The sequence below is a fragment of the Glycomyces luteolus genome (assembly GCF_027622875.1).
GTDB classification, from domain to species: domain Bacteria; phylum Actinomycetota; class Actinomycetes; order Mycobacteriales; family Micromonosporaceae; genus Glycomyces; species Glycomyces luteolus.
This window is the reverse complement of sequence record NZ_JAPZVP010000004.1, coordinates 56358-114028: the sequence shown is the minus strand read 5'-3', so window position 1 is coordinate 114028 and position 57671 is coordinate 56358. Positions and strand designations below refer to the sequence as shown.

Here is a 57671-nt window from a genome sequence, read left to right as displayed (position 1 = left end):
AGCGCCAGAGGCGTTCTTGACGTTGATTTCGAGGCTCATGGTTATGCCACCTGCTTGACTGCCGTGCGGACGAGCACCAGGCCGTTCTTCGGCCCGGGGATGGCGCCCACGATGAGCAGCAGACCGCGCTCGGCGTCGACCGCCTGGATGCGCAGGTTCTGCGTCGTGTGTCGGGAGTGACCCATCCGGCCGGCCATGCGCATGCCCTTGAAGACGCGGCCCGGGGTGGCGCAGCCACCGATCGAACCGGGGGCGCGGTGGACCTTGTGCGCACCGTGGCTGGCGGGGAGACCGCCGAAGCCGTGGCGCTTCATGACGCCGGCGAAGCCCTTGCCCTTGGTCGTGCCGGTGACGTCCACGAGCTGACCGGATTCGAAGATGGTGGCTTCGACGGTCTGGCCGAGGTCGTAGTCGGCGGCGTCCGAGGTGCGCAGTTCGACGAGGTGGCGTCGCGGAGCGACACCGGCCTTCTCGAAGTGGCCCTGGAGCGGCTTGGTCACGTTCTTGAGTTTGATGTCGCCGAAGCCCAGCTGGACGGCTGCGTAGCCGTCGACATCGGGCTTGCGAACCTGGGTGACCACGTTCGGGCCGGCCTGCACCACAGTGACCGGAACGGCGCGGCCGTTCTCGTCCCAAACCTGGGTCATGCCGAGCTTGGTGCCCAGGATTCCCTTGATCTGCCTGTCCATTGGTCCCCTACAGCTTGATCTCGATGTCGACACCGGCCGGGAGGTCAAGGCGCATCAACGAGTCGACCGTCTTCGGGGTCGGGTCGAGAATGTCGATGAGGCGCTTGTGCGTGCGCATCTCGAAGTGCTCGCGCGAGTCCTTGTACTTGTGCGGCGACCGGATCACGCAGAAGCGGTTGATCTCAGTCGGCAGCGGCACCGGCCCGGAGATGGCAGCACCGGTACGGGTGACCGTCTCCACGATCTTGCGGGCCGAGGAGTCCACGACCTCGTGGTCGTAGGCTTTCAGCCTGATGCGGATCTTCTGTCCCGCCATGATTCCTAACCTAACGTAAATTGGCTGTTCAGACCGCTCCACGCGGTCGGGCGTGTCGCGAGTTTAAGACTTACTTGGGGCACAGTTGTCCCCCTTGCTTGTCCCTTTGGCTCGCCCGCCTGCCCGTCATGAAACGGTCCCTCTCAGCACGGTTAAGTGCCTACTCGGGCCCGCGGGCCGGGCGTGAGCACCGGAGTCCTTCGCAGTGCACAGCACTGGGGACGCCGGAGCGTACGCAACCTGAATATTATGCCTGCTCCCCCATTCGCCCAGCAAGCTGGGGTCGGGCAACAGTGGGACAGGTTACGCGTGTGCGGTTGGTCAGCGCCTCGAACGCCGGACCGGAGGAGGCCTCCGGTCACGATGCGCATCGTATGAGACGCAAGTAAACCGGGGTGACCGCAGAGCTTCGGACAGGCTCGCAAGCCTCGCCTTGGCGATGGGCCACCCCGGAAGCGGTCTTACTTGAGGACCTTGGTGACGCGGCCGGAGCCGACCGTGCGGCCACCCTCGCGGATCGCGAAGAGCAGACCCTCGTCCATGGCGATGGGCTGGATGAGCTCCACCTTCATGTCGGTGTTGTCACCCGGCATGACCATCTCGGTGCCCTCGGGGAGGGTCACGACGCCGGTCACGTCCGTGGTACGGAAGTAGAACTGCGGGCGGTAGTTGTTGAAGAACGGCGTGTGACGGCCGCCTTCGTCCTTGGAAAGGATGTAGACCGCGGCCTCGAAGTCGGTGTGCGGCGTGGTGGTCTTCGGCTTGACGACGACCATGCCGCGCTCGACCTCTTCGCGCTTGGTGCCGCGGAGCAGGAGGCCCACGTTCTCACCGGCGCGCGCGTCGTCGAGGGTCTTGCGGAACATCTCGATGGCGGTGACCTTGGTCTGGATCGCGCCCTCGCGGATGCCGACGATCTCGACTTCCTCGTTGGGGAGGAGCACACCGCGCTCCACACGACCGGTCACGACGGTGCCGCGGCCGGTGATGGTGAAGACGTCCTCGATCGGCATGAGGAACGGCAGGTCGGTCGCGCGCTCCGGCTCCGGGACCGAGTCGTCGACGGCCTGCATGAGCTCGGCCACGGCGTCGACCCACTTCTGCTCGCCCTCGAGGGCGCCCAGCGCGGAGACCTGAACGACGGGAGCGTCGTCACCCGGGAAGCCCTGGTCGGACAGCAGCTCGCGGACCTCCATCTCGACGAGCTCGAGGATTTCCTCGTCGTCGACCATGTCGGACTTGTTCAGCGCCACGACGACGTAAGGAACGCCGACCTGGCGGGCGAGCAGGACGTGCTCGCGGGTCTGCGGCATGGGGCCGTCAGCGGCGGACACGACCAGGATCGCGCCGTCCATCTGGGCGGCACCGGTGATCATGTTCTTGATGTAGTCGGCGTGGCCGGGGCAGTCGACGTGCGCGTAGTGCCGGGCCTCGGTCTGGTACTCGACGTGCGAGATCGAGATCGTGATACCGCGCTGGCGCTCCTCGGGAGCGTTGTCGATCTCGTCGAACGGCGTGTACGGGTTCAGGTCCGGGAACTTGTCGTGCAGGACCTTGGTGATCGCCGCGGTGAGCGTGGTCTTGCCGTGGTCGACGTGACCCAGCGTGCCGATGTTGACGTGCGGCTTGGTCCGCTCGAACTTTGCCTTTGCCACTTCGTCCTCCTGTGGACTGGTTAAATCTGGTTTGACTTATCTGACCTATTGCGTCGCTTTGGAACTCAGCGCCTCTGCTGGCAACAGGTGGTCAGCGCCGGGCGCCCAGGCTTGGGCGCCCGAAACGCTTACTCGCCTGTCGCCTTGGCGATGATCTCCTTGGCGACGTTCGCCGGGACTTCGGCGTAGGTGTCGAACTGCATCGAGTAGTTCGCACGCCCGGCCGTCTTCGACCGCAGGTCGCCGACGTAACCGAACATCTCCGACAGCGGAACGACGGCTTTGACCGTACGGTCGTTGCCGCGCTCGCCCATCTCCTGGACCATGCCGCGACGGGAGTTGATGTCGCCGATGACATCGCCCATGTTGTCCTCGGGGCAGATGACCTCCACGGACATCATCGGCTCGAGGATCACGGGACGGGCCCGCTTGGCGGCTTCCTTGAGCGCCATGCGACCGGCGATCTTGAAGGCCATTTCCGAGGAGTCGACCTCGTGGTACTGACCGTCGATCAGTTCCATCTTGACGCCGACCAGCGGGTAGCCCGCCAGGACGCCGTCCTCGAGCGCGGACTCCGCGCCGGCCTTGACCGACGGGATGTACTCGCGCGGAATGCGGCCACCGGTGATCTTGTCGTCGAAGGCGAAGATCTCGTCCTCGTTCGACTTCATCTCCAGCGGTTCGAGGTTGACGAGCACGCGCGCGAACTGACCGGAACCACCGGTCTGCTTCTTGTGCAGGTACTCGACCTTCTCGATCCGCTGGGTGACCGTCTCGCGGTAGGCCACCTGCGGCTTGCCGATGTTGGCCTCGACGTTGAACTCCCGCTTCATGCGGTCGACCAAGATGTCGAGGTGCAGCTCGCCCATGCCCGAGATGATCGTCTGGCCGGAGTCCTCGTCGGTCTTGACCCGGAAGGTCGGGTCCTCTTCGGCGAGGCGCTGGATCGCGGTGGCCAGCTTGTCCTGGTCGGCCTTCGACTTTGGCTCGATGGCCACGTCGATGACCGGCTCGGGGAAGATCATCGACTCGAGGATCACCTGGTCGCCGGAGTCGCTGAGCGTGTCACCGGTGGTGGTGGCCTTGAGGCCCTGCACCGCGATGATGTCGCCGGCCTGCGCCTCCGAGCGCTCTTCGCGCTTGTTGGCGTGCATCTGGTAGATCTTGCCGACGCGCTCCTTGCGGCCCTTGGTCGAGTTCACGACCTGGGTGCCGGTGGAGACCGTGCCCGAGTAGATCCGGACGTAGGTCAGGCGGCCGAGGTGCTTGTCGGTCTGGATCTTGAAGGCCAGACCGGCGAAGGGCTCCTCGACGTCCGCGTGACGCTCGGCGGGGGTCTCGTTGTCGGTGAGGGTCCCCTGGATCGCCGGGATGTCGAGCGGGCTCGGCAGGTAGTCCACGACCGCGTCGAGCAGGGGCTGCACGCCCTTGTTCTTGAACGCGGTGCCGCAGAGCACCGGGTTGATCTGGTTGGCGATCGTGGCCTTGCGGATCGCGGCCTTGATCTCGGCGGTCGTGATCTCCTCGCCGGAGAGGAACTTCTCCGCGAACTCGTCCTCGACGTCCGAGAGGGTCTCCAGCAGCTTCTCGCGGTACTCCTCGGCCTGGTCGGCCAGGTCCGCGGGAATCTCCTCGACCGTGTACTCCTCGCCCAGACCGGTCTCGCCGCGCCACACCTTGGCGTGCATCTCGACCAGGTCGACGACGCCGATGAAGTCGGCCTCGTTCCCGATCGGAAGCTGGATCACCGCGGTGTTGGAGTTGAGGCGGTCCTGCATCATCTCGACGCAGCGGAAGAAGTTCGCGCCGGTGCGGTCGAGCTTGTTGACGAAGCACATACGCGGAACGTCGTACTTGTTCGCCTGACGCCAGACGTTCTCGGTCTGCGGCTCGACGCCCGCGACACCGTCGTAGACGGCGATGGCGGAGTCGAGGACGCGGAGCGAACGCTCCACCTCGACGGTGAAGTCGACGTGGCCCGGCGTGTCGATGATCTGGATGATGTGGTCGTCCCACTCGCACTTGGTAGCGGCGGAGGTGATGGTGATACCACGCTCCTGCTCCTGCTCCATCCAGTCCATCGTCGCGGCGCCGTCGTGGACCTCACCGATCTTGTGCGACACGCCCGTGTAGTACAGGATGCGCTCGGTGGTGGTCGTCTTGCCGGCGTCGATGTGGGCCATGATGCCGATGTTGCGGAGCTTGGCGAGCGCCGCGTTAGCTTTGTTAGCCACGATCTCTCAGTCTCTCTGCGACTACCAGCGGTAGTGCGCGAATGCCTTGTTGGAATCGGCCATCTTGTGCGTGTCCTCGCGCTTCTTGACCGCTGCACCGAGGCCGTTCGAAGCGTCCAGGATCTCGTTCGTCAGACGCTCGACCATGCTCTTCTCGCGGCGGTCGCGGGAGTAGCCCACGAGCCAGCGGAGACCGAGGGTGGTGGCGCGCTGCGGGCGCACGTCGACCGGGACCTGGTAGGTCGCGCCGCCGACGCGGCGGGAGCGGACCTCGAGGGTCGGCTTGACGTTGTCGAGCGCGCGCTTGAGGATGACCACGGGGTCCGAGTCGGCCTTCTTGCGGCAGTTCTCGAGGGCTTCGTAGACGATGCGCTCGGCGAGGCGGCGCTTGCCGTCCTTGAGGACCTTGTTGATGAGCTGGGTGACGAGCACCGAGTTGTAGACCGGGTCGGCGGTAAGCGGCCGGCGCGGCGCGGGACCTTTACGCGGCATGGCTTACTTCTCCTTCTTCGCGCCGTAGCGGCTGCGGGCCTGCTTGCGGTCGCGGACACCCTGGGTGTCGAGCGCGCCGCGGATGATCTTGTAACGGACACCGGGGAGATCGCGGACACGACCGCCGCGGACCAGCACGATGGAGTGCTCCTGGAGGTTGTGGCCCACACCCGGGATGTAGGCGGTGACCTCGGTGCCGTTCATGAGGCGCACACGGGCGACCTTGCGCATGGCCGAGTTCGGCTTCTTGGGCGTGGTCGTGTACACGCGCGTGCACACGCCGCGCGCCTGCGGACTGCCCTTCAGCGCGGGCGTCTTGGTTTTGCTGGTCTTGACCTTGCGGCCGTTGCGGACCAGCTGCTGGATGGTTGGCACTGAGGCGAACCCCTCTCAACAGTCGACGGTTGCGTATTCCTGACAATGCGACGTCACCTGTTCACCCGCGCGCTCGAGCCTGGCCGTATGACGGCCCAGCTCAATGGCGTGGGTTCCCGTCCCCCGCGTTCGGGCGTGTCGCGTCTCTCCGGACCCTAACCCGCGCCAGCGGCAGACCGAGGTCGACCATCGTGCAGGTTCAGACGCGTTCGCGAACGAATCCATATGGACCGGCTAAACAGCCGTGTTCACGAAGCCCCCAGTGCGAAGGATGCGTGCCGGTGACGCCAGCCGACGGAATCAGATCCCGCCATCTTGCAGGCACGCAACCTGGCCTGGCTCTCACGGGGACCGAGCTGCCGGAGTCGACAGGGCCACCATGCCGCTCAAAGCGGTGTCCAGGCGCAAGGGAGAAGCCTACCTAGCCTAACGAACAAGGTCAAAGCCGTTTTCGGCCCGCAAGGCATCCGTGTTCAGTGTCACGGAGCTTGGGGCGAATACCAGTGCTCGGCTCGGAGACCTCGCCGCGCTCTGGGGTTGACCTGTTCGTTCGGTGCGGTAGACACACCGTGGCCTATATTAGCTCGCGATGCGGGACGTGCCCGCGCGGGATGCCCCTTGCGAGGCGCTGTTCACCAGCAGTTCCCCGAGTCGTCAAAGCGAAACCGCGACGCCCCCGCCGTAGCTCGCATCACCCGCCGCGCGGGCGAGCGCGAGGACCCAGAGGAGCAGTGCCGCCACGACGACCGCGGCGGCGATCCCGATGCCGATCCAGGAGAGCCGCCGGATCAGCGGCAGACGAGAGGCGCCGAGCAGGAACCCTTCGGAGGCACGGATATCGGCCTCGGCCTGGCGCGCCAGCATCAAGGCGATCAGTGCCGGGATCGCACCGCCCACAAAGGGCGACAAGGCGACCCCGACGCCCGCGAGCAACCGCGCCGCCACGACCTTCGTCGACTCCACCGGCTCCGGATCATCCGGATGCCGAACCCCGGAAACCCCCCGCACCTCAACCACCCGCCCATCCTATTGCGGTTGGCCCGTCCCGACCGACGGGGGAACATCACCGCATGACGAACCGCCCAACCGAAGAGGAACTCGGCGAGCAATACCGAGCGGCGATGGCGGAGTGGCACGAAACGCCGGTGGGGGGGGGGGGGGGGGGGGGGGGGGGGCCCCCCCCCGGGGGGGGGGCGGGGGGGGCGCCCCCCCCCCCCCCCCACCGGTTTCTTCATGCCGTCGGGAATCGGCGGGTTATCGCTCTAGAAGGAGCCCAGGTCGTAGGAGTCCTCGAGGCTGACCGCCGGGCCGCCGCCGTAGGCGAAGGCCGAAGCGGTCGTGTCCTCGTAGCCGCCGAGGGAGTAGACCGCGGCCTTGGCTTCCTCGGTGGGCTCGACCGACACGTTGCGGTACTTGGCGATGCCGGTACCGGCCGGGATCAGCTTGCCCAGGATCACGTTCTCCTTCAGGCCGACCAGCGAGTCGGACTTGCCGGAGATCGCGGCCTCGGTGAGCACGCGCGTGGTCTCCTGGAACGAGGCCGCGGACAGCCACGACTCCGTCGCCAGCGAGGCCTTGGTGATGCCCATCAGCTGCGGGCGGCCGGAGGCCGGCTCGCCGCCGTCGGCCAGCACCTTGCGGTTCTGCTCCTCGAACTCCAGGCGGTCGACCAGGGAGCCCGGCAGGAACTCCAGGGTGCCCGAGTCGATGATCGTGACGCGCTTGAGCATCTGGCGCACGATGATCTCGATGTGCTTGTCGTGGATCATCACGCCCTGCGAGCGGTACACGTCCTGGACCTGCTCCACCAGGTGGCGCTGGACCTTCCGCGGACCGAGCACGCGCAGCAGCTCGTGCGGGTCGATGGTGCCCTCGACGAGCTTCTCGCCGACCTCGACGTGCTCGCCGTCGCCGAAGCGCAGGCGCAGACGACGCGGCACCTTCTCGACCACGATCTCCTCGGAACCGTCGTCCGGGGTGATGATGATCTTCCGGCTCTTCTCGGCGTCCTCGATGCGCACGGTGCCGCTCGCTTCCGCGATCGGCGCCTTGCCCTTCGGGACACGCGCCTCGAAGACCTCCTGCACACGGGGCAGACCCTGCGTGATGTCGTTCGCGGTCGCCGCACCACCGGTGTGGAAGGTACGCATCGTCAGCTGCGTGCCAGGCTCACCGATCGACTGGGCCGCGATGATGCCCACGGCCTCGCCCAGGTCCACCTTCTCGCCCGTCGGCATCGACCGGCCGTAGCAGGCCGCGCAGACGCCCTGGCGGGACTCGCAGGTGAGCACCGAGCGGACCTTCACGTCGGAGACGCCCGCGGCGACCAGCGTCGCGATGTGGTCCGAGTTCAGCGGCGTGTTCCGCTCGAGGACGACCTTGCCGTCGACCTCGACGTCGTCCGCGAGGTTGCGGGCGTCGATCGAGGAGTCGACCAGGTCGGACTCGACGAAACGGCCGTCGATCTCGACCGAGACCTGGAACTCCAGGCCGCGGTCGGTACCGCAGTCGTCCTCGCGGATGATGACGTCCTGCGAGACGTCCACCAGACGACGGGTCAGGTAACCCGAGTCGGCGGTGCGCAGCGCGGTGTCGGCGAGGCCCTTGCGGGAACCGTGGGTGGAGATGAAGTACTCCAGCACCGTCAGGCCCTCGCGCAGCGAGGACTTGATCGGGCGCGGGATGATCTCGCCCTTCGGGTTCGCCACCAGGCCGCGCATGCCGGCGATCTGGCGCAGCTGCAGCATGTTGCCTCGCGCGCCCGAGTTGATCATCTGCCACAGCGGGTTCTCCGGCTGCAGCGTCTGGTTCAGGTCGTCCAGCACCTCGGCCGTGGCCTTGGTCCAGATCTCCGTCAGCTCGCCGCGACGCTCCTCGGCGGTCATGAGACCGCGCACGTACTGCTTGTCGATCTTGGCGGAGTCCGCTTCGTACTTCTCCAGGATCTCGGCCTTGTGCGCCGGCTCCACCACGTCCTCGATGCCGATGGTCACACCGGACCAGCCGGCCCACTTGAAGCCCGCGGACTTCAGAGCGTCCAGGCACGCGCCCAGCTGCACCTTCGAGTAGTGCTCGGACAGGTCGTGGATGATCTCCGAGAGCTGGCCCTTGCGGACCTCGTAGTTCACGTACTCGAAGTCCGGCGGCAGGCACTCGTTGAAGAACACGCGGCCCAGCGTCGTCTCGACCAGCAGCGGCTCGCCCGGGGTCCAGCCTTCAGGGGCCGTCCACGGCTCGCCGGGACCGTTGTTGATGGTCTCGATGCCTTCCAGACGGATCCGGATGGGCGCCTGGAGGTCCAGCTCGCCGCGGTCCTTCGCCATCTGCGCTTCGCCCTCGTCCGCGAACGCGCGGCCCTCGCCGACGCGGCCTTCGGAAAGGTGCGTCAGGTAGTACAGGCCGATGATCTGGTCCTGCGTGGGCAGGGCCACCGGCTTGCCGTCGGAGGGCTTGAGGATGTTGTTCGACGCCAGCATCAGGATGCGGGCCTCGGCCTGGGCCTCAGCGCTCAGCGGGACGTGCACGGCCATCTGGTCGCCGTCGAAGTCGGCGTTGAAGGCGGTGCACACCAGCGGGTGCAGCTGGATGGCCTTGCCCTCGACCAGCTGCGGTTCGAAGGCCTGGATGCCGAGGCGGTGCAGCGTGGGCGCGCGGTTGAGCAGGACCGGGTGCTCGGAGATGACCTCTTCGAGCACGTCCCACACGACCGGACGCGCGCGCTCGACCATGCGCTTGGCCGACTTGATGTTCTGCGCGTGGTTCAGGTCGACCAGGCGCTTCATCACGAACGGCTTGAACAGCTCCAGCGCCATCTGCTTCGGCAGACCGCACTGGTGCAGCTTCAGGCGCGGGCCGACCACGATGACCGAACGGCCCGAGTAGTCGACGCGCTTGCCGAGCAGGTTCTGGCGGAACCGGCCCTGCTTGCCCTTGAGCATGTCGGACAGCGACTTGAGCGGACGGTTGCCGGGGCCCGTCACCGGGCGGCCGCGGCGGCCGTTGTCGAACAGCGCGTCGACCGACTCCTGCAGCATCCGCTTCTCGTTCGCCACGATGATCTCGGGCGCACCGAGGTCCATCAGGCGCTTCAGGCGGTTGTTGCGGTTGATGACGCGGCGGTACAGGTCGTTCAGGTCCGAGGTCGCGAACCGGCCGCCGTCGAGCTGCACCATCGGGCGCAGCTCCGGCGGGATCACCGGCACGCAGTCGAGGACCATGCCCAGCGGCGAGTTGCCGGTGGCCTGGAACGCGGCCACGACCTTCAGGCGCTTGAGCGCACGGAGCTTCTTCTGGCCCTTGCCGGTCGCGATCGTCTCGCGCAGGCTGATCGCCTCGGCGTCCAGGTCCAGGTTCTCCAGCAGGTTCTTGATGGACTCCGCGCCCATGCCGCCGGTGAAGTACTCACCGAAGCGCTGCTGCAGCTCGCGGTAGAGCATCTCGTCACCGATGAGCTGGCGCACCTCGAGCTTGCGGAACGTGTCCATGACCTCGTCGAGACGGTCGATCTCACGCTGCGCCTTGTCGCGGATCTGGCGCATCTCGCGCTCGCCGCCGTCCTTGACCTTGCGGCGGACGTCGGCGCGGGCGCCTTCGGCCTCCAGCTCGGCCAGGTCGCCCTCGAGCTTCGAGGCGCGCTCCTCGATCGCGGCGTCGCGCTGCTGCTCCAGGTGGCGCTTCTCGGCGACGATCTCGTTCTCCAGGGTCGGGACGTCCCGCTGGCGGGCCTCCTCGTCGACCGCGGTGATCACGTACGCCGCGAAGTAGATGACCTTCTCCAGGTCCTTCGGCGCCAGGTCGAGCAGGTAGCCCAAGCGCGAGGGAACGCCCTTGAAGTACCAGATGTGGGTCACCGGAGCGGCGAGCTCGATGTGGCCCATGCGTTCACGGCGGACCTTCGAACGGGTCACCTCGACGCCGCAGCGCTCGCAGATGATGCCCTTGAAGCGGATCCGCTTGTACTTGCCGCAGTAGCACTCCCAGTCCCGGGTCGGACCGAAGATCTTCTCGCAGAAGAGACCGTCCTTCTCGGGCTTCAGAGTGCGGTAGTTGATGGTCTCGGGCTTCTTCACCTCGCCGTGCGACCACTGCCGAATGTCCTCGGCGGTGGCGAGGCCGATCTTCAACTTGTCGAAGAAGTTGACGTCGAGCACTGAACTCTTCCCCTTGATGGTTCTTAAGGATTGGATGAGACGTTGGCGAGAGCGGGCCGCTCTTGCAGTTCCATGCCGCCCGCTCTCACTCGACGTCAGGCGCTCTCGAAGTCCACGCTCGAGGGCTCTTCGTGGGACAGGTCGATCCCCAGCTCCTCGGCCGCGCGGAAGACCTCGTCATCGCTCTCCGTCATCTGGATGGCCTGCCCGTCGGCGGACAGCACCTCCACGTTGAGGCAGAGCGACTGGAGTTCCTTGAGCAGCACCTTGAACGATTCCGGAATGCCCGGCTCGGGCACATTCTCGCCCTTGACGATGGCCTCGTAGACCTTCACGCGGCCGACCACGTCGTCGGACTTGATCGTCAGCAGCTCCTGCAGCGCGTAAGCGGCGCCGTAGGCCTGCATGGCCCAGCACTCCATCTCACCGAAGCGCTGGCCGCCGAACTGGGCCTTACCGCCGAGCGGCTGCTGGGTGATCATCGAGTACGGACCGGTCGAACGCGCGTGGATCTTGTCGTCGACCATGTGGTTCAGCTTCAGGATGTACATGTAGCCGACCGAGATCGGGTCCGGGAACGGCTCGCCCGAGCGGCCGTCGAACAGCTGCGCCTTGCCCGTCGGGGCGACCATGCGCTGGCCGTCGCGGTTGGGGAGCGTGTTCGCCAGGACGCCCTGGACCTCGTCCGGGTGCGCACCGTCGAACACCGGCGTGCCCACCTTGGAGTCGGCCGGGGCCTCGTCGGCGCCGATGGCCTTGAGGGCCTGCTGCCAGGCCTCGTCGAAGCCCTCGAGCTTCCAGCCCGTCTTCGCCGCCCAGCCCAAGTGGACCTCGAGCACCTGGCCGATGTTCATACGGCCCGGCACACCCAGCGGGTTGAGCAGGATGTCGATCGGCGTGCCGTCCGGCAGGAACGGCATGTCCTCCTGCGGCACCACCTTGGAGATGACGCCCTTGTTGCCGTGGCGGCCGGCGAGCTTGTCGCCGACGCCGATCTTGCGCTTCTGGGCGATGTAGACGCGGACCATCTCGTTGACGCCCGGGGACAGCTCGTCGCCGTCCTCGCGCGAGAAGGTGCGGACGCCGATGACCGTGCCGGCCTCGCCGTGCGGGACCTTCAGGGACGTGTCGCGGACCTCGCGGGCCTTCTCGCCGAAGATCGCGCGCAGCAGCCGCTCCTCCGGGGTCAGCTCGGTCTCGCCCTTGGGCGTGACCTTGCCGACGAGGATGTCGCCGTCCTCGACCTCGGCACCGATGCGGATGATGCCGCGGTCGTCGAGGTCGGAGAGCATCTCCTCGCCGACGTTCGGGATGTCGCGGGTGATCTCCTCCGGACCCAGCTTGGTGTCGCGGGCGTCGACCTCGTGCTCGTCGATGTGGATCGAGGTGAGCACGTCCTCTTCGACCAGGCGCGAGGAGAGCACGATGGCGTCCTCGAAGTTCTGGCCCTCCCAGGTGGTGAAGGCGACGAGCAGGTTCTTGCCCAGCGCCATCTCGCCCTTGTCCGTGGACGGACCGTCGGCGATCGGCTGGCCGGCCTCGACGCGCTCGCCCTCGGTCACGAGCGGCACCTGGTTGATGCACGAGCCCGCGTTGGAACGGCGGAACTTGTGCAGCAGGTAGGTGCGGCGCATGCCGTTGTCCTGCGCGATGGTGATGTAGTCGGCGGAGGCGTCCTCGACGAGGCCGTCGGCCTCGGCGACGACGACGTCGCCGGCGTCGACCGCGGCGCGGTACTCCATGCCGGTGCCCACCAGCGGCGAGTCCGTCTTGATGAGCGGCACGGCCTGGCGCTGCATGTTGGCGCCCATGAGGGCGCGGTTCGCGTCGTCGTGCTCGAGGAACGGCACCAGCGCGGTGGCGACCGAGGTCATCTGGCGCGGCGAGACGTCCATGAAGTCGATCTCGTCGGCGGTCAGGAGCTCGGCCTCGCCGCCGCGGCCGCGGGCGAGGACCTGCGCGTCGATGAACGAGCCGTCCTCGTTCAGCAGCTGGTTCGCCTGGGCGATGGTGAAGCGGTCCTCTTCGTCGGCCGTCAGGTACTGGATGTCGTCGGTGACCTTGCCGTCGACGACCTTCCGGTAAGGCGTCTCGATGAAGCCGAACGGGTTGACGCGGGCGAAGGTCGACATCGCGCCGATGAGGCCGATGTTCGGGCCTTCAGGCGTCTCGATCGGGCACATGCGGCCGTAGTGCGACGGGTGCACGTCGCGCACGTCCATGGCGGCGCGGTCTCGCGAGAGACCGCCCGGGCCGAGCGCCGAGAGGCGGCGGCGGTGGGTCAGACCCGTGATCGGGTTGACCTGGTCCATGAACTGCGACAGCTGCGAGGTGCCGAAGAACTCCTTGATCGCGGCCACCACGGGGCGGATGTTGATCAGGGTCTGCGGCGTGATCGCCTCGACGTCCTGGGTCGTCATGCGCTCGCGCACGACGCGCTCCATGCGGGAGAGGCCCACCCGGATCTGGTTCTGGATGAGCTCGCCGACAGTGCGCAGGCGGCGGTTGCCGAAGTGGTCGATGTCGTCGGGGCCGTAACCCGGCTCGGCCGAGTGCAGGCGCAGCATGAACTCGATCGTCGCGGCCAGGTCGTCCTCGGTGAGCACGCCCGTGGAGATCGGCGAGTCGAGGCCGAACTTCTTGTTGACCTTGTAGCGGCCGACCTTCGCGAGGTCGTAGCGCTTCTTGTTGAAGAACAGGTTCTCCAGCAGCGACTGCGCGTTGTCCTTCGTCGGCGGCTCGCCCGGACGGAGCTTGCGGTAGATGTCGAGCAGGGCCTCGTCCTGCGAGTTGATGGTGTCCTTTTCCAAGGTCGTCATCATGAGCTCGGACCAGCCGAAGCGCTCGCGGATGCGGTCGTTGTCCCAGCCGATCGCCTTCAGCAGGACGGTGACGGCCTGGCGGCGCTTGCGGTCCACGCGCACGCCGACGGTCTCGCGCTTGTCGATGTCGAACTCGAGCCACGCGCCGCGGCCGGGAATGACCTTGGCGCTGGTGAGGTCGCGGTCGGAGGTCTTGTCGGGCTGCTTGTCGAAGTACACGCCGGGCGAACGGACGAGCTGCGAGACGACCACGCGCTCGGTGCCGTTGATGATGAAGGTGCCCTTCGGGGTCATCATGGGGAAGTCGCCCATGAAGACCGTCTGGCTCTTGATCTCGCCGGTGGTGTGGTTGATGAACTCCGCCGTGACGAACAGCGGGGCGCAGTAGGTGAGGTCCTTCTCGCGGCACTCCTCGATGGGGGCCTTGACCTCGTCGAAGCGAGGGTTGGAGAAGGACAGGCTCATGGTGCCCGAGAAGTCCTCGATCGGGCTGATCTCCTCGAGGATCTCGTCGAGGCCGCTCACCGCGTCCTCGCCCACGCGGGCGCGGTAGGCCTCGTTGCCGACGAGCCAGTCGAACGAGTCGGTCTGGAGCGCCAGAAGGTTCGGGACTTCGAGTTTCTCTTCGATCCTGCCGAACGAGATACGGCGAGGTGCGTGCTTGCTCTTGCTGGAGCTGGTCTTGCCAGTGCGGGAAGCTGCCAAGATTCGTCCTTCCGAGGACCTGATTGTTACGACGGCCGGCGCATGCCGCAGTCACCGCACCGATGCGGGATAGACGGGGACAGCCGGAGACGGGCATCAGACCGAGCCGGAGCAGCCGTAAGTCGGCGTCCATCGTCGGTCGATTGCCTGGAATCCCCACCGTCCACGACCCTCACCGCGTCAAGAAGGCGTGAAGGAGGCAGCGCAAATTAATAGCTTAATGTACGCTCCGGCAACTGTCAACTTCCCCACCGGGTGGTGGGGTAAGGGGTGACGACAATCTCTCCCGCTGCCGAAGTTCCTTCCGTACATCGCTCCGAGTCCCGGTTCGCACGCTCGCTGGGACCGTCCTGCCTTCGAGCCGCCCCGCGGCGGCCCGCTGCGCTCCGTCCGCGGCGCCGGGGCGGCCCGGCGGGGGCGAACGTTGCGCGCGCCACGCAGTGGCGCTTGAGGAACTAGTTTGCAGGATCAAGTCACAGTTCGTCAAGTCAGGCGTCTAATTCGCCCGGATGCGCCCGTTCGGCCCCGGCGCCTGAACCGTCGCTCGCGGAGGGTGCGGACGGCGCTCGGAGGAGGGGCGAAGCCCAGCCCAGCGGGGGCGCGGGCGGATGCCGGAGGCCGGAGGCGACGGCAGCGGGCGGCCGTTGCAAAGGGACGCACAAGCTTCGGAGCCCGGGCGTGTCGCGCCGCGCGGCGGACCGCCGGCGCGGGCCCGGCCGATGCGGCGCGGGCGGGCGGCCGCTCCGCAGGGCCCCGAGCCGACGCGGCGAGCCGCTTTGGGGCGGTCGCCCGGTTCGGTGCGGGCGGGACGCCTTTGCGTCGCCTGCCGCCGGTGCCGGAGCGCTCGCGCGTTCCGGTGCCCGGCGGCAATGCGGCGTCCCGGCCGCACACCTTCGGCGAAGGGCCCGCGAACGGGCCGACCGCCTCGCCTTGTTCAACGAGCCGGCGCCGCGAAGGTGACGCGGGCTCGGCTGCCGACGTCAGCCCTCGATGGCCGCTTGGGCGTCGGCGATGGCCGCGCGCAGGTCGTCCTGGTAGGCGTACAGCTCCTCGTCCATGGAGAGGAACCGGTCGAGGTGGACCCGGAGGTAGGCGGCCTCGGCGGCCTCGCGGTAGCCGGTGGACTCGGCGCAGTCGATGAAGCCGAGGGCCATGCCGATCTCGTAGGCCTTCCGGCTCTCGAGGTCGGCGGGCAGGTCAGCGGGCGGCTCGGGCACCGATTCCGGTTCGACCACGAGGCCGTCCTCGACCACGACGATCTCCCCGCTGTAGTAGATCTGGTTGAAGTAGGCCGCGACCGGGAGGCTCCCGGTGCGGTCGAATCCCCAGTCGCCCCAGCCGCCGTCGGCGACGCAGTCGAGGAAGGCCGTCTCCGGTTCGACGACGGCGGCGCGGTAGGACTCGCGCATCGCCTTCCAGTCGGCCGCTTCCTGCGGGGACCGCGGCCCCCAGGTCCAGACGGTGCCGGTCGCCCCGCCGGTCGCGGGGACGGCCTCGGCCTCGCCGTAGAGGGCCTCGAGCATCTCCAGGAGGCAGCCGCCGGGGGCCGCGGCCTCCTGCAGGTCGGGGTCGATCACGATCGAGCCGTCGTCGCCGTCGCCGGTCGCGTCGTCATCCGCTTCGAAGGGGGTGAAGTCCGCGTACTCCTCGCCGGCGTAGGCCGCGCGCCATTCGTGCTGGTCGGCGAGGGACAGGTCCTCGAAAGCCGAGTCGACCAGGGCGAGAAGGAGGGCCGGGATACGCACGGGCGATGTCCGCAAAGGGTGCTCCATTCAATTCTGGTCGGGGGGTGCTTCCCATTATGGCGCAATGGAAACGGGGCGGCCCGGGTCACGCCCCATCTGCGCAACCCGGGCCTTTTCTTCCCCGATGAGAAGTGGCTTGTTATTCGATGAGCTCCTGCGCCTTGGCGATGGCGTCGTTCATCTCTTCCTGCCAGGCGTACACGTCTTCTTCGATGGCGGTGTAGGCCTTGACATGCGCTTCGTCGTAGGCCTTCTCAGAGGCGTCGGCGTAGCCGACTTCTTCGCCGCACTCCGAGAAGTCGACGGCCATCTGGATCTCGTAGGCCTTCCACTCCTCGTACGTGTCGCCGGCGGCCTCGGGGATCGGCGGGACCTCGACGTCGGAGTCGCCGCCCATCATCATGTCCTGCTCTTCCTCACTGGCGTTCTGGTAGTAGAGGACTCCGAAGAACTCCCAGATCGGCATGGAGTTGTACTCGGTGAACTCCCAGCCCTCGTAACCTCGGCCGGTGATGCAGTCGACGAACTCCGTCTGCAGGTCCCCCATCGCGGCGGCGTAGTCGGCCTCGATGTCCTCCCACATGGTCTCCTCGGTGTCGCCGTAGGCCGGGTTGGTCGGGCGGTACTCCCAGTACGTGTAGGTCTCGGAGCCGCCTTCCTCGTCCTCGTAGGTCTCTTCGACCATCTCGGGCTCGCCGTAGAGCGCCTCGATCATCTCCAGCTGGCAGCCGCCCGGCTTGGGCTCCTGGAAGTCCTCTTCCTCCTCGACGACGATCTCGCCTTCGTCTTCGGCGGCTTCCTCGTCCTCGAGTGCGGCGAGCTCTTCCTCGGTGAGCTCCTCCTCGACGTACTCTTCCTCGGCCTCCATGGAGCCGACGTAGTCCTCGCGGGAGCCCCAGCTGTATTCGGCGTACTCCTCGCCCTGGTAGGCGACGTACCAGTCGTACTGCTCTTCAGGGGTGAGGGCGTCCCAATCGGTGGTGTCGGGCTCTTCCCACTCGCCCTCCTCCTCTTCCCACTTCTCCTCTTGAGCGGTGTAGTACTCCTCGCTCGCGGGGTCCTCGGAGCCTTCCATGGAGTTCGCCCACTGCCCGAAGCCCCATTCCTTCGCCTCGTCGGCAGGGAGGAGGAATTCCTCGTGGGCGTAGCCGTAGGTGAGGGAGTCCTGTTCCGGCTCTTCGTAAGTCTGCATGGACCACGGTTCGTGGACCGTGAAGCCCTGCTCCTCCAGGCAGTTCTGGACGATGCGGAACTCGGCCGCCATGAGCTCGCTCTCGATGCGGCGGCTCTCGTTGAGCATCTCGACGAGACGTTCCTCATCGGACTTCTCGTCTTCGCCGCCGCCCATGCCGAGCATCCCGCAGCCGGCGGTCAGCGCGAGCACTGTCGCCCCGCCGAGCCCGGCCGCCCATCTCCTTGCGGACATCGTCCATCTCCTTGAGTGCGTGGGTGTGTCTACACGCAAGACGTGGCGATGATCCGGATTCGTTGCGCCCGGGTGCAACTCTTTCTCAGATTTCTCAGGAAACAGAGAAGACCGGGTCCGCGCCGCTGTAAGGCGGTGCGGACCCGGTCCACGCACAAGGGCTGGGAGGCCCCTTTTCAAATCACGGAAGTCGCGATTACTTCAGGGTGACGGTGGCGCCGGCGCCCTCGAGGGCCTCCTTGGCCTTCTCCGCGTCTTCCTTCTTCGCGCCTTCAACGACAGCCTTGGGGGCGCTCTCGACGAGCTCCTTGGCTTCCTTGAGGCCGAGGCCGGTCAGGCCGCGAACTTCCTTGATGACCTTGATCTTCGACTCGCCGGCAGACTCGAGAACGACATCGAACGTGTCCTTCTCGACAGCGGCTTCGGCGGCCGGGCCGGCAGCGGCGGCAACGGCGACCGGAGCGGCGGCGGTGACGTCGAACTCTTCCTCGAACGCCTTGACGAACTCGGAGACCTCGAGGAGGGTCATCTCCTTGAACGCGTCGAGCAGTTCCGCGGTGGAAAGCTTAGCCATGGTGTGTCCTTTCTTTAAAGTCTCGGGCTAGTGGGGTTACTCCCCACTGGCCGCCTTCTTGTCCTGCAGCGCCGCACCGAGCCGGGCCACCTGCGAGGCAGGGGCGGCGAGCACGGAGGCGGTCTTCTGCGCGGTGGCTTTCAGCGCGCCGGCGAGCTTGGCCAGGAGCACTTCGCGCGACTCGAGGTCGGCGAGCTTGGTGATCTCTTCGACGGAGAGGGGCTTGCCCTCCATGTAACCGCCCTTGATCACCAGGGCTTCGTGCGACTTGGCGAAAGCTCGCAGGCTCTTCGCGGCCTCCACCGGGTCGCCTTCGATGAAGGTGATCGCGGTGGGTCCGACGAACAGCTCGTCCAGTCCGGTGACACCGGCCTGGTTGGCAGCGCGCTTGGCAAGGGTGTTCTTGGCGACGCGGTAGTGCGTCCCCTCGCCGAGGGAACGCCGCAGCTCGCGGAGTTCTGCAACAGTGAGGCCGCGGTACTCGGTGAGCACCGTGGCGTTCGCGTTGGAGAAGTCCTGGGCGAGTTCGGCGATGGCGGTCTGCTTACCCGCCGGGTATTCCCGTTCAGCCATAATTCCCTCCTTTCTCGGCTGATCAATCCTCAACCGTCGCGGAGGCGACAAACAAAAAAGGCGCCCCTGCGGGACGCCTCATCACTGGGACCTGAGGCCAACTGGGTTGGCCCACACCATGGTCGCTTCGAGTAGTCGCCCTACGTCGGTTCCGGGTGGTTTACAACCGCACAAGGCGGTAACCGAACGGTCTTTGGGTTGTGGACTCTAAATTAGCACGGGGTATGCACGAGGCCCCAGCGCAGGAGCCTGCACTGGGGCCACGTCACACCTCGCGGCGCTTACTTGATCTTGACCGCCTGCGGGTCGACCGGGATGCCCGGGCCCATGGTGGTGGAGATCGTCGTCTTCTTGAGGTACACGCCCTTGGAGCTGGCGGGCTTCAAGCGCTGCACCTCTTCGAGAGCGGCGCTGTAGTTCTCGGCCAGCTGCTCGGCGGAGAAGCTGACCTTGCCGATCGGCAGGTGCAGGTTGGCGTGCTTGTCGACACGGAAGGAGATCTTGCCGGCCTTGATCTCCGTGACGGCCTTCGCGACGTCCGGCGTGACGGTGCCGGTCTTCGGGTTCGGCATGAGACCGCGCGGGCCCAGGATGCGCGCGATCCGGCCGATCTTGGCCATCTGGTCGGGCGTGGCGACGGCGGCGTCGAAGTCGAGCCAGCCTTCGGAGATCCGCTTGACGAGCTCGTCGGAGCCGACCTCGTCGGCACCGGCGGCGACGGCGGCCTCGGCCTTGTCGCCCTCGGCGAAGACGATGACGCGGACGGTCTTGCCCGTGCCGTGGGGCAGGGAGACGGTGCCGCGGACGAGCTGGTCGGCCTGACGCGGGTCGACGCCGAGTCGGATCGAGACCTCAACGGTCGCGTCGAACGAGGTCGGGGAGGTCTCCTTCGCGAGCCCGGTCGCCTCGGAGGGCGAGTAGAGCTGCGTGCGGTCGACCTTCTTGGCGAGGTCGGTGTACTTCTTGCTGCGCTTCATGTTCCATCCTTCGGATGTCGTGGTGAGGGCGGGCGCGCGCCCTTCCACTGGGTTGGTCTGGTGACGGCCGATCGCTCGGCGGCCTGACGTTCTATTCGACCGTGATGCCCATGGAGCGGGCGGTGCCCGCGACGATGAGCGACGCGGCGTCGAGGTCGTTGGCGTTGAGGTCGGGGAGCTTCTTCTCCGCGATCTCGCGCACCTGGGCCTGGGTCACCTTGCCGACCTTGACGCGGTGGGGCTCGCCAGAGCCCTTCGCGACACCGGCGGCCTTGAGCAGGAGCTTCGCGGCCGGCGGGGTCTTGAGGACGAACGTGAACGAACGGTCCTCGTACACCGTGATCTCAGCGGGGAGGACTTCGCCGCGCTGGGATTCGGTGGCCGCGTTGTAGGCCTTGCAGAACTCCATGATGTTGACGCCGTGCTGGCCGAGGGCGGGACCCACCGGCGGGGCCGGGGTGGCCTGGCCACCCGCGAGCTCCAGCTTGAACGTCACAACGGCCTTCTTGTTGGGAGCCATCGTGTCCTTCTCTTGATCCTGGGCTTTGCGGGGACTCTCGTCCCCGCCTTACATGTGCGCGCACGCCAGTGGCCTGCGCGCAACTCATCCAGGGTACTCGCCCAGGTGGCGGGCACTCTGAAGGAGGTATGTGAGCTGTAGCTCGTGCTACAGCTTCGAGACCTGGTTGAAGTTGAGCTCGACCGGGGTCTCGCGGCCGAAGATCGAGACGAGCACCTTGAGCTTCTGCTGCTCGGCGTTGATCTCGGCGATGGTGGCCGGCATGGAGGCGAAGGCGCCGTCCACGACGGTGACGGACTCGCCCTCGGTGAAGTCGACCTTGATGTCGACGTCGCCGCCGCCGGCTTCGGCCTGGGCCTCGTCTTTGGGCTTCTGCTCCGGAGGGAGCAGCCACTGGATGACCTCGTCGAGCGGGAGCGGGCTGGGCCGGTCGGTGCGGTCGACGACGCCGACGAAGCCGGTCACGCCGGGCGTGTTGCGCACGACCGAGTAGGACTCGGGGGTCATCTCCATGCGGACCAGCACGTAGCTGGGGAAGACCTTGGCCTCCACCTTCGAGCGCTTGCCGTTCTTGATCTCCACCTCGGTGTGGGTGGGGACCTCGATCTGGTAGATGAAGTCCTCCATGTCGAAGGACTGGATCCGGTTCTCCAGGTTGGAGCGCACACGGTTCTCGAAGCCGGCGTACGAGTGCAGCACGTACCACTCGCCGGGCGCGAAGCGCAGCTTGGCGCGGAGCGCCTCCGCCGGGTCGACCTCGGGCTCGCCGGTCGCGGCGTCCTCGTCGATCTCCGGCTCCGCTTCGACGTCCGCGACCTGCGCCGCGGCAGCCTGCGCCGCGACCTCGTTCTTCAGGGCCTCGTCGAACTCAGACACGCTCAACTCTCATTCCGGCTCGACCTCGCAACGGCGAGGTACTGCGACTGAACATTCTCTACGACGGTGCTCTCTTGACCGGCCCGGTTCTCGACCGGATGCTCGGGTATGGCGATCCCCGCCTGTGAAGTCGCGCGCCGGCGGAACCGGCGCGCGTCATACCCACTAGGGTAGCCGCTCCGGAGGGCGGCGCGTCCCAGGCACCGGCGAACCGGCGCAGGTCACGCATTCCACCCGCCGCCGCGAGGGGCGTGGCGGGCGGGAAGGGGTCCTAGGATTCGGCGCCGAAGGCCCGGCGGACGAGGTCGCCGAAGAGCAGGTCGAGGCCGCCGATGTAGGCCATCATGATGCCGACGAAGACCAGGACCACGACGGAGTACGTGATGAGCTGGCGGCGGGTCGGGTAGACCACCTTGCGCAGCTGCTCGACGACCTCTTTGAGGAAGCGGCCGAGGCGCTTCACGGGGTTGCGCGACGCGGTCTTCTCGCCTTGCTTGCGCGTGGGACGACCCTTGTCAGCGGTCGCATCGGAGCGGCTCGTGTCGTCGGCCACGTCGGCTTCCTCCAGGGTTCGTCTGATCGGGGCGGTCAGGGTTGCAGCATACCGGAGCGGTACGGCACGTCACTATCGCGGCGGCGCGGTTCGGCTGCGCTCCACGTAGGCGGCGCACAGCTCGTCGCGGCGGGTGTTCCAGTGCTGGCGCATCGCGGCCATTTCGGTCTTGATGAACTCCATGAACGCGGCGGTCTGGACGAGGCGGTCGCGGCCCGGGCCCTCGGGCAGCGTCTCGATGCCGACGATGGCGGTGTCCAGGTAGCGGTCGATGATCGGGGTGCGGTCGAGCATGATCGATCCCCAGATGTCCTCGTCGAAGAGCCGGTAGACGTCGGCTCGGGTCGAGGCGCGGCGGCCCTTGATGAGGAGCCCGGCGGTGGTCAGCTCCCGGACGGCGCCGGAGACGGCGGCCAGGCTGATGCCGAGGCCCTCGGCCACTTCGGCGGCGGTGTAGGTGTCGGCGTCGTCGACCAGGATGTAGGAGAACACCCGCGCGGACATGCGCTGGAGCCCGCTGTCGTTCAAGATCGCGGCGAACTGCTCCACATACTCCAGCAGGGCCTTGCGCTCGCTGTCCTGTTCCATCGATCCCCCGTCGTCTGCGCTGCACGTGCCAACATGATAGCCGAAGTCGCTATAAATTTTACACATTCATGAAAACTGTGATAGCTTGAGTGCATGAACGCAGTGATCCGAACCGAGGGCCTGGTCAAGCGCTTCGGCCACGTGACCGCCCTCGATCGTCTCGATCTTGAAGTGTCCCAAGGTGAAACGCACGGCTTCCTCGGCCCGAACGGCGCCGGGAAGTCCACCACCATCCGCGTCCTGCTCGGGATGCTCCGCTCCGACGAGGGCCGCGCCGAACTCTTCGGCGCCGACCCCTGGAAGGACGCCGCGACGCTCCACAAGCGCCTCGCGTACGTCCCCGGCGACGTCGCCCTCTGGCCCGGCCTCACCGGCGGCGAGACCATCGACCTCCTCGGCCGCCTGCGCGGCGGCATCGACAAGGCCAAGCGCGACGAGCTCCTCGAGCGCTTCGACCTCGACCCGCGCAAGAAGGGCCGCTCCTACTCCAAGGGCAACCGGCAGAAGGTCGCGCTCGTCGCCGCGTTCGCCGCCGACGTCGACCTGCTCCTCCTCGACGAGCCCACCTCCGGGCTCGACCCGCTCATGGGCGCGGTCTTCAACGAATGCGTCAAGGAGGCCTCGGCCGCCGGGCGCACCGTGCTCCTCTCCAGCCACATCATGAGCGAGGTCGAGGCGCTGTGCGAGCGGGTGAGCATCATCCGCAAGGGCGTCATCGTCGAGACCGGCACGCTCGCCGAGATGCGGCACTTCTCGCGCTCGCGCCTGCGAGCCACCCTCAAGAGCCCCGTGCGGGGCCTCGGGGACAACGAGGGCGTCCACGACCTCAAGACCGACGGCCTCGACATCGAGTGCAGCGTCGACACCGCCGCACTCGACGACGTGCTCGCGCAGCTCGCCGTCGCCGGCGTCGCCGGCCTCACCTGCGAACCGCCGTCGCTCGAAGCGATCTTCCTGCGCTTCTACGGCGACGAGCTCGCCGCCTCGGGCGTCCCGAACGGAGAGCAGTCATGACCACCGCCATGGCGGAGCTCGAAGACGGCCTCGGCACCCTGGCCGGGACGGGCAACCTGCTGCGGTTCCAGCTGCGCCGATCGCGCCTGTACCTCTTCGGCTGGCTCGCCGGGCTCGCCGGCGGCACCTGGGTGACCGCCCTGTCGTTCCCCGACCTCTACCCCGACGCGGCCGGCCGCGAGGCCTACGCCGTCACCGTGAACACGCCCGCGATGCGCTCCATGACCGGCCCCGTCGAGTACATCGAGGCCTACGGCGCGAGCACCGGCGCGATGTTCGCGCACCAGATGATCCTGTGGACGGGCGCGCTCACGGCCGTCATGTTCATCCTGCTCATGGTCCGGCTGACGCGGGCCGACGAGGAGACCTCGCGCTCCGAGGTGTTCCGCTCCAACCCGATCGGCCGCCGCGCCGACCTCGCGGCCGCGCTCCTGCTCGCCGGGATCGCCGCAGTGGCACTCGGCGCGCTCATGGCCCTGTCCGTGGCCGCGCTCCCCGGCGGCCAGGGCGGCAGCGCGATCCTCTTCGGACTCGCGCACACCGCGATCGCGGCCGTCTTCGCCGGGGTCGCGGCCGTGACCGCGCAGCTGGCGAGCTTCGCGTCCTCGGCGAACGGGCTCGCCTTCGCCGTCCTCGGATGGTCGGCATTCACCGCCGGGATCGGCAGCGCCCAGGAGAACTGGGCGGTGTGGCTGTCGCCGATCGGCTGGTCGCAGCTGACGTTCGTCTACACACCCGAGCAGCGGTGGTGGCCGGTCGTGCTCTCCGGCGCCGTCGCGGTCGTCGCCGTGTGGCTGGCGTTCGCACTGGTCACGCACCGCGACTTCGGGCAGGGCATGATGGCCGCCCGGCAGGGCAGGCCCGAGGCGAAAGCGGGCCTGGACAGCGCGACCGCGCTGACGTTCCGGCTCGTCAAGGGCATGTTCTGGGCCGGGGTGATCACGATGCTGCTGCTGGGCGCCGCGTACGGCTCGGTGCTCGGCGGGGCCGACGACATGCTCGAAGGGCTGTCGGAGACCGAGCGGGCCGTGCTCAACCGCGGCGGCGCCAGCATCGAGGAGAACATCACCGCGACGTTCGCCGCGCTCAACGGCCTGTTCGCGAGCCTGTTCGGGCTGCTCGTGGTCGGGCGGGCCCGCAAGGAGGAGATCCAGGGCCGCGGCGAGCTGATCGCGGCGGCGGCGGTGTCGCGCTCGGGATGGCCGGGCTCGTACCTGCCGGCGGCGCTGTGGACCTCGACCGCGGCGGCCGCGGCCGCGGGGCTCTTCCTGGGGCTGGCCGGGTCGTCGTCGCTGAACGACTGGTCGTACTTCGGCACCGGCCTGTGGGCGTCGCTGCTGCAGCTGCCCGCCGTGTGGGCGCTGACGGCGTTCGGGTTCGCCGCGTTCGCGTGGCTGCCCCGCCTGGGCTGGCTGCGCTGGCTCGCGTGGGTGTGGCTGTTCGTGGTCCTGTACTTCGCGGACCTGCTGAACCTTCCCGAATGGGCGCAGGCGGTCTCGCCGTTCCACCATCTCGCGGCCTACCCGGCCGCGGACGTGGACTGGCGCGCGGCGCTCCTCGTGACGCTCGCGGCCGCGGCCCTCGCCGCGGCCGGATACGCCGGGGCAAAGCGCCGGGACCTCAACTTCAGCTGAGCCCCGCAATGGCTCGTCTCTAAGGAAACCAGGCGCCGCCGGTCCGACACCCCGGACCGGCGGCGCCGCTCCGCGCCGTGGCGCGCGGCGCGTTCCGGCACCGGCGACCCGGTGTTGTCGTACCCCTGTGGTTCGCTGTGTTTCCATGGGCAACGTGTCCGAACTCAGGTATGAGCTCACCGACCCGCCCGCCGACGAGGCCGCGTTCGATCTCGACCCAATGCAGCGGGCGGTGGTCGAGCACGCCTCCGGGCCGCTGCTCGTGCGCGGCGGGCCCGGCACCGGCAAGACCGAGGCGCTGCTGCGCGCGGTCGCCGCGAAAGTCGAGGCCGGGGTCGACCCGGCCTCGATCCTCGTGTTCGGCCTGCGCCGCCAGGACACCGCGCATCTCCGCTCGCGCCTGAACGAGGCGACGGCCGGGCTCTCGGCCGCCGAAGTGGGCGTCTTCACGTTCCCGGCGTTCGCGTTCGCGCTGCTGCGGGCCTCGGCGGTCGCCGCGGGCCGCGACGAGCCGCGCCTGCTCACCGGCCCCGAGGCCGACGCGCTCATCCGGTCCATGCTGGAGGGCGAGGACTTCGCCTGGCCGCCCGGCTTCGACGAGGCCGTGCGCACCTACGCGTTCGCGCAGCAGCTCCGCGACCTGGTGCTCCGCTGCGGCGAGCGGGGCCTCTCGGCGCCCGAGCTGACCCGGCTCGGCGGCGAGCACGACCGCCCGGAGTGGATCGCCGCCGCGCGCTTCTACGACCGGTATGTGACCACCCTCGCGCTGCAGTCGATGTCGAGCGCCCTGTACGACTCGGCCGAGATCGTGCGCGCCGCCGCGGCCGCGCTCCGCCGCGATCCCGCGCTGTACCCGAGGCCCGCCTGGGTGTTCGTGGACGACCTGCAGGACGCCACGCCCGCGCATCTGCGGCTGCTCGAACTCCTCGCCGGGGGCGGCGCGAACCTGGTCGCCGCCGGCACGCCCGACGCGGCCGTGTTCGGGTTCCAGGGCGGCGACCCGGCATCGGTGCGGGACTTCCCGTTCCGCTTCAGCCGCAACGACGGCGCCGAGGCGCCGACCGTGCAGCTCGACGACGCCCACGACGTCGCGCTCGCGCCGCTCACCGCCACCACCGCCCTCTCGCGGCGGCTGCGCGGCCACGACCGGGACCGGGGGCGCGGCACCGCCTCCGAGGAGCAGGGCCGCGTCGACGTCGTCTACCTGCCCTCGCCGACCCGCGAGGCCGTGTACATCGCCGACGTCGCCCGCCGCGCCCACCTCCTCGACCGGGTTCCCTACGGGGACATGGCCGTCATCGTCAAATCGGCCGGTGCGATCCCGCACCTGCGCCGGGCCATGCAGCACGCGGGCGTGCCCACCCGCCAGGCCGCGGACGACGTGCCGCTCCCCGCGCACCCCACCGTGCGCAACCTGCTGCACCTCGTCCTCGTCGGCCGCGGGCGCGAACGCCTCGACGAGTCGAACGCGGCCGGGCTGCTGCACTCCTCGTTCGGCGGCGCCGACCCGTTCGAGGAGCGCCGCCTGCGCCAGGAGCTGCGGCGGCTCGCCGTCGCCGCCGACAATTTCTCCCCCGGCGCCGACCTCCTCGTCGAGACCCTGCGCGACCCCGAACGGACCGCGGCGCTGCCCGACGAGGAGTGGGCCGAACCCGCCCGGCGGCTCGCCGCCCTGTTCGCGGCCGCCCGCGAAGGCACCGGACTCAGCGGCACCCTCTGGGCGGTGTGGGAGGCCTCGTCGATGAGCGAGCGGCTGCGGCGGCGCGCGCTCTCGGGGGACCGGCGGGCCCAGCGCGCCGACGCCGAACTCGACGCCGTGATCGCCCTGTTCGACCTCGCCGCCGACTACGAGCGCAAGCAGCCCGGTGCGGGCGTCGAAGTCTTCTGCGAGCACGTGCTCCACCAGCAGCTCCCCGGCGACTTCCTCTCCGCGCGTGCGGAACTGGGCGACGCGGTGACCCTCACGACCGCGCACGCCGCGCACGGGCGCCGCTGGGAGTTCGCCATCGTCGCGGGCGCCCAGGAAGGCGCATGGCCCAACCTGCGGCCGCGCGGGTCCCTCCTCGGCGCCGAAGCGCTCGTCGACGTCATCGACGGACGCGCCGACGTCGACCAGGTCGCGCAACTGCTCGACGAGGAGCGGCGGCTGTTCTACAACGCGTGCACCCGCGCCCGCACGCGCCTGCTCGTCACGGCAGTGGACTCCGAAGAGGCGCAACCGAGCCGGTTCAGCGCCGAGCTCGGCGTCGAACCGGTCAACGCGCCCCGGCGCGGACGGCCCCTGAGCCTCGCCTCGCTCACCGCCCGCCTGCGCGAAGCCGTCGTCGACTCCGGCCACGCCGAACGGGACGCGGCCGCGGCGGCCCTGCGGCGCCTCGCCGAATCCGGCGTCCCCGGCGCCGACCCCGCGAAATGGTGGGGCCTGGCCGCGGTCTCGGACGAACGCGCCCTCGCCCTGGCCGGGGAGACCATCCGCATCTCGCCGTCCCAGGTGGAGAAAACCCAGCAGTGCGGGCTGCGATGGGTCCTCGAATCCCACGGCGGCGACTCCGGCGACCTCCTCCCCCGCCACCTCGGCACCCTCCTCCACGCCGCCGCCGAAGCCGTCACCGTCGACCCGACCGCCGACCCGAAGACCGTGATGGAACAGGTCGTCGGCGAGCACTTCGACCGTCTCCCCTTCGAAGCGCCCTGGCACGCCGAACAGCAGCGCCAGCGCGTCTCCGGCGCCGTCGAACGCTTCGCGAAATGGCTCAGCGCCAACCGGAGGGAACTCGTCGGCGCCGAACGGTCCTTCCGGATCAAGCTCGAGATCGGGCCGCCCGGCGTCGAAGTGGTCATGTCCGGCCAGATCGACCGGCTCGAACGCGACGCCGACGGCCGCCTCTACGTCGTCGACCTCAAGACCGGCAAGAGCGCCGTCACCAAACACGAAGCGCAGACCAACCCGCAGCTCGGGATCTACCAGCTCGCCATCGCCGAGGGCGCGTTCGAGGAGGGCGCCGAGCCCGGCGGGGCCGAGCTCGTGTACCCGAACGCGAAGGGCGCCACCGCCGTCGCCCGCCAGCAGGGGCCGCTCGGCGAGCACGAGAACCCCGACTGGGCGCGGGAACTCGCCGGGGACACGGCCGTGCGCATGGCCGGCTCGGTGTTCGAGGCCCGCAACACCAGCAAATGCGAGACCTGCTCCGTGAAACGGTGCTGCCCGATCGCCGACGAAGGACGACAGGTGACCGATGAGTGAGCGCGGCGCGACCCGATACACGGCAGTGGGCCTGGCCAACCGGCTCGGCACGCCCACGCCGACCCCCGAGCAGGCCAAGGTCATCGAGGCCGGACCCGACCCGATGCTCGTCGTCGCGGGCGCCGGCTCCGGCAAGACCACGACCATGGCCGACCGGGTCGTCTGGCTCATCGCCAACCGGGCCGCCCGCCCCGAGCACGTCCTCGGCCTCACCTTCACGCGCAAAGCCGCGGCGGAGCTCGCCGCCCGCGTCCGCGAGAAACTGCGGCGCCTCACCGAATCCATCCCCGAACTCGCCGACCTCCACGGCGAACCCACCGTCTCCACCTACAACGCCTACGCGGGCGGCCTCGTCGCCGAACACGGCCTGCGCATCGGCATCGAACCGGGCACGCGCGTCATCACCGACACCGGCCGCTGGCAGATCGCCCGCGACCTGGTGTGCGCGTGGGACGGCCCCATGAGCGAATTCGACGTGGGCGTCGACAAGGTCACCGAGCAGGTCCTCCAACTCGCCGGGCAGCTCGCCGAACACCTCAGGGACGGCGACGACCTGCGCGCGTTCGACCGCGACCTCGCCGACCACCTCGAAGCGCGCCAAGGCAACCGCCAGACCAACGACCAGTTCCGCGCGCTCATGTCCCTGCGGCGCAAACGCGAGCAGCTCCTCCCCCTCGTCGAATCCTGGGACCGGCGCAAACGCGAACTCGGCGTCATGGACTTCGCCGACCAGCTCTCCCTCGCCGCGCAGCTCGTCGCGGGCGCACCCGAGATCATCAAGACCGAACGCGAACGCTGGCGCGTCGTCCTCCTCGACGAATACCAGGACACCTCCTACTCCCAGGTCGCGCTCCTGCGCGACCTTTTCGGCGGCGGCCACCCCGTCACCGCAGTCGGCGACCCCAACCAGTCCATCTACTCCTGGCGCGGCGCCTCCGCCGGGACGCTCCTGCGCTTCCCCACCGACTTCCCCACGCCCGCAGGACGACCCGCCGAACGCGTCGAACTCACCAAGTCCTGGCGCAACCGCGCCGAGATCCTCGCCGTCGCCAACCGGGTCTCCGAACCGCTCCGCGCCGGCGACCTCCACCCCCTCGAAGCCGGCGTCGACGGCCCCGGCCTCGTCCGCGCCGCCATGCACCTCACCGTCACCGACGAAGCCGACTGGCTCGCCGCGAACCTCGCCGTCATCCGCGACGCCATCGACCAGCAGCGCCGCGCCGAACACGGCGACGCCGCCAAACCCGTCGAAGCCGCCGTCCTCGTCCGCAAACGCCGCCAGATCCCCGCCCTCCACCGCGCCCTCACCGCCGCCGGACTCCCCGTCGAAGTCATCGGCTCCCTCGGGCTCCTCTTCCATCCCGAAGTGGCCGAAGCGGTCGCGATGCTCAGAGCCGCCGCCGACCCCACCGACGGGCCCTCGCTCATGCGGCTCCTCGCCGGGAACCGCTGGCGCATCGGTCCGCGCGACATCGCCGCCCTGTGGGCGCGCGCCCGCGAGCTCGCCCCGGACACGCGCGGCTTCGAACCGGACGCCGGGCGGGAGGCCGAGGCGTCACTGGCCGACGCGCTGGCCGATCCGGGCCCGGCCGAGCGCTTCTCGGCGTTGGGGTATCTGCGCTTCGCGCAGCTGCACGAGGAGCTGGGCTGGATCCGCGGGCGGCTGGGGCAGAGCCTGCCGGACGTGGTGGGCGACGTGATCGCGCATTCGGGTCTCGACGTCGAGGTGATGCTGCACCACGGGGACCTGTCGAACCTGGACGAGTTCGTCGATGTCGCGGCCGCTTACGAGAACGACACGAGCGGGGCGAGCATCCCCGGGTTCCTGTCCTATCTGGAGACCGCCGCGGAGCGGGAGCGGGGGCTGACGGTGGAGGGCGCCTCCCCTGCGGGCGGGGTGGTGCAGCTTCTCACGGTGCATGCCGCGAAGGGCCTGGAGTGGGACGTGGTGGCGGTGCCGGGCCTGTGCGAGGGCATCCTGCCGGGCAAGGTGAAGGGCGACCAGACCTGGGTGAGCGACGCGGCGCGGCTGCCGTACCCGCTGCGCGGGGACGCCGGGAACCTGCCGGTGCTGTACCTCGACGACGCGAACGTTCCCTCCGAAGTCAAGGGGGCCGTTGAGGAGTTCAAGCGCGATGACGAGGAGGCGCGGCTCGAGGAGGAGCGGCGGCTCGCGTACGTGGCGCTGACCCGCGCGCGGCAGGCGCTGCTCGCGAGCGGGTACTGGTGGGAGGCGGAGCGGCGGCAGCTGCGCAAACCCGCCCCCTATCTGGAGGAGGCAGTGGCGGCGGGCGCGGAGGCGACCGTGTGGGCCGATCCGGGCCCGTCGAACCCGCTCGAAGAGGACGCCCGGACGGTCGAGTGGCCGAGCAAGGCGCCCTTGGGTTCCCGGCAGGAGGCGTTCGCTGAGGCCGCCGAGCTGGTGCTGGCCGCACCGGACGACGCCGGCGGGGGCGGCCCGCAGTCGCGGGTGTGGCGCACGGAGGCCGAACTGCTGCTCGCCGAACGCGCGGCGCTCGAATCGGGCGTCGTGAAGCTCCCCCGCCCGAAGCGGCTCTCCACGTCGCAGCTCATGGCGATGCGCGCCGACGAGGAGCGGTTCGCGGCTGAGCGCCGCCGCCCGATGCCGGCCCCGCCGCGCCCGGCGACCCAGCGCGGCACGGAGTTCCACTCGTGGGTTGAGGAGTTCTTCGGGGGCGGCACGCTCTTCGACCCGGCGGACCTGCCTGGCGCGGCCGACCCGGTGGGCCCGGACGCGGACCTGGACCGGTTGAAGGAGGCCTTCCGGAACTCCGCGTGGGCCGGTCGTCGCATCGCGGCCCAGGAGGTCCCTTTCGTCGTCGAATACGAGGGCACGGTGGTCCGCGGCCGCATCGACGCGATCTTCCATCGCGACGGCGGCGGCTACGACATCGTCGACTGGAAGACCGGCCGTCCGCCGCAGGGCGGGGACGCGGCCCGCGCCGCCCTCCAGCTCAAGGTCTACCGGAAAGCCTGGGCGCGGCTCAAAGGCATCGACGAGTCCGAGGTCCGGACGGCCTTCCACTACATCGGTTCCGACCACACCTGGTGGCCCGACCTCGATTAGCGCACCCGCCCTGCGGCGTTCGCGGCGACGTCGCCGCCAGTTTGCGGAGCGTCCCTAATATGGACGCTGTTCCCGGGGCCGGGCCCATACCGGCCTTCGGACCCGCCACCCACGGGGCCGCAAGGGAATTCCTCATCTGATTGGAACCGATGAACACTGTGATGACGCCCCGCCGTGCCCGCCGCGCGACCGCCCTCGCTGGGGGCGCGTTCGCCGCGGTCCTCGCCCTGTCCGCGTGCGGCGGCAACTCCGACACGCCTGAGGGTGCGGTCGAGAACTTCCTCGACAACGGCATCGAGGACCTCGCCAACTCCATGATGTCCGGCGACTTCGAAGGCGCCGCGAACGACGCCGATGAGTACCTCTGCGCCGATGACGTCGACGGCCTCAAAGAGGCCGGCGCCATGTTCGACGGCATGAGCGAGGACGAGATCAAGGAGGCCATGGGCGAGGACGCCGCGCTCCCCGAGGACTGGTCCTACGAGATCGGCGAGGTCACCGAGGACGGCGACACCGCGACCGTCGCGGTCACCATGACCGAGAACGGCGAGGACACCGAGGAGACCTTCGACCTGGTGAAGGAAGACGACGTCTGGAAGATCTGCGGCGAGTTCGCCTAAGCGGCACCGAGGCGTACGGGGCCCGGCGAGCATCGCTCGCCGGGCCCCGATTTTCGTGAGACTTCGACTCGCCCGCGAACAGGGAAAACCTCTGAATACCGCGTGGTATCACGAGGTAGCATGACGGTATGGCCATGACGTTGCGACTCTCAGAGGAAGACGACCGGCTGCTCACGGAGCGGGCCGCGAAGGAACGCCGCTCCAAGCACGACCTGGTCACGGAAGCGGTCCACGTGTTCCTGACCGAGCGCCAGCGACGCTTCGACGAGCTGCTGGCCCGCACGCTCGAAGAAGACCGCGAGCTGCTGGACCGGCTCGCCAAATGATCGACTACCTCGACCTTGACGATCTGGAGAAGATCGCCATCGCGGTGACGGGGTACAAGCCTCCGCCGGTGCGGGACTGGGGCCTGCTGGAATCGTCGCTGGCCCGCCCCCAGGCGTGCGTGTTCGGGGTCGAGGCGTACCCGTCTCTGCATGAGAAGGTCGCCGCGCTGCTCCACTCCCTGGTCCGCAACCACGCGCTGGTCGACGGCAACAAGCGGTTGGGGTATGTCGCGGCCAAGCAGATGTACGGCCTGAACGGGTACCACCTGAAACCGCCGTCGCCGGAAGCAGGCGACGAGTTCATCCGGGCGGTGGCCCAAGGCGATCTCGAGGTCGGCTATAGCGCTCCCCCCCTCGATACGGGCACGACACCGCTCAGCTGACACGGCAACGACATCGGGGCCCGGCGACCATTGGTCGCCGGGCCCCCTCGTTCGTGCGGCTCAGCGCTTCGCGACCGCTGCCTTCACCGTGGTCTCTCCGGCTTCGCCGCTGGTGGCGGTGTCGGGGAGGTCGCCGAAGGCCAGTTCCAGGGCGAGGGTCTCGGCCTGGACGAAGGCGCGGTGCGTCTCCACCGCCGCCTTGACCTCGTCGGCGGCGTCGAGGACGACCGCGACGCGGTCGGTGACCTCGAGGCCGGCGTCCTTGCGGGCCTGCTGGACCACCCGGACGACGTCGCGGGCGAGGCCCTCGGCGGCGAGCTCGGGGGTGACCTCGGTGTCGAGCACGATGACGCCCGCGTCGTTCGGCAGGGCCTCGGTGTGCTCGGCGTCCACGGCGACCATGGTCAGCTCGTACTCGCCGTCCTCCAGGACCACGCCGCCCGCGGTGACCGCGCCGTCGGCGACGGTCCAGTCCCCGGCCTTGACGGCCTTGATGACCCGCTGCACGTCCTTGCCGAGGCGGGGCCCGAGCACGCGCGGGACCAGCTTCAGGTCGGCCTTCGAGTAGGCGCTCACGTCGGAGTCGAACTCGACGGCCTTGACGTTCAGCTCGTCCCTGAGCAGGTCCGCGAACGGCGCGAGCCGCTCGGCGTGCCCGGTCGCCACGGTGGCCTTCGCCAAGGGCAGGCGCACGCGGAGCTTGCGGGCCTTGCGCATGAACAGGCCGACCGAGGCGATCTCGCGCACCGCGTCCATGGCCTCGACCAGGGCGTGGTCGGCGGGCAGGTCGCCGGCGTCCGGCCAGTCGGCCAGGTGCACCGAGCGGCCGCCGGTGAGGCCGCGCCAGATGTCCTCGGTGACCAGCGGCAACAGCGGCGCGGCCACCTCGCACGCGGTCTTCAACGCCGTTGCGAGCGTAGCGAACCCGTCCTCGTCGCCCTCCCAGAACCGGTCGCGCGAGCGGCGCACGTACCAGTTGGTGAGGCTCTCCAGGTAGGAGCGGAACGCGGCGGTCGCGCGCACGAGGTCGTACCCGTCCATCGCCTCCGTGATGGTCTCGACGAGCTCGCGGGTCTTCGCCAGCAGGTACTTGTCGAGGCGGTGCTCACTCGCCAGCGCGGTCTGCCGGGCCTGCTCAGGGGAGGCCTCGTAGCCGGCGGCCCCGGCGTAGAGCGTGTAGAAGTACCACACGTTCCACAGGGGCAGCACGATCTGGCGCACCGCGTCGCGGAAGCCGTTCTCGGTGACCGGCATGTCGCCGCCGCGCAGGACCGGGGAGGACACGAGGAACCAGCGGACCGCGTCGGACCCGTAGGCCTCGAAGGACTCCCGGACGTCCGGGTAGTTCTTGAGCGACTTGGACATCTTCTGCCCGTCGGCGCCCAGCAGGGTGCCGTGGACGACGGCGGTGCGGAACGCGGGGCGGTCGAAGAGGGCCGTGGCGAGGACGTGCAGCAGGTAGAACCAGCCGCGGGTCTGCGCCGTGTACTCGACGATGAAGTCGCCCGGGTAGTGGTGCTCGAACCAGTCGGCGTTCTCGAACGGGTAGTGGACCTGCGCGAACGGCATGGAGCCCGATTCGAACCAGCAGTCGAGCACCTCGGGGACGCGGCGCATCACGGACTTGCCCGTGGGGTCGTCCGGGTTGGGCCGCACCAGGTTGTCGATGCCGGGCCGGTGCAGGTCCGTCACGGGCACGCCGAAGTCGCGTTCGAGGTCGGCGAGGGAGCCGTAGACGTCGACGCGCGGATACTCCGGGTCGTCGCTGACCCACACGGGGATGGGCGAGCCCCAGAAGCGGTTGCGGCTGATGTTCCAGTCGCGGGCGTTGGCGAGCCACCGGCCGAACTGCCCGTCCTTGATGTGGCCGGGGGTCCAGTCGATCTCCTGGTTGAGTTCGACCATGCGGTCGCGGAACCGGGTGACCGCGACGAACCACGCCGACAGGGCCCGCTGGATCAGCGGGGAGCCGCAGCGCCAGCAGTGCGGGTAGTTGTGGTTGTAGGTGTCGTGCCGCAGGAGGCGCTGGGTGTCCTTGAGGTCCTTGATGATGAGCTTGTTGGCTTCGAAGACGTGGACGCCCTCGTACGGGGGGACCTCGCCGGTGAACTTGCCGGCGCTGTCGACGGGGACTACCGGCTCGATACCGGCGGCGTCGGTGACGAGCTTGTCCTCTTCACCGAAGGCGGGGGCGATGTGGACGATGCCGGTGCCGTCCTCGGTGGTGACGTAGTCGGCGGTGAGGACCTGGTGGGCGTTCTCGCGGCCGGTGAAGAAGTCGAACGGCGGGTTGTAGCGCAGGCCGACGAGGTCGGCGCCCTTGTAGCGGGCGAGGACTTCGGTCTGGTCGCCGAGTTCGCGGGCGTACGCGGCGAGGCGGGCCTCGGCGAGCAGGTAGCGGGAGCCTTCGGCCTCGACGACCACGTAGTCGACGCTCGGGTGGACGGCGGCGGCGAGGTTCGACGGGAGCGTCCAGGGCGTGGTGGTCCACACCAGGAGCTTCGCGCCCTGGAGCGGGCCTTCGGTGGTGATGTCGAGTCCGACGGTGACGGCCGGGTCCTGGCGGTCCTTGTAGGTGTCGTCCATCTTCGTCTCGGTGGCGGCGAGCGGCGTCTCGCAGCGCCAGCAGTACCAGAGCACGCGGTAGCCCTCGTAGACGAGTCCCTTGTCGTAGAGGGTCTTGAAGGCCCACATGACGCTCTCCATGTAGGTGAGGTCGAGGGTCTTGTAGTCGTTCTCGAAGTCGACCCAGCGGGCCTGGCGGGTGACGTAGTCGTGCCATTCGCCGGTGAACTGGAGGACGGAGGCCTTCGCGGCGGCGTTGAACCGGTCGATGCCGTACGCCTCGATGTCGGCCTTCGATTTGAGGCCGAGCTCCTTCTCGGTGGTGACCTCGGCGGGCATGCCGTGGGTGTCCCAGCCGAAGCGGCGTTCGACGCGCCGGCCGCGCATGGTCTGGTAGCGCGGGACGATGTCCTTGACGTAGCCGGTGAGGAGGTGCCCGTAGTGGGGCAGGCCGTTGGCGAAGGGGGGGCCGTCGTAGAAGACGAACTCGTTCGCGCCGTTCTCGCCCGCTTCGCGGGATTCGATGGAGGCGGCGAAGGTGTCGTCCTTGGTCCAGAAGTCGAGCACACGGCGCTCGACCTCCGGGAGGTTCGGGCTCGCGGGTACGCCCCGTGCGGGGTCGTCGAGTGGATAGGCCATAGGACCGGTGTCTCCTCACACACACCTTGCGGACGTTCGGTGTGCGAGGACGAGTCCCGGCTCTGCTAGGGCCTGACCCGCGGTACCACCTCGCTTGGCGCACAGGGTGCGCCCGCTTGATTCGGCGGCGCTGACGGGCCGCGCCCGTCCGGTTCTACTGCGGTTCCGCGGATTCGCGGGGCCGGTTCTTCCGGAAGCTCGCCGGTGATGGCCGGGTCGACGCTGTTGTCCGCAAGTGTAGCGCTGCGCCGGGGGAGGTTCGCGAGGGATTTACGGCGCGTCCCCGCAGCGCACCGGCGTCGGTCCCACGCACTGGGCATGTAGTATTCGGCCTGTGAGAATCCACGCACGCAACTGGTGGTGGCGTCGCTGAGGCGGCGTCCCTGCTTTTGCGTGCAAGAAGCAAGCGACCGTCTCGAAGGCGGTCGCTTCGTCGTATCCGGGGTCGGCCGCCTCGAGTCGGGACCTGAGACCCAATGAGAGGGCCGATGACCAAGTTCCTTACACCCGCCGGGGTGACGGTTGAGCGCCACGTCAGTGAACTCGACGACCCCGACCTGACGCCGATCGTCGCGCAGGTGGAGACGCGCCGCGGCGGGGTGCTCTCGAGCGGCATGGAGTATCCGGGCCGCTATTCGCGGTACCACCTCGCCTATGTCGACCCGTCGCTCGAGGTCGTGGCGCGCGGCCGCACGGTGACGGTGCGGCAGTTGAACGCCCGCGGGTTCCTGCTCGTCGACGTGCTCGCCGACGCGCTGGAGGCGTCCGGGGTCGGGGAGGTGACCCGGTGCGACCGCGAGGTGCACGTCGAGGTCCCCACGCCGACCGAGCGCGTCCCCGAGGAGCTGCGCTCGAAGCTGCCGACGGCGTTCTCGGCGCTGCGGGTGATCCTCGAGGCGCTCAAGTGCGACGACCCGTACCTGGGCCTGTGGGGGGCGTTCGGGTACGACCTGGCCTACCAGTTCGAGCCGATCCCGTTCGCGAAGGACCGGCCCGCCGACGCCCGCGACCTGGTGCTGCACCTGGCGGACGAGATCTACGTGGTCGACCGCAAGCGCGAGACCGCGCAGGTGCGCCGCTACGACTTCTCGTTCGGCGGGCGCTCCACGAAGGGCCTGGCGCGCGAGACCGAATCCCTGGACTACGTGACGGCCGAGTCGGTGCCGGACGGGCCGGTGCCGGGCGTGTACGCCGACACGGTGCGCCGCGCGCGGCAGGAGTTCAAGGCCGGCAACCTGTTCGAGGTCGTGCCGGGCCACGAGATGTACGCCGCGTGCGATTCGCCGACGTTGTTCTATGAGCGGCTGCGCACCGCCAACCCGGCGCCGTACGAGTTCCTGTTCAACCTCGGCGAGCGCGAATACCTGGTGGGCGCCTCGCCGGAGATGTTCGTGCGGGTCACGGGCGACCGGGTGGAGACCTGCCCGATCTCGGGGACGATCGCGCGCGGGGACGACCCGATGCACGACGCCTCCCAGATCGCCGAGCTCATCGGCTCCTCGAAGGAGGAGTCGGAGCTGACGATGTGCACCGACGTGGACCGCAACGACAAGGCCCGCGTGTGCGTGCCGGGTTCGGTGAAGGTGCTCGGGCGCAGGCAGATCGAGATGTACTCGCGGCTGATCCACACCGTCGACCACATCGAGGGGCGGCTGCGGCCGGAGATGGACGCGCTCGACGCGTTCCTGACGCACATGTGGGCGGTGACGGTGACCGGTGCGCCGAAGACCTGGGCGATGCGGTTCATCGAGGAGCAGGAGACGACGCCGCGGCGCTGGTACGGCGGTGCGGTCGGCTTCGTCGGGTTCGACGGCTCGATGAACACCGGCCTGACGCTGCGGACGGCGCAGATCCGCGACGGCGTGGCGTGCGTGCGCGCGGGCGCGACGCTCCTCTACGACTCCGACCCCGACGCCGAAGAGGCCGAGACCCACTTGAAGGCCCGGGCGCTGCTGGAGACCGCGGCGGGCGGGATCGGCGCGGCCGCGGTGGTCCCCGAACCGATCGAGGTCGCGGGTGGTCCCGCGGGTGTCGGCCGCAAGGTGCTCCTCGTGGACCACGAGGACTCGTTCGTGAACACCCTCGGCGACTACTTCCGCCAGCACGGCTGCGAGGTGACGACGCTGCGGTTCGGCTTCGACGCGGCGAAGACGCTGGCCGAGCTCGCCCCAGACCTGGTCGTGCTCTCGCCCGGGCCGGGACGGCCGCGGGACTTCGACACGGCCGGGCTGCTCGATGAGATCGAACGGCAGGGCCTGCCCGCGTTCGGGGTGTGCCTGGGGCTCCAGGCGATGGTCGAGCACGCGGGCGGTTCGCTGTCGCTGCTCGACGAGCCGAGCCACGGCAAGCCCGGGAACGTGAAGGTGGCCGGCGGCGGCCTGTTCGACGGGCTGCCCACCGAGGTGACCGCGGCGCGATACCACTCGCTGTATGCCACGCCCGACCAGGTGCAGGGCGATTTCGCGCCGACCGCGGCGATCGACGAGGTCGTCATGGCGATCGAGGCGCCCGGCAAGCGCTGGTTCGGGGTGCAGTTCCACCCCGAGTCGATCCTGACCTCGGCGGGCGCGCACGGGCACCGGATCATCGGGAACGTGCTGCGGCTGACCGCTTGAGGGTCCCGCTCTGACACGGAAAGGGCCGGGGGCGCGAGGGCGCTTCCGGCTCTTTCCGTTGCGGGCGTTCTGGTTTCGGCGCTACGAGGTGTATTCCCAGGCTTGGACGCAGGACCAGGCGCTGTAGCCCCAGGCGCCGTTCCAGTAGACCTCCATCCAGTAGTCGCTGGTGAGGCCGCAGGCGCGGTACTCGCCTCCGGATCCGCGCTCGCAGGAGACGGGGACCCAGGTCCCGGCCGGAATGACCTCGAGGATCGACGAGTCGACCTCGGCGAGGCGGCGGTGGTTGACGCCTTCGGTGAATCGGGCCCTGCAGGTCCGCTGCTCCGAGGCGGCGGCCGGGACGGTCGTGCTCTCGATCCGCGATTTCATGGGCGTCGGCACGTCGAAGGGCGCGGTTGGAGCCGCGGCGGCCGAGGACGCGGCGGAGAACGACAGCGCGACCGCGGCCGCAATGACGCCGATGGCAGTGAAGAACTTCTTCATTACCAGGATCACCCCTTTGGTGAACTTGATCATGATTACGCCTTTTAGCGTGATATCAATCTAATTACGAAGAAGCGGGTGTTAGTGCACAAAACGGGCAATGTCGGGAAGTCGACAGACTGATCGGGCCCGACACCTCCGCAGCAGAACCCGTTCCATCTCGACGACCGTTCTCGTTCCGACCTTGCCGATCGGCTGGCTGCGAAGGCCGAGTCCGTTGGGGGTCAAGGACATCCGGCCCCGGCTGCCGGTCCGAGCGGGTCGCCGGGTTCGTCGGCGGAATGTCGGTGGCCCGTGATTGGCTGGCGGGATGGCGAAAACCGTGTACAACACAGCGACCAGCATCGACGGCTACCTCGCGGACCCCGAGAACTCACTCGAGTGGCTCTTCACCGTGCCCGGGGGCCATCCGGAGCAGTCCGAGGAGGGCGGGGACGCGGAGACCCCGCTCGACGAGTTCGGGGAGTTCCTCGCCGGGGTCGGGGCGATCTGCATGGGCTCCACGACGTATGAGTGGATCCTCGAGTACGAGCACCCGCTCGACAACCCGGACAAGTGGGCGTACGAGTCGCCTTGCTGGGTGTTCACGAGCCGGGACCTCCCGGCGGTGCCGGGCAAGGACATCCGTTTCGCGTCCGGCGACGTCGCGGCGGTCCACGCCGAGATGGCCGAGGTCGCGGGCGACAAGGACCGGTGGATCGTGGGCGGCGGCGACCTCGTCGGCCAGTTCTTCGACGCCGGACTCCTCGACGAGATCCGCGTATCGCTCGCGCCGGTCTTCCTCGGCGACGGCGCACCGCTCCTGCCGCGCCGCATCCTCTCCCACCACCTCGAACTGACCGAGACGAAGAGCGTCGGCCAGTTCGCCTGCCTCACTTACAAGGTGAAGTAGCGCGAGGCCCCCTCGGTTCGAGTACGAACCGAGGGGAGGGGCCCCTCCCCTCCCCCCACCCGCCCTGATGTTTCGGGCCGGAGCCGAACGGCTGGCATACCGCTCAGGTCCGGACGGTCCGGCCCGTTCTGGTCTGTGGACCCGCGATGCGGGTCGTTGCCCTGCAACGGTGTTCGGCTGTGGTCGTCATCGGGGGTCGGTGACGCGGTTGCGGTCGCACCGTGCCGGTGGCCGCCCGGCCCTTTCGGGCCGGGCGGACTTCAGCGTTTAGTCGTTGTCGTTGCCATCCTGGTCGTCGGCGTCATCGTCCGTGTCGTCGCCGTCGTCATCGGCGTCGTCATCGGCGTCGTCCGTGTCGTCGCCGTCATCGTCGTTCACGTCGTCGTCGGCGACCACCTCGGTGACCGTGCCGTCGAGGGCGTCGACCGCGACGTCCCATTCGGCGCCGTCGGCGTCCGTCAACTCGACCACCCAGATCGGGGCCTCGGCGGTGCCTTCGAGGTCGACGTCGTAGACCTCGCCCGGGACCTCCGCGAGTGCGGCCTCGACGGCCGCGTCCTCGCCGATGGCCCCGTCAGGGAGCGCGAAGTCGTCGTCATCGGTGCCGTCGCGGTCGTCCGCGTCATCGAGGTCGTCGCGGTCGTCCGCGTCGTTCGCCGTCTGCTCGGCGGCGCGGTCCTCCCTGTCGTCGATGTCGTCGGCGGCGAAGGCGGCGGCGGTGCCGCCGCCTAGGAGCAGGACGCCCGCGGTACCCGCGATGACGAGGGTGCGCTGGCGGCCGCGGAACCGGCGGCGCTGCGAGGCCTCGGGCTGGTCGGGGGTGGGAGCCTGCTGGGTGTCGTTGGGAGCGTTCATGTCTGGTCCTTTCGGTGCCGTGCGGATCTGATGACGGCAACGATGCGCCCCCGAACCTGAAGCCAAGCTGAAGTCACCTGAAGCCGACTTCAGGAAACGCGGCAGCGAGACGGCAAGCCGCGGGCGGGGTGATGGTTTCGGCTGGCAGAGGCGGCATTCACGTGTCCGCGAGCGACTTCAGGTTGGCTTCAGGTTCGCTGTGTCAAGCTTCGGGACATGCGATTGCTGATGGTGGAAGACGAGCAGCGGCTGGCCAAGATGGTCGCCGCCGGGCTGACGGCCGAGGGGTACGCCGTCGATCTCGCCCATGACGGCCGCACCGGCCTGTCGAAGGCCCGCATCGGCGACTACGACGCGATCATCCTCGACATCATGCTGCCCTCCATGAACGGCTACCAGGTCTGCGCGACCCTCCGCCAGGAGGGCATCGCCACGCCGATCCTCATGCTCACCGCGAAAGACGGCGAATACGACGAGGCCGAGGGCCTCGACACCGGCGCCGACGACTTCCTCACCAAGCCGTTCTCCTTCGTAGTCCTCCAGGCGCGCCTGCGCGCGATGATGCGCCGCGGCCGGTCCGCGGCCGCCGCACCCACCGTGTGGCGCTTCGGCGACCTCACCGTCGACCCGGCCACCCGCGCCTGCCGCCGAGGCGGCGAGCCGGTCGAGCTCACCTCGAAGGAGTTCTCGGTCCTGGAGTACCTGGCCAGCCGTGCCGGGGAGGTCGTCTCCAAATCGGAGATCCTCCACCACGTGTGGGATTTCGCCTATGACGGCGACGTGAACATCGTCGAGGTCTACATCTCCAACCTGCGCCGCAAGATCGACGCTCCGTACCAGCGCGCCTCGATCGCGACCGTCCGCGGCGCGGGCTACCGGCTGGCGGCCGACGGTGGCTAGGGCGCAGGCGGACAAGGCGCAGCAGGCCGAGATCCGGCGCGCCATGAAGAACGCTGAAGGAAAGAAGCCCTTCTGGCGGCCGGAATCCGTGCGGGCGCGCACCACCGTGGGCGCGACACTCGTGGTCGCGGTCGCGCTGGTCGCCGCCGGGCTCCTGGTCGTGACCCTGCTGCGCGACAACCTCTACGGCCGCGCCGAACTCACCGCGGAGGTCAGCGCGCGGTCCGTCGCCGGCCAGCTCGCCTCGGGCGCGGCGCCCGCGGCGATCGAGCTGCCCGATGACGACGAGCTCGTCCAGGTCGTGGACGCGAACGGGACTGTGGTCGCCGCGAGCGAGGATCTCGAGGGCGCCGATGTCGTCGGCGCCTTCGCCCCCGAACCCGACCCGACACCCGAACCGGCCGAGACCGCGCGAGCCGAGACCGAAACCGATGATGACGGCGACGACGAGGACGAGGACGCTGATGACGACGACTCGGAGACGCCCTCGAGCGACGCCCCGGCCACCTCGGCGGCCGGCGGCTCCGTCGGATCGAAGATCGCCTATGAGACAGTGACGCTCCCCGGCGAGGACGCGTCCTACCGGTTCGCGGCGCTCTCGGCCACGGCCCCCGACGGCGGCGTTTACGCCGTCTTCTCGGGCGCTTCCCTTGAGACGCAGGAAGACGCCGTGGACAGCGTCGGAGCCGCGATGGCGTGGACGCTGGCGCCGCTGCTGCTCGTGGTCGCCGTGGTCACCTGGCTCGTGGTCCGGCGAGCGCTCCGTCCGGTGCGGGCGATCCAGAAGGAGCTCATCGAGATCACCGGCGGCGACCTGAGCCGGCGCGTACCGGTGCCCGCGAGCCGCGACGAGATCCACAGCCTCGCCAGGACCACGAACATGACCCTCGCGGCGCTCGACGCGGCCGTCGCGCAGCAGCGGCGGTTCGTCGCGGATGCCTCCCACGAGCTGCGCAGCCCGCTCGCGATCCTGCGCACCCAACTGGAGATCGCCCGCGAGCACCCGGAACTGCTCGACCTGGACGCGACGCTCGGCGACGTGACGCGCCTGCAAGACCTCGCCACGGACCTGCTGCTGCTCGCGCGCCTCGACGCCGGGGAACGGCCGCCGCATGTGGACGTGCCGTTCACGGAGCTCGTACGTGAGGAGGTCGCCCGCCGGGCCGCCACCGACCGGGTGCCGGTGCGGCTCGACGTCGAGGAGGACCTGACGGTGTGGGGCGTGCGCGGGCACCTGGCCCGGGCCGTCGGGAACCTGCTCACGAACGCGCAGCGGCACGCCGCCGGTGCGGTCTCGGTGCGGCTGGCGGCCGAGGACGACGACTGGCTGCGGTTGGACGTCGCCGACGACGGCAACGGCGTCCCCAAGGGCCAGCGGCGGCGGATCTTCGACCGGTTCGTGCGGCTCGACGAGTCCCGCAGCCGCGACGAGGGCGGCGCGGGCCTGGGATTGGCGATCGTGCAGGACGTGGCGCTGGAGCATCACGGGATGGTCTACGTGCTCGACGCGCCCGAAGGCGGCGCGCTGTTCCGTCTTGCGCTGCGCCGCACCGAAAGGGGGTGGTGAGAGGGAAGGGGAGGAACGCTCTGGGGGTCGAGGCCGCCGACATCGGACGAGACGGCCGGGCGGCATCGCGGGTATCGGTCGAGATGGGCGGACGGGCACTCGCCGGCATCGGACGCCGCGACTGAACCGGTGCCGCAGAGCGCCACGGCGATCGGCGGACCACTGCTGTGATCGGTGCTCGCCTTCCGGTCGGTCTCGGCGCAAGGCGGGCGGGCGGCGGTCCCTACGATGGCCGCATGAAAGCATGGATTCCCCACGAGGCCGGGCTCGACCGGCTCGGCCCGGTTCCCGACGGCGTCGTCGTCGAGGTGTACGACGGCGGCGACTACCCGTCCGCCTCTGCCGATGTCGCCTTCCTGGTGCCCCCGGCCGCACCCAAGGCCACCCTGCCCGGGATGTCGTACGCGACACCGCCCGTGCTGAAGGACATGCCGAACCTCAAAGTGCTGCAGCTGCTCAGCGCCGGCGTCGAGCAGTGGGTGCCGCTCGTCCCCGACGGCGTGCTGCTCTGCAACAACCGCGGCGCGCACACCGAAGTGACGGCCGAATGGGTGATGGCCGCGACCCTCGCCTCGGTCCGGCGGCTCGACGTGTTCGCCCGCAACCAGGCCGAGGGCAAATGGGAGCTCGCCTGGGGCGCGACGCTGTTCGGGAAGACCGCGGTGATCATCGGCGCCGGTTCCATCGGAGCGGCCGTCGCGCGCCGGTTCGAGGCCTCCGGCATGAAGGTCGACATGGTCGCCCGGACCGCGCGGCCCGGCGTCGGAACGCTCGCCGACCTGCCCGGGCTGCTCCCCGAAGCCGACGTCGTGGTGGTCATGGTGCCGCTGACCCCCGAGACCGAGGGCCTGGTGGACGCGGCGTTCCTGGCGCGCATGCGCGACGGTGCGCTCCTGGTGAACGCGGCCCGCGGCAAGATCGTCGACACCGCCGCACTGACCGCCGAGGTCGCCTCGGGACGGCTGCGCTGCGCCCTCGACGTGACCGAGCCCGAACCGCTCCCCGCCGACCACGAGCTGTGGGGCTTGGAGGGCGCGATCGTGACCCCGCACGTGGGCGGCGCGGTCCACGGCTTCATCGAACGCGTCTACCCTCGCGTGGGCGACCAGATCCGCCGCTTCGCGGCCGGTGAACCGCTCCACAACGTGGTCGCGAACGGCTATTAGCGGTGCGGGTTGCCGCACGCTGGACCTTTGATGGTTCGATGGTGCGGTGATGACGCGATTCGAGGAACTGGGCTGGCGTGATTCGCCGATGGGCGAGATCAGCCTGCGACGGCGGTACGACCCTGAGGTGCGGGCCGAGGTCTACGAGGTCAAGCTCGACGAGGACTTCCTCATGTCGAGCCTGTTCACGGTGGCCGAGCGGGAACTCTCGCACCTCGGCCTCGCCCGGGTCGAGAGCGCCGGCGACCTCGAGGTGATCGTCGGCGGTCTCGGCCTCGGCTACACCGCGCTCGCGGCCCTCGAGGACCCGCGGGTGCGCGACCTGACGGTGATCGAGTACTCGGAAGCGGTCATCGACTGGCACGAGCGCGACCTCCTGCCCGACACGGTCGGCCTCGCGGCCGACGAACGCGTGCACCTGGCGTGCGCGGACTTCTTCGCCGCCGCGACGAGCGCCGACGGCTTCGACCCCGAGCGGCCCGGCCGGACCTTCGACGCGATCCTGCTCGACATCGACCACTCCCCCAGCCGCGTCCTGCACTCGCCGCACGCCGAGTTCTACACCCCGGCGGGCCTGCGGGCCATGGCCGAGCACCTGAAACCCGCGGGAGTGTTCGCGATCTGGTCCGACGACCCGCCCGAGCCGGAGTTCATGACCGTCCTCATGGAGGTCTTCACCGCCGTCAAGGCCAAGCGGGTGTGGTTCGACAACCCCTACACCGGCGGCCGCTCCTCGAACACCGTGTACACCGCGATCCGGACCTAGCGACCGTCAGGCGATCCGTGCGCCGAGCGGGACGTCCGCGTCGGGGGCCAGCAGCACCACTTCATCCGTGCCCTCGACGGGGACGCCGAGCACCAGCACCTCCGACTTGAAGCCCGCGATGCGGCGCGCCGGGAAGTTCGTCACCGCCGCCACCATGCGCCCCACCAGTTCTTCGGCGCTGTAGCGGGCGGTGATCTGCGCGCTCGACTGCTTGACGCCGTGCGCGCCGAAATCGATCCACAGCTTGTACGCGGGGACGCGCGCCTTCGCGTTCACCTCGGTCTTGACGACGCGGCCGGCGCGGATCTCGGTGCGGAAGAACTCCTCGGCGGAGCTGGCCTCGGGGGTCTCGGTGGGTTCGGTCATCGCCGCAGGATAGCGCTAGGCCGCCGCGAACCGCCGCCGCATTTCCGCCAGCGCTTCGTCGGTGAGGCGGCCGTAGAGGCGCAGTCGGGCCATGCCGCCGTCGGGGTAGATGTTGAGCCGCACCGAGGTCGCGGGCCGGTCGTTGTCGAGGGCGAAGCGGTGCGGCGTGTCGGGTTGGAGGCTGGTGCGGGGCAGCAGCTCGAACGCGGTGTCGCCGTCGTGGGCTTCGATCGCGGCGTGGCCGGGGGCGTTGTGTTTGAGGTGGGTCGTGTCGAGTTCGGCGATGCGGATGACGCCGCGTCCGGCGAGGCGCACGTCGAGCCATTCGTGGCCGGGTTCGCGGCGGCGGGCGGTCTCCCAGCCGTCGGCTTGGCTGGTGGGGAGGCCGGGCATGATCGCGCCGATGGGGTTGGAGTAGAAGGCGTTCGAGGCGCCGGTGATCGCCGCGCCGTTGGTGAGGGCGGCGAGGTCGAGTGGGAGGTCGGCGAATCCCTTGGGGTCGGGTACGGGGGTGCCGTGGACGCGGAGGCGGGCGATGCCGCCGTCGGGGTGCATGTTGAGGCGGACGTGGGTGTATCGGCGCGGGTCGTTGACGGTGTATTCGTTGACGCTGTCGCCCTTGGCTTCCGATATGGGGACGAGTGGTCGCCAGGGGGCGTCGAGGGTTTCGGTGAGGGCGGGGTGTCCGTCGATGCGGCAGGCGTCGACGGAGATCCGGGGCGGGTAGTTGCCGGTGAAGTAGGCGGTGTCGATGGTGATGCCGTGGATGATGCCGGGGGCGCCGAGTCGGACGAGTGCCCAGTCGTGGCCGGGTTCGCGGCGGCGGCGGGTCTCCCAGCCGTCGTAGAGCTGTCCTTTGTGGCCGAAGGTGTGGGATTGGTGGAGGACGGGGTAGGGCCGGATGAGGCTTTCCTTCTCGGCGAAGGACTCGTCGTTGGCGGCGAGGACGGATCCGCCGAGGGCGCGGGCGGCGAGGTCGGGCAGGGTCCGCCAGTCGTCGGGGGCGGGAGGGGTGTCGCCGGGGCGGGGCTCGGGGACGGGCACGGAGACGTCGGTCATCGGGGGCTCCTTCGCAGTTGTCGGCCGCGCGGCGCGGCGTCGGTGTCGATGCGCTTGCCGCGCAGCCAGGTCGAGACGACCTTGCCCGTGAGCGCCTGGCGGTCGTAAGGGGTCACGGGGTGGCGGTGCAGGAGGTCTTCGGCGTGGACGGTCCATTCGCGGTCGGGGTCGAAGGCGACGAGGTCGGCGTCGGCGCCTGTGGTGATGCGGCCTTTGCGGTGCAGGCCGACGAGGTCGGCGGGGCCGGTGCACATCCAGCGGGCGAGGTCGGGGAGCGCGAGGCCGCGGCGGCGGGCTTCGGTCCACATGGCGGGGAGTCCGAGTTGGATCGAGGCGATGCCGCCCCAGGCGGTGGCGAAGTCGGCGGTTTTCATGGCGGGTGGGCTGGGTGAGTGGTCGGTGACGACGATGTCGATGCGGCCGTCCCGGAGTCCGTCCCAGAGGGCGTCGCGGTTGGCTTCGTCGCGGAGGGGCGGGCAGCATTTGTAGGCGGTGGCGCCGTCGGGGATGTGCTCGGCGGCGAGGGTGAGGTAGTGGGGGCAGGTTTCGGCGGTGATGCGGACGCCGTCCTGCCTGGCGGCGTGGATTTCGGGGAGGGCTTCGGCGGCGGCGAGGTGGAGGAGGTGGACGCGGGCGCCGGTGGCCTTGGCGGCGGCGATGACCTCGCGGATGGCGCTGGTCTCGGCTTCGGGGGGCCGGGTGGCGAGGAAGGTCGCGAAGCTCGGGGCGCTGCGGGTCTCGTGGAGGTGGGCGGGGTCTTCGGCGTGGACGACGAGGAGGCTGTCGAGGGCGGCGACGGTGGCGCAGGCGCGGTGGAGGGCGGCGGTGTCGAGCGGCGGGAATTCGTCGACGCCGGAGGGGGCCGTGAAGCATTTGAAGCCGAGGACGCCCGCGTCGTGGAGGCCTTTGAGGTCGGTGTCGTTGCCGGGTACGGCGCCGCCCCAGAATCCCGTGTCGACCCAGGTCTTGCCTTCGGCGGCGGCGCGTTTCGCGGCGAGCGCGGCGGTGTCGACGGTGGGCGGGAGGCTGTTGAGGGGCATGTCGACGATGGTGGTGACGCCGCCTGCGGCGGCGGCCCTGGTGGCGGTGGCGAAGCCTTCCCAGTGGGTGCGGCCGGGTTCGTTGACGTGGACGTGGGTGTCGACGAGGCCGGGGAGGAGGGCGTGGTCGCGGAGGTCTTCGGTGCGGTGGGCGGGGATGGGTTCGTCGTAGTCGCCGATGACGGCGATGCGCTCGCCCGCGATGGCGACGGCGGCGGGCTGTTCGCCGTCGGGGAGGACGGTGCGGCGGGAGCGGAGCACCAGGTCGTAGATGACGGGAGCGGAGATGTCGTAGGGGTCGGTCATCATGGTGACTCCAGGTGCTCGCTCGGTTACGTCGAAGGATCGGAGGTGGAGCGGACGGCGGCGCGGGCGTTGCGTGGCCCGGGCCGGGCCGCTGCGGTGGCGCCGGGTCGGTCCGCTCCTCAGGCGGCGGGTCGCCGCGGTGCGGTCGGCGGCTCCGGTGGCGCGGCGCGGCGGGGGCGCGTTCGGGTCATGGGGCGGCCTCGGCTTTCGCGGCGCGGTAGGCGCGCCAGGAGCCGTGGGCGGTGATGTCGATGAGTTCGGGCAGGTCGGCGCAGTCGTCGCGCAGGCGCATGCCGAGGGCTTCGGTGCCGTCGGCCATGCCGACGACGGCGAGTTCGAGGTCGGCGGGTTCGGCCGGCAGGAGGGAGGTGCGCAGGACGGCGAGGTCGATGTCGTAGAGCTCGCCTTCGATGGCCGCGCCTCGGCCTTCAGGCGCCGCTTGGAGGGCAGGGTGGTCGTCGCCGACCGAGTGGAGCCGGTAGATCGGCAGGGTGGTGGCGGGGCCGACGAAGGGCGCGCCGCCGATGAGGTGGTGGAGGTTGCCGCCTTTCATGCCGCCTCCGTTGAGGAACATGTGGACCATCGTCGGCTCCTTCGGTGTTCGGTTGCTGGTGTCGCGGTTCGCGGTCGGCTCGGCCGCGGCGTCGGATGCGGCGGTCGTGCCGCGGGTCAGTGGTGGATGGGGCCTTCGGCCTCCGTCAGGAATCCGGCGCGGGCGTCGTTTCGGACGGCGATGATCTCGGCGACTATCGACATGGCGGTCTCTTCGGCGGTGCGGCCGTTGAGGTCGAGGCCGATGGGCGAGCGGAGGCGGGCGAGCGCCTCCTCGCCCATTCCGGCCTCGCGGAGCCGTTCGAGCCTGTCGCGGTGAGTGGCGCGGGAGCCGATGGCGCCGATGTACCCGGCCTCGGAGACGAGGGCGCGTTCGAGGAGCGGCAGGTCGAACTTCTCGTCGTGGGTGAGGACGACGACGGCGGTGGTCGCTTCGATCTCGGCCGCGTCGAAGTGGCGGTGCGGCCAGTCCACGATGATCGCGTCGGCGTCGGGGAAGCGGATCTCGGTGGCGAACACGGGCCTCGCGTCGCACACGGTGACTCGGAAACCGACCGTCTTGGCGATCCGCACGATCGGCGCGGCGAAGTCGACCGCGCCGTAGACGTAGAGCTCGGGCGGCGGCTTGTAGGCCTCGACGGCGAAGGGGCCGACGCGGCCCGAAGCGGCCGGCAGGTCGATCGCGCCGAGTTCGAGGCGCCCGGCGAACCCGTTGGCGCTCATGGCGACCGCCGCGCCCAGGTCGGGGCCCTCCACGGCGCGCACCAGCGAGACGGCCTCGCCTCCGAGGACCGCGTCGAGGGCGGCGGCGATGGCGGGATCGTCCGGTTCGACCCGGACGACGAGCACGTCCATCGTGCCTTCGCAGGTGAGGCCCAGGAAGAACCGTTCCTCTTCGGTGGAGCCGAAGGTGTCGACCGCGGCCGTCCCGGTCTCGAGGACCTCCTGGCAGCGACCGTAGACGGCGGCCTCGACGCAGCCGCCCGAGACGCCGCCCACGGCAGTGCCGTCAGCGTCGACGGCGAGCGCCGTGCCGAGCGGGCGCGGCGAAGACCCTTCGGTGCCGACCACCGAGGCCAGCGCGAACGGTTTCCCTTCGTCCATCCAGGCGCGGAGTGTCGCGGCGATGTCCCTCATGGCTGCCTCCCGAGGTGGGCGGTCAGGTGTTCGGGCCTGACCGGGATCTGTGTGAGTGCGAGGCCCGTCGCGTCCCGGATGGCGGCGACGATCGCGGGCGTCGAGGAGAGCGTGGGCGGTTCGCCCGCGCCGCGGAGCCCGTAGGGCGCTTCGGGGTCGGCGTTCTCGACGATGCGCAGCCGCATCGGGGGCATGTCGAGGATGGTGGGGATGAGGTAGTCGGTGAAGGAGGCGTTCCTGACGCGTCCCTGCTCGGTGATCATCTCCTCCATGACGGCGAGGCCGAGCCCTTGAGCGGTGCCGCCGTGGATCTGCCCTTCGAGGGCGGCGGGGTTCATGATCTTCCCGACGTCCTGCACGCAGGTCAGGTCGACGACCTTGACGAGGCCGAGTTCGATGTCGACGTCGACGGTGGCGCGGTGGACGCACAGGGCGAGCTGGACGTGCGACTCGCCTTGGCCCGTCACGGGGTCCATGGGTTTGGTCTCGCGGTGGCGGAACACGCGCGTCGCCTCGACCGGCCCGTCGGCGAGGTCGCGGTCGCGCAGGAGTTCCCGCACGGCCTCGCAGGCGGCTTTGACGGCGCCGCCGGTCATGTACGACTGCCGGGAGGCGGAGGAGGACCCGGCGGAGCCGGCCTTGGTGTCGTTGGGCAGCAGTTCGACCCGGTCGACGCCGAGCTCGGTGCGGGCGATCTGCGCCTGCAGGCTCCAATGCCCTTGGCCCACTTCGGCGGCGGCGGTGTGGACGAACGCGACGGTCTGCCCGTCGACGCGTTCGACGCGGACGCTGGCGGTCGAGTAGTCGTCGAAGCCCTCGGAGTAGCAGACGTTCTTGAGCCCGACCCCGTAGCCGACGCCGCGGCGGACGCCCTCGCCGTGCGTGGTGTTGCCGGTGCCGCCGGGCAGGTCGACGATGTCGCGCCCGGCGGGCACTGCCGGGACCGGGATCTCCTTGAAGCGGCCGAGCATGTCCGCGAGCGGCGAGAACGGCCTGCCGTCGTCGGCCCGCTCGGGGTCGTAGGCGTCGACGATCTGGCCGGTGATGAGCTTGGAGCCCTGGGCGACCGCGTTGCGGCGGCGGAACTCGACGGGCGAGAGTCCGAGCGCCTCAGCGAGTGCGTCCATTTGGGACTCGTACGCGAAGCAGGTCTGGACGCCGCCGAAGCCGCGCATCGCCCCGCACGGCGGGTTGTTGGTGCGAGCGCCCCACGCGTCGACGCTCACATGCTCGACCTCGTAGGGCCCCACCGCGAGTGAGGCGGCGTTGCCGACCACGGCCTCGGTCGTGGAGGCGTACGCGCCGCCGTCGAGGACGATGCGGGCCTTCACGTACAGCAGCTTCCCGTCCGCGTCCGCCGCGTGCTCGTACCGCATCCGCGCCGGGTGGCGGTGCACATGGCCGACGAAGGATTCGGCCCGGTCGTACATCATCTTCACCGGCCGCCCGGTCGCGAGCGCCAGCATCGCCATGTGGACCTGCACGGACAGGTCCTCGCGGGCCCCGAACGCGCCGCCGATCCCCGCGATCGCGATGTGGATGCGGTCCGGCTCCAGGCCGAGGCAGGGCGCGATCTGCTCCAGGTCGGAGTGCACCCACTGGGTCGCGACGTACAGCTCGACGCCGCCGTCGGCCGTGGGCACGGCCGCACCGGACTCGGGGCCCAGCGGCGCCTGGTCCTGCATGCCGACCACGTACTCGCGCGCGACCACCGCGGCCGGGACCTGCGCGTCCGGGTCGCCGAGGCGGACGGGCTGGTACCTGAAGAAGCTCCCCGCCTCGAGGGCGTCCTCAGGATCGCAGCGCGGTTCGAGCAGCTCGTAGTCGACCTCGATCAGCTCGGCCGCGCGGCGGGCGACGTCGAGGGACCCGGCGGCGACGATCGCGACCGGCTCGCCCTGGTAGTTGACCTCACCCAAGCTGAGCACGGGCTGGTCGTCCTCGATGAGCCCGTAATGGAGCTTCCCCGGGACGTCGGCGGCTGTCAGGACCGCCTCGACGCCCGGGATCGCCTGCGCGGCGGTCGTGTCGATCGAGCGGATCCGGGCGCGCGGGTGGGGGCTGCGCAGGGTGTGTCCCCACAGCATCCCCGGGAAGCTGAGGTCGGAGGCGTAGTCGAACGCGCCGTTCACTTTTGCCTCGGCGTCGGGGCGGGCGGGACTGGACCCGACGCCCCCGGTTCCCAGAGGTGGGGTTCCGACCCCGCCGGCTGCCCTTGTCGGCGGGGTCGGAGTCATTGCGGGCGCAGGCCCGGTGGGGTTCGCGGGTTCAGGCATCGCGGGCCTCCCTGAGGTTCGCGCTGGCGGTGGCGAGGTCGCCGGCGAGGGTCGCGGTGTCGGCGGTGCGCAGTTCGCCATGTTCGACGATCGGATTCCCGGCGACGGTGAGGAGCCGCAGCGGGGCGGGCGGTCCGAGGACGAGGGCGGCGACGGGGTCGGCGATGCCGGCGTGGCCGAGGCCGGTGAGGTCCCACAAGGCGATGTCGGCCTGCTTGCCGACTTCGAGGGAGCCGATCTCGGCGTCGCGTCCGAGGACGCGGGCGCCGCCGATCGTGCCGAGGCGCAGGGCGGTGCGGGCGTCCATCGCGTGCGGGCCGTGGAGCTGCCTCGCGGTGTACAGGGCTTGGCGCAGCTCCTCGCCCAGATGCCCGGCCTCCTGGCTGGCGGCGCCGTCGACGCCGAGGCCGACGGGGATGCCCGCCTCGAGCATGGCGGGGACGTCGGCGAGGCCGGTGCCCAGGCGGGCGTTCGAGGAAGGGCAGTGGGCGACGCCGGTGCGGGCCGCGCCGAGGCGGCGCTGGGCGTCCGCGTCGAGGTGGACGGCGTGGGCGAGCCACGTGTCCTCGGCGATCCAGTCGACCTTGTCCATGTACTCGACGGGGTCGCAGCCGTGGACCTGACGGCAGAACTCGGCTTCGTCGAGGGTCTCGCACAGGTGGGTGTGGAGGCGGACGCGCTTGTCGCGGGCGAGCGCGGCCGATTCGCGGAGCAGCTCGGTGGAGACCGAGAACGGCGAGCAGGGGGCGACGGCGATGCGGAGCATCGAGCCGGGGGCGGGGTCGTGGTGGCGGTCGATCGCGTCGGCGGTGGCGGCGAGCGCGGCGTCGATGTCCTCGACGAGGTGGTCGGGCGGGAGGCCGCCGTCGCTGACGCCGCGGTCCATCGAGCCGCGCGCCAGGTGCAGGCGGACGCCGATCTGCGCGGCCGCGGCGATCTGGACGTCGACGAGGTCGGCGGCGTGGCCGTCCGGGTAGACGTAGTGGTGGTCGGCGGCGGTGGTGCACCCGGAGAGGGCGAGCCACGCGAGCCCGGCGGTGTTCGAAGCGGCGACGTGCGCGGGGCCGATGCGGGCCCACACCGGGTAGAGGTCGACGAGCCATTCGAAGAGCGTGTGGTCGGTCGCGTAGCCTCTGGTCGCCCACTGGTAGAGGTGGTGGTGGGTGTTCACCAGGCCCGGCGCGGCGAGGCACCCGGCCCCGTCGAGGTACGTCGCGCCTTCGATGCGCGGGGCGGGCCCTTCGCCGACGGCCGTGATGACGCCGTTCTCGAAGGCGACGTGGCCGCGCCGGTGCTCGGTCCCGGCGGCGTCCACCGCCGCGACCGCGGCGTTCTCGATCACGATGGCGGTCATGGCGTCTCCTCCGTCGAACCGGCGGCTCGGGAGCGGGCGGGCGCCCGGTGCGCCTCGTCCGCCATCGCCTCGGCCGCCGCGTGCACCGCGTCGATGATCTTCTCGTAGCCGGTGCACCGGCACAGGTTCCCGGCCAGCGCCTCCCTGATCACCGGGTCGCGCGGATCGCCTTCGCGGGCGAGCAGGTCGGCCACCGAGACGAGCAGTCCCGGCGTGCAGAATCCGCATTGCACGGCCCCGCAGGCGATGAACGCGTCGCGCACCGGCCGCGGCACCGCCCCGACCACCGTCTTCACTTCGCGCCCTTCGCATTGCGCGGTCGCGACCAGGCACGAGCACACCGGGTCGCCGTCGAGCAGGACCGTGCAGGACCCGCATTCGCCCTGTTCGCAGGCGTTCTTGGTGCCGTAGAGGCCGAGCCGGTCGCGGAGGGTGGAGAGGAGGCTCTCCCCTGGTCGGTCGACGTCGGCCACCGCGGCCTCGCCGTCGATGCGCATCTCCACTTTCATCGGGTGCTCTCCGTTCCGTGGGCGGCGGTCCAGACCCGGCGCAGCGCCCGCGCGGCGCAGACCGCCAGCGCGTGGCGCCGGTACGCGGCGGTGCCGCGCACGTCGTCGATCGGCCGGGCCGCGGCCGCGACGCGGCGGCCGAACTCCTCGGCCAGTGCGTCGTTGAACAGGCCGGGCCGGGTCCAGGGCAGTTCGATGAGGTCGGCTTCGGGCGCGGTGAGCGGCGTGGGCCCGGCGGAGCCGATGCCGGTGCCGAGGCGGCGGGTCTCCAGGTCGAGTGCGACCGCCAGTGAGCAGACGGCGATCACCATGGCGTTGCGGGTGCCGACCTTCAGGAACTGCTGCGGTCCGGCGGCTTTGGGGACGATGACCGAGGTGATGAGTTCGCCCGGTTGGAGGACGCTGCGTTTGGGGCCGGTGAAGAACGCGGCGACGGGGACGGTGCGGGTGCCGCGGGTCGAGGCGATCTCGATGTCGGCGCCCGTGGCGAGGAGCGGCGGGTGGCCGTCGCCGGCCGGGGAGGCGGTGGCGAGGTTGCCGCCGAGGGTGCCGCGGTTGCGGATCTGCGGTGAGCCGACGGTGCGCGCGGCGGCGGCGAGGCCGGGGAGGACGGTGGCGAGTTCGGCGACGATGCGCGTGTAGGGGACGCCCGAGCCGATGCGGATCGCGTCCCCTGCGTCGGACCAGGCGCGCAGTTCGCCGATCCGGGTGAGGTCGAGCATCGCGGCGGGGCGGGTGAGGCGGTAGTTGACGGCGACCATCAGGTCGGTGCCGCCCGCGACCGGGACGGCCTCGGGGTGCGCGGCGAGGAGCCGCAGCGCCTCGCCGAGGTCGCCGGGGCGGTGGAAGGGGGGTGCTGCTGCGGGTGCGGTCATGCCGCCTCCCTTCGGACCGTGCCTTCGATGAGCCCGTAGGGCAGGTCCCCGGCCTGGAAGACCACGCCGGGGTTGTCGAGGCCGAACCGTTCGAGGTCGAAGAGGTAGTGGTGCCGGTTCGGCAGCGACAGGCGCACCTCGGTGATCTCGGGGACCGCCTTCAGTATGCGCTCGCCGACGGCGTGGAGGGTCTGTTGCAGCGAGAGCGAGTAGGTGTCCGCGAACGCGGCGAGGAGCGCCCCTCGCGCTCTGGTGAACGCATGGTCCCAGAATGCGGTGTCGGGGTCTTCGGCCTGGTAGTCCCAGGTCGCGGTGACGGCGGTGGCGAGGATGCGGTCGCGGGTCTCGGCGAGGGTGGTGTACTCGTCGGCGAGGAAGCCGTGGAACTCGGAGTCGGTGGTGTTGAGCAGCAGCAGGTCCCTGACTCCGGAGGCGGTGCGCGCGGCCCGGCCGTCGTAGACGGCCTCGGTGGTGCGCAGTTCGCCGCCGTCGCCGCGGGTGAAGGAGTGGTCGCCGATGCGCGTCCACGCGTGCTCCTCGATCCGGACGCGTGCGGTGGTGATCGACGGGGTCGCGTCGACGAAGTGGCGGGCGAGCCGTTCGGCGAAGGCCTCGATCGCGCCGATGCCGTCCCGCGCGAACGCGTACACCGTGTTCTTCTGCGTGTCCGTGGGCAGGACGCCCGTGTTGTCGCCGGTGTAGTGGGTGGCGTCGAGGTCGCCCGAGAGCGCGGTGTGCACGGCGAGGTCGCGCAGTTCGTGGCGCGCGGATTCGCGCCCGACGCGGACGAGCCGCACACCGGATTTGCCGTAGCTGTTGGGGCCCATGGTGAACGGCACGGCTAGCTCCCCCGGTAGGTGGAGTAGGCGAAGGGACTCAGCAGCAGCGGCACATGGCTGTGGCCCGGGGCGGCGGTGAAGCTGATGTCGACCTCCGGATAGAAGGTGGCGGTCCCGCGGGCCGCGAACCAGGCGCCGGTGTCGAACCGGATCCGGTGCGGGCCGGGCGTGGTGGTCCAGCCGGTCACGCGGCCGTCGGCGTCGGTGGGCGCCGACGCGACCGGGGTGAGCGCGTCGCCCTCCTGCTTGAGGAGGGTGACGCGGACGCCTGGGGCGGGGCGGCCCGCCACGGCGTCGAGGACGTGGGAGGAGACGGTGCACGGATCGCTCACGGCCGCACCGCCTTCTCCAGGCGCAGCGCCACGATCTTGCGCAGTTCGGCGACCGCTTCCCGGTGCTCGGCCTCGTCGGTGCTGCCCAAGCGGCGCTTGGCTTCGGCGAGGATCTCCTCACCGCTGAGGCCCGTCGCGCAGATGAGGAAGACCCGGCCGAAGCGCCGCTCGTAGGCGGCATTGGCCTCGGCGAGCTCGGCCCGCACCGCCTCGTCGGCGGCCAGCGCCCGGGACTGCTCGCCGCGCGACCACCGGTCCTCACCTGCGGGTTTGGGCTTGCCGATGCGCGCGTGGGCGGCGTGCGCGACGGCAATCTCGGCGTCGTCGAGCTCGTCGAAGCCCGCCAGCGCGGCGGCCTGCAGGGCGGCGACCGTGCCGTAGGGGCGGCCCGAAGCGAGTTTCTCGGCCCATGCGCGGGACGCGCAGCAGGCCGTGAGCGCCTCGACCGCGTCCTCGGCGTCAGCGGTGTTGAACGCTCCGAGAGTCCACATCGGCTCCTCCTGGTCCATGCTCCATCGACGGCTCGTTCCCCTCACCGTCGCACGACAACGCCGTGTGCGGTAAGTGAAGCCGAAACCCGAGGCCGGGGGCTTCGTCTTCGGCTATGAAAGCTTGGTTTCCCCGCCGTTAAATGCTGGAGGATCGTCCAAAGACCGCAGTCGGGCGGCGCTATGGTGGACGTGCCTACCGCGTCCCGACGCGCCTGTGAAGGCCTGGACCCCTGGGGGCCGAACCATGCGACTCCGTTCACTGCTGCAGATGCCCGACCTGGGCCTGACCCTGGTCTCGGGCCGCCACCACCTCGACCGCGAGATCCGGTGGGTGGTGCCGACCGACATGCACGACCCGCGCCGGTACCTGACGGGTGGCGAGCTGGTGCTCACCGGCCTGATGTGGCGCCGGGCCGAGACCGACTCGGACACGTACGTGCGCAACCTGATCGCGGCCGGGGTGACGGCGCTCGGCGCGGGCGACCACCCCGAGTTCCATTCGGTGCCGCTGGATCTGGTGGACGCGTGCGAACGCCACGACCTGCCGCTGTTCGCCGTCGACGCGGCGGTCGCGTTCGCGGAGATCACCGAGCGGATCGTGCAGCGGCTCTCGGTGGGCCGCTCGGGCGACCTGGCGTCGCTGCTGGACCGGCACCGGCGGCTCATCGCGGCGGACGGGATCGGGCAGATCCTCGAGCTGCTCCGGAACGAACTGGGCATGGAATGCCTGGTGCTGTCGCCGACCGGTCGAGCGCTGCGCGGCGGGCTCGACCTGGGCGAGACCGACCGGGCGGCGGTAGTGGCCAGGGCGCACGCCGCGGAGCGCCTGCCGCAGAAGGTGACCCTGGACCGGCACCGCGCCTACTCGGTGTTCGGCATCGGCTCGACCCTCCACACCGGACGGTTCCTGGTGATCGACGACGACCACACGCGGTGGCCGCCGGAGCGGCGGCTCGTCGCCGAGCAGCTCGCGGCCCTGCTCATGCTCGAACTCGACGACCCCGCCGTGCGGCCCGCCCCGCACGTCGAACTCGTCACCGCCCTGCGGGAGGGCCGCGCCGACGAGCACCTCATGCGTTCGGCGGGCCTGCCGTCCGAGGGGAGCGTCACCGTCATCGCGGCGGTCGGCGAGCCCGCCGCGCTCCGCGAAGTCGTGGTCGCCGAAGCCGTCGCGGCCCAGGACGGACTCGACGCGCCCGTCGCCGCCTGGGCCAGCCACGGGGACGAGACCATCGCGGTGCTCGCGGGCCCGGCCGGAACCGCCGAAGAGCGGCCGCGGCTCCTCGAGTGGGCCCGGCACTGCGCGAAGGTCATGTCAGGGCTCGGCGGCAGCGGCGCGGTCAGCATCGGCCTCGCCGACCCCGTCCGCGCCCCCGCGGGCCTGAGCGGCGCGCTCGAGCAGGCCCGGCACACGGCCGCGCTCGCGCAGCCGCGCCCCGGCGGCGTCGACATCGCCGAACCCGACCACCTCGTCTCGCACCGGATGCTCCTGGCCGCCGTGCCCG

General features: G+C 70.0%; 48 protein-coding genes (2 of these 48 cut by a window edge). 14 read left to right on the top strand and 34 right to left on the bottom strand.

All coding sequences use genetic code 11. From position 1 onward, the window contains the following. The 19 genes from rplD to O1R50_RS06050 all read right to left on the bottom strand — a co-directional run. Positions 1-39, bottom strand: partial view of a 50S ribosomal protein L4 gene (rplD, locus tag O1R50_RS06140; RefSeq protein ID WP_270109023.1) — the beginning only. 612 nt of this gene lie to the left of the window's left edge; 39 of the gene's 651 nt are visible here — the first part of the coding sequence; the start codon lies at positions 37-39; its stop codon lies beyond the left edge, outside the window. Positions 40-41: 2 nt separating this feature from the next. After that, positions 42-689 carry a 50S ribosomal protein L3 gene (rplC, locus tag O1R50_RS06135; RefSeq protein ID WP_270109022.1) on the bottom strand — a complete coding sequence of 216 codons (648 nt, stop codon included), beginning with the start codon at positions 687-689 and terminating at the stop codon, positions 42-44. A gap of 7 nt (positions 690-696) precedes the next feature. Continuing rightward, positions 697-1005 (bottom strand): 30S ribosomal protein S10, encoded by a 309-nt coding sequence (gene rpsJ, locus O1R50_RS06130; protein ID WP_026922761.1) that lies wholly within the window; start codon positions 1003-1005, stop codon positions 697-699. A 461-nt stretch (positions 1006-1466) separates the two neighbouring features. Further along, positions 1467-2660 carry an elongation factor Tu gene (gene tuf / locus O1R50_RS06125; RefSeq protein WP_270109021.1) on the bottom strand — a complete coding sequence of 398 codons (1194 nt, stop codon included), beginning with the start codon at positions 2658-2660 and terminating at the stop codon, positions 1467-1469. 128 nt (positions 2661-2788) lie between these two features. After that, positions 2789-4894, bottom strand: coding sequence for an elongation factor G (fusA, locus tag O1R50_RS06120; RefSeq protein WP_270109020.1), 2106 nt, complete (start codon positions 4892-4894; stop codon positions 2789-2791). Between the two features lie 21 nt (positions 4895-4915). Next, positions 4916-5386: a 30S ribosomal protein S7 gene (gene rpsG, locus O1R50_RS06115; RefSeq protein ID WP_030155149.1), complete on the bottom strand. Its 471-nt coding sequence runs from the start codon at positions 5384-5386 to the stop codon at positions 4916-4918. Positions 5387-5389: 3 nt separating this feature from the next. Next, positions 5390-5761, bottom strand: a complete 372-nt coding sequence (rpsL, locus tag O1R50_RS06110; RefSeq protein ID WP_136528419.1) for a 30S ribosomal protein S12 — start codon at positions 5759-5761, stop codon at positions 5390-5392. 654 nt (positions 5762-6415) lie between these two features. After that, positions 6416-6778: a hypothetical protein gene (locus O1R50_RS06105; protein WP_270109019.1), complete on the bottom strand. Its 363-nt coding sequence runs from the start codon at positions 6776-6778 to the stop codon at positions 6416-6418. A gap of 245 nt (positions 6779-7023) precedes the next feature. Further along, positions 7024-10911 carry a DNA-directed RNA polymerase subunit beta' gene (locus O1R50_RS06100; protein ID WP_270109018.1) on the bottom strand — a complete coding sequence of 1296 codons (3888 nt, stop codon included), beginning with the start codon at positions 10909-10911 and terminating at the stop codon, positions 7024-7026. Between the two features lie 95 nt (positions 10912-11006). Continuing rightward, positions 11007-14438 (bottom strand): DNA-directed RNA polymerase subunit beta, encoded by a 3432-nt coding sequence (rpoB, locus tag O1R50_RS06095; protein ID WP_270109017.1) that lies wholly within the window; start codon positions 14436-14438, stop codon positions 11007-11009. Positions 14439-15418: 980 nt separating this feature from the next. Further along, positions 15419-16198: a hypothetical protein gene (locus O1R50_RS06090; RefSeq protein ID WP_270109016.1), complete on the bottom strand. Its 780-nt coding sequence runs from the start codon at positions 16196-16198 to the stop codon at positions 15419-15421. Positions 16199-16322: 124 nt separating this feature from the next. Beyond that, positions 16323-17609, bottom strand: a complete 1287-nt coding sequence (locus tag O1R50_RS06085; protein ID WP_270109014.1) for a hypothetical protein — start codon at positions 17607-17609, stop codon at positions 16323-16325. Positions 17610-17805: 196 nt separating this feature from the next. Next, positions 17806-18183 carry a 50S ribosomal protein L7/L12 gene (gene rplL, locus O1R50_RS06080; RefSeq protein WP_205326532.1) on the bottom strand — a complete coding sequence of 126 codons (378 nt, stop codon included), beginning with the start codon at positions 18181-18183 and terminating at the stop codon, positions 17806-17808. A gap of 36 nt (positions 18184-18219) precedes the next feature. Continuing rightward, the gene (rplJ, locus tag O1R50_RS06075; protein ID WP_270109013.1) at positions 18220-18756 is read right to left on the bottom strand and encodes a 50S ribosomal protein L10; all 537 of its coding nucleotides are present in this window, start codon (positions 18754-18756) and stop codon (positions 18220-18222) included. Positions 18757-19037: 281 nt separating this feature from the next. Beyond that, on the bottom strand, positions 19038-19733 hold the full coding sequence (gene rplA, locus O1R50_RS06070) for a 50S ribosomal protein L1 (RefSeq protein ID WP_270109012.1): 696 nt from the start codon (positions 19731-19733) through the stop codon (positions 19038-19040). Positions 19734-19824: 91 nt separating this feature from the next. After that, on the bottom strand, positions 19825-20253 hold the full coding sequence (gene rplK, locus O1R50_RS06065; protein ID WP_136528430.1) for a 50S ribosomal protein L11: 429 nt from the start codon (positions 20251-20253) through the stop codon (positions 19825-19827). Between the two features lie 147 nt (positions 20254-20400). Continuing rightward, complete coding sequence (gene nusG, locus O1R50_RS06060; RefSeq protein ID WP_270109011.1) at positions 20401-21129, bottom strand: transcription termination/antitermination protein NusG; 729 nt, start codon at positions 21127-21129, stop codon at positions 20401-20403. A 271-nt stretch (positions 21130-21400) separates the two neighbouring features. Beyond that, positions 21401-21682 (bottom strand): preprotein translocase subunit SecE, encoded by a 282-nt coding sequence (secE, locus tag O1R50_RS06055; RefSeq protein ID WP_270109010.1) that lies wholly within the window; start codon positions 21680-21682, stop codon positions 21401-21403. 72 nt (positions 21683-21754) lie between these two features. Then, on the bottom strand, positions 21755-22270 hold the full coding sequence (locus O1R50_RS06050) for a GbsR/MarR family transcriptional regulator (protein WP_270109009.1): 516 nt from the start codon (positions 22268-22270) through the stop codon (positions 21755-21757). A gap of 93 nt (positions 22271-22363) precedes the next feature. On the opposite strand from O1R50_RS06050, the gene O1R50_RS06045 reads away from it, so the two are divergent. The 7 genes from O1R50_RS06045 to O1R50_RS06015 all read left to right on the top strand — a co-directional run bounded on the left by O1R50_RS06045 (position 22364) and on the right by O1R50_RS06015 (position 32579). Then, a complete protein-coding gene (locus tag O1R50_RS06045; protein ID WP_270109007.1) occupies positions 22364-23284 on the top strand; it encodes an ABC transporter ATP-binding protein in 921 nt (306 codons plus the stop codon). Continuing rightward, positions 23281-24918, top strand: coding sequence for an ABC transporter permease (locus tag O1R50_RS06040; RefSeq protein ID WP_270109006.1), 1638 nt, complete (start codon positions 23281-23283; stop codon positions 24916-24918). Before O1R50_RS06045 ends, O1R50_RS06040 begins: the two co-directional genes overlap by 4 nt. 154 nt (positions 24919-25072) lie before the next feature. Further along, positions 25073-28162, top strand: a complete 3090-nt coding sequence (locus O1R50_RS06035) for an ATP-dependent helicase (protein WP_270109005.1) — start codon at positions 25073-25075, stop codon at positions 28160-28162. Beyond that, complete coding sequence (locus O1R50_RS06030) at positions 28155-31250, top strand: UvrD-helicase domain-containing protein (protein ID WP_270109004.1); 3096 nt, start codon at positions 28155-28157, stop codon at positions 31248-31250. Before O1R50_RS06035 ends, O1R50_RS06030 begins: the two co-directional genes overlap by 8 nt. A gap of 149 nt (positions 31251-31399) precedes the next feature. Next, positions 31400-31870 (top strand): Rv0361 family membrane protein, encoded by a 471-nt coding sequence (locus O1R50_RS06025; RefSeq protein WP_270109002.1) that lies wholly within the window; start codon positions 31400-31402, stop codon positions 31868-31870. A 128-nt stretch (positions 31871-31998) separates the two neighbouring features. Beyond that, the gene (locus tag O1R50_RS06020; protein ID WP_205326543.1) at positions 31999-32196 is read left to right on the top strand and encodes a ribbon-helix-helix protein, CopG family; all 198 of its coding nucleotides are present in this window, start codon (positions 31999-32001) and stop codon (positions 32194-32196) included. Beyond that, positions 32193-32579, top strand: a complete 387-nt coding sequence (locus O1R50_RS06015) for a type II toxin-antitoxin system death-on-curing family toxin (RefSeq protein WP_270109001.1) — start codon at positions 32193-32195, stop codon at positions 32577-32579. Before O1R50_RS06020 ends, O1R50_RS06015 begins: the two co-directional genes overlap by 4 nt. A 60-nt stretch (positions 32580-32639) precedes the next feature. Here the strand turns inward: O1R50_RS06015 and ileS are convergent, their stop codons facing one another. Then, positions 32640-35783 carry an isoleucine--tRNA ligase gene (ileS, locus tag O1R50_RS06010; RefSeq protein WP_270109000.1) on the bottom strand — a complete coding sequence of 1048 codons (3144 nt, stop codon included), beginning with the start codon at positions 35781-35783 and terminating at the stop codon, positions 32640-32642. 488 nt (positions 35784-36271) lie between these two features. On the opposite strand from ileS, the gene O1R50_RS06005 reads away from it, so the two are divergent. Continuing rightward, the gene (locus O1R50_RS06005) at positions 36272-38398 is read left to right on the top strand and encodes an anthranilate synthase component I (RefSeq protein WP_270108999.1); all 2127 of its coding nucleotides are present in this window, start codon (positions 36272-36274) and stop codon (positions 38396-38398) included. 81 nt (positions 38399-38479) lie between these two features. Here O1R50_RS06005 and O1R50_RS06000 read toward each other — a convergent pair whose 3' ends face one another. Further along, positions 38480-38917, bottom strand: a complete 438-nt coding sequence (locus O1R50_RS06000) for a hypothetical protein (protein WP_270108997.1) — start codon at positions 38915-38917, stop codon at positions 38480-38482. A gap of 277 nt (positions 38918-39194) precedes the next feature. On the opposite strand from O1R50_RS06000, the gene O1R50_RS05995 reads away from it, so the two are divergent. After that, complete coding sequence (locus O1R50_RS05995) at positions 39195-39776, top strand: dihydrofolate reductase family protein (RefSeq protein ID WP_270108996.1); 582 nt, start codon at positions 39195-39197, stop codon at positions 39774-39776. 267 nt (positions 39777-40043) lie between these two features. Here O1R50_RS05995 and O1R50_RS05990 read toward each other — a convergent pair whose 3' ends face one another. Next, a complete protein-coding gene (locus O1R50_RS05990; protein ID WP_270108995.1) occupies positions 40044-40631 on the bottom strand; it encodes a PepSY domain-containing protein in 588 nt (195 codons plus the stop codon). Positions 40632-40847: 216 nt separating this feature from the next. On the opposite strand from O1R50_RS05990, the gene O1R50_RS05985 reads away from it, so the two are divergent. From O1R50_RS05985 to O1R50_RS05970, 4 genes are all read left to right on the top strand, one after another. Beyond that, positions 40848-41531 (top strand): response regulator transcription factor, encoded by a 684-nt coding sequence (locus O1R50_RS05985; protein ID WP_270108994.1) that lies wholly within the window; start codon positions 40848-40850, stop codon positions 41529-41531. A gap of 43 nt (positions 41532-41574) precedes the next feature. Further along, positions 41575-43098 carry a sensor histidine kinase gene (locus O1R50_RS05980; RefSeq protein WP_408612626.1) on the top strand — a complete coding sequence of 508 codons (1524 nt, stop codon included), beginning with the start codon at positions 41575-41577 and terminating at the stop codon, positions 43096-43098. Between the two features lie 236 nt (positions 43099-43334). Next, entirely contained in the window at positions 43335-44264 is a 930-nt protein-coding gene (locus tag O1R50_RS05975) for a 2-hydroxyacid dehydrogenase (RefSeq protein WP_270108992.1), read from the top strand. Between the two features lie 46 nt (positions 44265-44310). Continuing rightward, positions 44311-45030 carry a polyamine aminopropyltransferase gene (locus O1R50_RS05970; RefSeq protein WP_408612612.1) on the top strand — a complete coding sequence of 240 codons (720 nt, stop codon included), beginning with the start codon at positions 44311-44313 and terminating at the stop codon, positions 45028-45030. 6 nt (positions 45031-45036) lie between these two features. Here the strand turns inward: O1R50_RS05970 and O1R50_RS05965 are convergent, their stop codons facing one another. From O1R50_RS05965 to uraD, 12 genes are all read right to left on the bottom strand, one after another. After that, complete coding sequence (locus tag O1R50_RS05965; RefSeq protein ID WP_270108990.1) at positions 45037-45396, bottom strand: tRNA-binding protein; 360 nt, start codon at positions 45394-45396, stop codon at positions 45037-45039. 15 nt (positions 45397-45411) lie between these two features. Continuing rightward, positions 45412-46455, bottom strand: a complete 1044-nt coding sequence (gene alc, locus O1R50_RS05960; RefSeq protein WP_270108989.1) for an allantoicase — start codon at positions 46453-46455, stop codon at positions 45412-45414. Beyond that, on the bottom strand, positions 46452-47804 hold the full coding sequence (gene allB, locus O1R50_RS05955; protein ID WP_270108988.1) for an allantoinase AllB: 1353 nt from the start codon (positions 47802-47804) through the stop codon (positions 46452-46454). Before allB ends, alc begins: the two co-directional genes overlap by 4 nt. Before the next feature lie 184 nt (positions 47805-47988). Beyond that, entirely contained in the window at positions 47989-48384 is a 396-nt protein-coding gene (locus O1R50_RS05950) for an allophanate hydrolase-related protein (RefSeq protein WP_270108987.1), read from the bottom strand. An 86-nt stretch (positions 48385-48470) separates the two neighbouring features. After that, entirely contained in the window at positions 48471-49490 is a 1020-nt protein-coding gene (locus O1R50_RS05945) for an XdhC family protein (RefSeq protein WP_270108986.1), read from the bottom strand. Then, positions 49487-51727, bottom strand: coding sequence for a xanthine dehydrogenase family protein molybdopterin-binding subunit (locus O1R50_RS05940; protein ID WP_408612625.1), 2241 nt, complete (start codon positions 51725-51727; stop codon positions 49487-49489). The genes O1R50_RS05945 and O1R50_RS05940 overlap by 4 nt, the downstream gene beginning before the upstream one ends. Positions 51728-51758: 31 nt before the next feature. Beyond that, positions 51759-53120, bottom strand: a complete 1362-nt coding sequence (locus O1R50_RS05935) for an 8-oxoguanine deaminase (protein ID WP_270108984.1) — start codon at positions 53118-53120, stop codon at positions 51759-51761. After that, positions 53117-53629, bottom strand: coding sequence for a (2Fe-2S)-binding protein (locus tag O1R50_RS05930; RefSeq protein WP_270108983.1), 513 nt, complete (start codon positions 53627-53629; stop codon positions 53117-53119). The genes O1R50_RS05935 and O1R50_RS05930 overlap by 4 nt, the downstream gene beginning before the upstream one ends. Continuing rightward, entirely contained in the window at positions 53626-54504 is an 879-nt protein-coding gene (locus tag O1R50_RS05925) for an FAD binding domain-containing protein (protein ID WP_270108982.1), read from the bottom strand. Before O1R50_RS05925 ends, O1R50_RS05930 begins: the two co-directional genes overlap by 4 nt. Continuing rightward, entirely contained in the window at positions 54501-55343 is an 843-nt protein-coding gene (pucL, locus tag O1R50_RS05920) for a factor-independent urate hydroxylase (protein ID WP_270108981.1), read from the bottom strand. Before pucL ends, O1R50_RS05925 begins: the two co-directional genes overlap by 4 nt. A 2-nt stretch (positions 55344-55345) precedes the next feature. Then, positions 55346-55675 (bottom strand): hydroxyisourate hydrolase, encoded by a 330-nt coding sequence (gene uraH, locus O1R50_RS05915; protein WP_270108980.1) that lies wholly within the window; start codon positions 55673-55675, stop codon positions 55346-55348. Further along, positions 55672-56166, bottom strand: a complete 495-nt coding sequence (gene uraD / locus O1R50_RS05910; RefSeq protein ID WP_270108979.1) for a 2-oxo-4-hydroxy-4-carboxy-5-ureidoimidazoline decarboxylase — start codon at positions 56164-56166, stop codon at positions 55672-55674. Before uraD ends, uraH begins: the two co-directional genes overlap by 4 nt. Positions 56167-56410: 244 nt before the next feature. Between uraD and O1R50_RS05905 the strand changes: the two genes are divergently transcribed. Then, positions 56411-57671, top strand: the 5' portion of a protein-coding gene (locus O1R50_RS05905; RefSeq protein ID WP_270108978.1) for a PucR family transcriptional regulator. 257 nt of this gene lie beyond the right edge of the window; the window shows 1261 of its 1518 coding nt (coding positions 1-1261); its start codon is at positions 56411-56413; the stop codon falls past the right edge of the window.

What these genes read in the sequence shown, in the direction of transcription:
- O1R50_RS06045 (WP_270109007.1), top strand. Translation starts at nt 22,364, where the DNA reads ATGAACGCAGTGATCCGAACCGAGGGCCTGGTCAAGCGCTTCGGCCAC.
- rplK (WP_136528430.1), bottom strand. Translation starts at nt 20,253, where the DNA reads ATGGCTCCCAACAAGAAGGCCGTTGTGACGTTCAAGCTGGAGCTCGCG.
- O1R50_RS05935 (WP_270108984.1), bottom strand. Translation starts at nt 53,120, where the DNA reads ATGACCGCCATCGTGATCGAGAACGCCGCGGTCGCGGCGGTGGACGCC.
- ileS (WP_270109000.1), bottom strand. Translation starts at nt 35,783, where the DNA reads ATGGCCTATCCACTCGACGACCCCGCACGGGGCGTACCCGCGAGCCCG.
- allB (WP_270108988.1), bottom strand. Translation starts at nt 47,804, where the DNA reads ATGATGACCGACCCCTACGACATCTCCGCTCCCGTCATCTACGACCTG.
- rplA (WP_270109012.1), bottom strand. Translation starts at nt 19,733, where the DNA reads ATGAAGCGCAGCAAGAAGTACACCGACCTCGCCAAGAAGGTCGACCGC.
- O1R50_RS06030 (WP_270109004.1), top strand. Translation starts at nt 28,155, where the DNA reads ATGAGTGAGCGCGGCGCGACCCGATACACGGCAGTGGGCCTGGCCAAC.
- O1R50_RS05950 (WP_270108987.1), bottom strand. Translation starts at nt 48,384, where the DNA reads ATGGTCCACATGTTCCTCAACGGAGGCGGCATGAAAGGCGGCAACCTC.
- rplJ (WP_270109013.1), bottom strand. Translation starts at nt 18,756, where the DNA reads ATGGCTGAACGGGAATACCCGGCGGGTAAGCAGACCGCCATCGCCGAA.
- rpsG (WP_030155149.1), bottom strand. Translation starts at nt 5,386, where the DNA reads ATGCCGCGTAAAGGTCCCGCGCCGCGCCGGCCGCTTACCGCCGACCCG.
- O1R50_RS05965 (WP_270108990.1), bottom strand. Translation starts at nt 45,396, where the DNA reads ATGACCGAACCCACCGAGACCCCCGAGGCCAGCTCCGCCGAGGAGTTC.
- O1R50_RS06085 (WP_270109014.1), bottom strand. Translation starts at nt 17,609, where the DNA reads ATGTCCGCAAGGAGATGGGCGGCCGGGCTCGGCGGGGCGACAGTGCTC.
- O1R50_RS05925 (WP_270108982.1), bottom strand. Translation starts at nt 54,504, where the DNA reads ATGACCGCACCCGCAGCAGCACCCCCCTTCCACCGCCCCGGCGACCTC.
- O1R50_RS06015 (WP_270109001.1), top strand. Translation starts at nt 32,193, where the DNA reads ATGATCGACTACCTCGACCTTGACGATCTGGAGAAGATCGCCATCGCG.
- O1R50_RS05975 (WP_270108992.1), top strand. Translation starts at nt 43,335, where the DNA reads ATGAAAGCATGGATTCCCCACGAGGCCGGGCTCGACCGGCTCGGCCCG.
- uraD (WP_270108979.1), bottom strand. Translation starts at nt 56,166, where the DNA reads ATGTGGACTCTCGGAGCGTTCAACACCGCTGACGCCGAGGACGCGGTC.
- O1R50_RS05940 (WP_408612625.1), bottom strand. Translation starts at nt 51,727, where the DNA reads ATGACTCCGACCCCGCCGACAAGGGCAGCCGGCGGGGTCGGAACCCCA.
- rpsJ (WP_026922761.1), bottom strand. Translation starts at nt 1,005, where the DNA reads ATGGCGGGACAGAAGATCCGCATCAGGCTGAAAGCCTACGACCACGAG.
- O1R50_RS06040 (WP_270109006.1), top strand. Translation starts at nt 23,281, where the DNA reads ATGACCACCGCCATGGCGGAGCTCGAAGACGGCCTCGGCACCCTGGCC.
- O1R50_RS06050 (WP_270109009.1), bottom strand. Translation starts at nt 22,270, where the DNA reads ATGGAACAGGACAGCGAGCGCAAGGCCCTGCTGGAGTATGTGGAGCAG.
- O1R50_RS06005 (WP_270108999.1), top strand. Translation starts at nt 36,272, where the DNA reads ATGACCAAGTTCCTTACACCCGCCGGGGTGACGGTTGAGCGCCACGTC.
- O1R50_RS05985 (WP_270108994.1), top strand. Translation starts at nt 40,848, where the DNA reads ATGCGATTGCTGATGGTGGAAGACGAGCAGCGGCTGGCCAAGATGGTC.
- O1R50_RS06000 (WP_270108997.1), bottom strand. Translation starts at nt 38,917, where the DNA reads ATGATCAAGTTCACCAAAGGGGTGATCCTGGTAATGAAGAAGTTCTTC.
- O1R50_RS05930 (WP_270108983.1), bottom strand. Translation starts at nt 53,629, where the DNA reads ATGAAAGTGGAGATGCGCATCGACGGCGAGGCCGCGGTGGCCGACGTC.
- O1R50_RS05945 (WP_270108986.1), bottom strand. Translation starts at nt 49,490, where the DNA reads ATGAGGGACATCGCCGCGACACTCCGCGCCTGGATGGACGAAGGGAAA.
- rplC (WP_270109022.1), bottom strand. Translation starts at nt 689, where the DNA reads ATGGACAGGCAGATCAAGGGAATCCTGGGCACCAAGCTCGGCATGACC.
- O1R50_RS05980 (WP_408612626.1), top strand. Translation starts at nt 41,575, where the DNA reads ATGAAGAACGCTGAAGGAAAGAAGCCCTTCTGGCGGCCGGAATCCGTG.
- O1R50_RS05995 (WP_270108996.1), top strand. Translation starts at nt 39,195, where the DNA reads ATGGCGAAAACCGTGTACAACACAGCGACCAGCATCGACGGCTACCTC.
- O1R50_RS06020 (WP_205326543.1), top strand. Translation starts at nt 31,999, where the DNA reads ATGGCCATGACGTTGCGACTCTCAGAGGAAGACGACCGGCTGCTCACG.
- rplL (WP_205326532.1), bottom strand. Translation starts at nt 18,183, where the DNA reads ATGGCTAAGCTTTCCACCGCGGAACTGCTCGACGCGTTCAAGGAGATG.
- alc (WP_270108989.1), bottom strand. Translation starts at nt 46,455, where the DNA reads ATGACCGACGTCTCCGTGCCCGTCCCCGAGCCCCGCCCCGGCGACACC.
- O1R50_RS06025 (WP_270109002.1), top strand. Translation starts at nt 31,400, where the DNA reads ATGAACACTGTGATGACGCCCCGCCGTGCCCGCCGCGCGACCGCCCTC.
- O1R50_RS05990 (WP_270108995.1), bottom strand. Translation starts at nt 40,631, where the DNA reads ATGAACGCTCCCAACGACACCCAGCAGGCTCCCACCCCCGACCAGCCC.